Below are 57,671 nucleotides of genomic sequence, written 5' to 3' on the forward strand. Positions count from 1 at the left end.
CGTGCAGGCGACAGAGATGTATCGTCTGTTCTATCGATTCGCGAATGAGTTCGCTCCCACCGTAAATCTCTAGCGTGCATCCAATCGCGGCAGACCCGAAGAAAATGCTGTCGTCTGATCCACCCTAACCGACGGCATCCGCGTAACGAAAGGGGCTCACTCCCTGCGATTCTTCGCTTCGATCCACTGCGACATGTACTGCGTGCTTTTGTGCTGATGATGTCGGAGCATCGCGCCAGTGAAGTTGGCGGCACGATGGGCTGTCAGATCGCTTAGCAGCTGCAGGATGCGCTCAATCAGCGTCTTGCAATGCACCTCGAACCGAAAGCGCGCGTCCAGCACCTGCCAGCCCGCCGACTGCGCCTGATCCCAGGCGGCCCGATCGGTATACAGTCGAACGGCTTCAGCGGCCAACCCTTGAGCATCCCACGCCACGGCACCGGGAAACGGCAGCTCGCCATGCATCCCCTCGGCCCCGATGGGGGTGGTCACCGTCGGCGTGCCGCAGGCCATCGCGTCCATCACCTTGCCCTTGATGCCGGCGCCAAATCGCAGCGGAGCGAGGGACACCCGCGCCGCTGACATCACCTCAAGCGCATCCTCGGCCCAATTCTTGATGTGAAACCCTTGTGCCGCATTGTGCAATGCCGTGGCCTTGGGCGGCGTGTACGCGCCATACACATGCAGCTGCGCGCTTGGCAGGCGTTGGCGAATCAGCGGCCAGATCGCGTTCTTTAGCCACAAAACGGCATCCCAGTTGGGCGCATGGCGGAAGTTGCCGATGGTCAGGAAGTGTTCGCGCTCGTCATAACCCCGTCCACGGGAGGGCACGTCGCGGAGCATCAACGGGCAAAGGTGCAGCAATTCGGCGGGCGCCCGGAAATGCCCGGTCAGCAGATCGATTTCGACCTCGGACACCACCAGATTCAGGTCGCAGCGATAAAACGAGGCAACTTCCCGCTGGGCCAGATCGGACACCGCCATGCGCTTGAACATCTCGGCGTCGGGCTCAGCCAACAGGGCGTCGGAACAGTCCTCGCCCGCCTTGATCACGTCCTTGAGCATCTGGTGCCGGGCATGGCGCAAACTCTGCAAATCGCAGGTTTCCATCACGCGCAGCGCGTTGGGCGCGTGTTTCTCGACTCGCCAGCCGAACTGCTCCTCCATCAGGAACTGATCGAACAGCACCACCTCAGGTTGAAGTTCGGCGACGAAGCTGTCGAAGCGGCTGTCGTTCACGGCGATGGCCACTTCATTGATGCCCAGGCTCGCCAGATCAGCGCGGCGCTCACCCTCGGTGGCCGCGCTGGCAAACGTGATGCGCCAGCCCTGTTCGAGAAAGCAGTCGATCAGTTGCATGACATGGCCGCTGGCGGCCGAAGAGCGTGGCTCCGGCCACACGTAACCGATGATCAGGACATGAAGGGCGCGCGTGGCCGGGGAGGGAAGGTCACTTGCCAAGGATGCCGTTGACCTTGTCACGCAGTTGATCGATGGAGAACGGCTTGCCGATCAGGTGCATCCCGGGCGGCACGTCGATGTTTTCCGCATAGCCACTGGCGAACAGCACCGGCAGCGTCGGGCGCAGCACGGCCGCCTGTTTTGCCAGTTCGGTGCCGTCCATGTCCGGCAGGCCCTTGTCCGTCATCATCAAATCAATGACGTTGCCGCTGTCCTTCAGGAAGGCCAACGCTTCGCTGCCATCGGCCGCTTCGAGCACGGTGTACTCAAGCTCTTCGAGCACGTCGACGATCAACATCCGGACGATGTCATCATCTTCAACCACCAGAATCGTGCTGGTTGGGTCGGACATGAAAATTTCCTTCAAATGGCGAGAGACGGACCGGGCGACTTTCGCCCGGTCTGCTAAAAAATAAAGCCAGTGATTGTGACAAGTTCCAGGCGCCAAAAACACAATTCAGTTGAGTGTGATAGCGCGAGGGAATCACTCGAACGTATAGTACGCCGACTTTTGCCTTCTGACTAAAGTCAGAAAATTCAGCCGTGTATGTCAGAAACTGGAGTCTTTTTCTGAACATTGCGGCAAACTCCGTGGTTTAGCCGAATCCGCCCTGGGCCCTTGCGATGATCCAAACCTCTGCAGTCGATGAGCAACGTTTCCGCAAACTTTTAAGCCGCAACGTCAGTTTGCCCCTGGCTGTCGGGGTGCTCAGTGCCGCTTTCTTCGTCATTCTGATCACTTACCTGCTCTCGGCCATCCAGTGGGTCGAGCACACGGACCGGGTGATTAACAACATCAACCGGTCGTTGAAACTGTCGGTGGACATGGAAACCGGCATGCGCGGTTTCCTGCTGACGGGCGACGAGCGTTTCCTGGACCCCTACGAGGTGGCCAAGCCGAGCATTATCGCCGAGCTCAATGGCCTGGAGGAGCTGGTCGCCGATAACCCGGATCAGGTCGACCGCTTCAAGCGCCTGTCGGCCATGCAGGAGTCCTGGAACCAGTTCGCCCTCGAGATGATTTCCTTGCGTCGCAACGGCGGGGATTACTCTACCCCTATCCAGAATCGACGGGGCAAGCGCCTCACCGACGAGATTCGTGATCAATACGATCAGGCCGCGAACATCGAGCACCAGTTGCGTCTGACCCGGAATACTGAAGTCACCCGCACCACGATCATTTCGGTCTCGCTGTACATCGCCTTCATCCTGATCGTCAGCGGCATCCTGGCGTGGGTCGGTCGCCGCGACATGACGGCGCTCTCGACCAATTACGCCGATAACCTCAAGGCCCAGCAGGAAGATGCCGAGCGTCTGGCCCACGTGGCCTGGCTGCGCAACGGTCAGAGCGAACTGGCCGAGCAGGTGATTGGCCAACTGACCCTGAACCTGTTAGGGCGCAACGTGTTGCAATTCTTCGCTCAATACCTGGGCGCGGTGGTGGCGGCGGTTTACGTGCGTCAGGAGCACGGTGGACTGGTCCGCGTGGCGTCTCATGGCTTCTCTCGCCAGCAAGAATTGCAGGAACAATCGATTTACAGCGGCGAAGGCGTTGTCGGTAAGTCCGCCGAACAGGATGAAATCATCACCCTCAACAACGTGCCGATGGACTATTTCAAGGTCTCGTCGGGTCTGGGCGAAGGCTCGCCACGCAGCGTGATCGTTGTGCCGACCAGCAACGATGATCAGGTCAACGGCGTGATCGAACTGGGCTTCTTGCGTGAGCTGACCGAGCGCGACGTCGAGTTCCTCGAACTGGTGGCCGACAACGTTGGCACGTCCATCGAGGCCGCGCGTTATCGTCAGCGTCTCCAAGAAGTGCTGGCCGAGACCCAACAGCTCAACGAAGAACTGCAAGTGCAGCAAGAAGAGCTGCGCACCGCCAACGAAGAGCTGGAAGAGCAGTCGCGGATTCTGAAGGAGTCCCAGGCGCACCTTGAAACCCAGCAAGCCGAGCTGGAGCAGACCAACGAGCAACTGGCTGAGCAGAGCAAAGCCCTGGCCGATCAACGCGATGCGCTGGACCGCAACAACGAAGAGCTCAATATCGCGCAGGTCGAGCTGGAAGCCCGCGCCGATGAATTGCAGCGTTCGAGCAAGTACAAATCCGAATTCCTCGCCAACATGTCCCACGAACTGCGCACGCCGCTGAACAGTTCGTTGATTTTGGCGAAGCTGCTGGCCGAGAACCCCCAAGACAACCTGACCGACGAGCAAGTGACCTTCGCCGAGTCGATCTACTCGGCGGGCAATGATCTGCTGAACCTGATCAACGACATCCTCGACATCTCCAAGGTCGAAGCCGGCAAGCTCGACATGCGCCCGGAAAACAGCAGCGTCAGCCGCCTGGTGGACAGCCTGCGCATGACCTTTCAGCCGATTGCCGCCGACAAGCAGTTGCAGTTCACCGTCGAGGTTCAGCCGGGCGCGCCGGTGTCGCTGTACACCGACCGCCAGCGTCTGGAGCAGATCCTCAAAAACCTGCTGTCCAACGCCATCAAGTTCACTGAAACCGGTTCGGTCAGCCTGACCGTGTCCCGTCAGCCAGGTGAAGGCATTGCCTTCACGGTGCGCGATTCCGGCATCGGCATCGCCCCGGATCAGCAGGAAAGCATCTTCGAGGCCTTCCGTCAGGCGGACGGCACCACCAACCGGCGCTACGGCGGCACCGGCCTGGGGCTGTCGATTTCCCGGGATCTGGCGCGTCTATTGGGCGGTTCGATTTCGGTCACCAGTGAGCCGGGGCAAGGCAGTATTTTCACCCTGGTGCTGCCGGAGGAATACGTCGAGCACGGGCAATTCGTCGAAGAGCCGCCAGCCGCTGCCCACGCGGCACCGGCTTCCGCGCCAGCGCCCACGATCGCCGCCAAGTCCGCACCGCCTGCCGAGGCCGTGCCACGCTTCGCCGACGACCGCGACAAAGCGCCGTTCAGCAAACGCTGCATTCTGGTCATCGAGGACGAAGTGCGCTTCGCCCACATCCTCTACGACCTGGCCCACGAGCTGGGCTACCACTGCCTGGTGGCTCACGCTGCCGACGAAGGTTTCGACCTGGCGTCGAATTATCTGCCGGACGCCATCCTCCTGGACATGCGCCTGCCAGACCATTCGGGTCTGACCGTGCTGCAACGTTTGAAAGAGATGCCGACCACGCGCCACATTCCGGTCCACGTGATTTCCGTCGAAGACCGTCAGGAAGCGGCGTTGCAAATGGGCGCCATCGGTTACGCCGTCAAGCCGACCACCCGCGAAGAACTCAAGGACGTGTTCGCCCGTCTGGAAGCCAAGCTCACCCAGAAAGTGAAGCGCGTGCTGCTGGTGGAAGACGACGCCCTACAACGCGACAGCATTGCCCGTCTGATCGGCGACGACGACATCGAAATCACCGCCGTCGGCTTTGCCCAGGACGCGCTGGAGCTGCTGCGCGACAACGCCTACGACTGCATGATCATCGACCTGAAACTGCCGGACATGCTCGGCAACGACCTGCTCAAGCGCATGTCCACCGATGAAATCTGCGCGTTCCCGCCGGTCATCGTTTACACCGGGCGCAACCTGACCCGCGACGAAGAAGCCGAGCTGCTCAAGTATTCGCGCACCATCATCATCAAGGGCGCGCGTTCCCCCGAGCGCCTGCTGGACGAGGTCACGCTGTTCCTGCACAAGGTCGAATCGCAGCTATCGAACGAACGGCAGAAGATGCTCAAGACCGCCCGCAGCCGAGACCGGGTGTTCGAAGGCCGCAAGATCCTGGTGGTGGACGACGACGTGCGCAACATCTTCGCCCTCACCAGCGCGCTGGAACACAAGGGCGCCATCGTCGAGGTGGGCCGCAACGGCTTCGAAGCGATCGAAAAGCTCAACACGGTGGATGACATCGACCTGGTGCTGATGGACGTGATGATGCCCGAGATGGATGGCTTCGAGGCAACCACGCAGATTCGCAAGGACCCCCGCTGGCGCAAGCTGCCCATCATCGCCGTGACAGCCAAAGCCATGAAGGACGATCAGGAGCGCTGCCTGCAAGCGGGCTCCAACGACTACCTGGCCAAGCCGATCGACCTTGATCGTCTGTTCTCATTGATCCGCGTGTGGCTGCCGAAAATGGAACGTATCTGAATGGATTGGATCAATTGACCACGCCCGTAGAAAGACCAGGTTTGACCGATGGCCCATGAGCGAAACACCGAGATCGAGCTGCGTTTGCTCATCGAGGCGATTTACCTGAAGTACAGCTATGATTTTCGCGATTACTCGGGCGCGTCGGTCAAACGACGCGTTGCTCATGCGTTGCGTCATTTTGAGTTGAACACCATTTCCGCGCTGCAGGAGCGCGTGCTGCATGACCCGTCGGCGTTCATGCAGCTCCTGCAATTCCTGACGATCCCGGTCAGCGAGATGTTTCGCGACCCGTCGCACTTTCTGGCAATCCGTCAGGAAGTCGTGCCGCTGCTCAAGACCTATCCCTCGCTGAAAATCTGGATTGCAGGGTGCAGCACGGGGGAAGAGGTGTATTCGATGGCGATCCTGCTGCGTGAGGAAGGGCTGCTGGACCGCACGATCATCTACGCCACCGACATCAACCCCAGCTCGCTGGAAAAGGCCAAGCAGGGGATTTTTTCCATGGAGAACGTTCGCGGCTACAACGAGAATTACCTGAAAGCGGGCGGCAAGCGGGTGTTTTCCGAGTACTACACGGCCGCCTACGATTACGCGATTTTCGACAAGACCCTGCGGGAGAACGTGACCTTCGCCGACCACAGCCTGGCCACTGACAGCGTGTTTTCCGAGACGCACCTGATATCCTGTCGCAATGTGCTGATCTACTTCAACAAGAAGCTGCAGGACCGGGCGTTCGGGCTGTTTCACGAATCCCTGTGTCATCGCGGCTTTCTGGTGCTGGGCAGCAAGGAAACTCTGGAGTTTTCCGGTTTCAAGGATCAATTCGAACCCTTGGTCAAACAAGAGCGGATTTATCGAAAATCATGAGAACGACGTTTTCGGGCGCCCAGTTGGACTTGCCAGCGTTACCCAGGGTCGATGCGATTGTCATCGGCGCTTCCGCGGGTGGGGTCGAGGCGCTGTTGAAGATATTCAGGCCGCTGCGCAAAGGCTTCAAGCTGCCAATCGTAGCGGTGCTGCATTTGCCCGATGAGCGCCGCAGCCTGTTGGCCGAAGTGTTCGCGGCGCAATTGGCGATTCCGGTCAAGGAAGCCGATGACAAGGAAAGCATCGCGCCCGGCACGCTGTATTTCGCCGGGCCCGGTTACCACCTGTCTGTGGAAGCAGACAAAACGTTTTCGTTCAGCCAGGAAGAACGGGTGTATCACTCACGCCCCAGCATCGACATTCTCTTCGAATCCGCTGCGGACGCTTATGATGCGCGGCTTGCCGGGGTGTTGTTGACCGGTGCCAACAACGATGGTGCCAAGGGAATGGCACGAATCAAGGAATACGGTGGTCTTACCGTGGTCCAGGACCCTGCCGACGCGTTGGCGCGAACGATGCCCGACGCTGCGCTGGCCCTGCACACACCGGACTTTCTCCTGCCTTTGCCCGACATTGGCCTGTTGCTTGTCGAGCTGGAACGAATTGCATGCTGAGTGAAATAAAAGCCAAGTTGCTGATCGTCGACGATCTGCCGGAAAACCTCCTGGCGCTCGAAGCATTGATCAAGCGCGAAGACCGCCAGGTGTTCAAGGCGCTGTCCGCCGACGAAGCGTTGTCGCTGTTGTTGGAGCATGAATTCGCCATGGCGATCCTCGACGTGCAGATGCCGGGCATGAACGGGTTCGAGCTGGCCGAGATGATGCGCGGCACCGAAAAGACCAAAAGCATTCCCATCGTGTTCGTCAGCGCCGCTGGCCGCGAACTGAACTACGCGTTCAAGGGTTACGAGAGCGGCGCGGTGGACTTCCTGCACAAGCCGCTGGATATCCACGCGGTAAAGAGCAAGGTCAACGTCTTCGTCGACCTGTATCGCCAGCGCAAGGCGATGAAACAGCAGGTCGATGAGCTGGAGCGCAGCCGTCAGGAGCAGGAAGCGCTGCTGCGCGAATTGAAATCCACCCAGAACGAGCTGGAACACGCGATTCGCATGCGCGACGACTTCATGTCGATCGTGTCCCACGAAGTGCGCACACCGCTCAACGGGCTGATCCTGGAAACCCAGCTGCGCAAGTTGCACCTGGCCAAGGACAACGCGTCGGCGTTCAGCATGGACAAGCTCAAAGCCATGGTCGAGCGCGACGAGCGGCAGATTCAGAGCCTCATCCGCCTGATCGAGGACATGCTCGACGTGTCGCGCATTCGCACCGGCAAACTGTCGATCCGCACCAGCGCGTTCGACCTGTCCGAGCTGGTGGTCAATCTGGTGGAAAGCTACTCGGCGCAGATCGCAGCGGCGGAAAGTGTGGTCACGTTGCACGCTGCCACACCGGTGATCGGCATCTGGGACGAATTCCGCATCGAGCAGGTGATGGCCAATCTGCTGACCAATGCCCTGCGCTACGGCGCGCACAAGCCTATCGAGGTGCGGGTGTACAGCGAAGGCGGCGAGGCGCGGGTCGAGGTCAAGGATCAGGGCATCGGCATCAGCGTTGAAAACCAGAAGCGCATCTTTCAGCAGTTCGAGCGCGTCTCGGCCAGCCATGCGGTCAACGGGCTGGGGTTGGGCCTGTTCATATCCGACCAGATTGTCGCGGCCCACAACGGTACGATCACCGTGGAAAGCGAAGAGGGCTGCGGCTCGACCTTCCGCGTCAGCCTGCCGTTGTAAACGCCCGTTTGGCCCGCCAGCCGCGGGCCAGAGCGATGTGTTGAGGGATGTTGACGCTTGCGTTGAAACAGCGACGACCGTCCGGGTAAATATCTGATTTTTCTGCGCAACCTCCAGAGCGGGCCATGGTCGTAATGGCAGCTATTTATAAGATTGAAGGCGTTCCAATGAGCTCTGATGCTGAAAATGTCGTACTGATCGTCGAAGACGAGCCGCTGATCCTGATGCTGCTGTCCGACTATCTGTCAGGGGAGGGTTATCGGGTGTTGCAGGCGGAAAACGGCGAACAGGCCTTCGAAATCCTCGCCACCAAGCCGCACCTGGACCTGATGATCACCGACTATCGCCTGCCAGGCGGTGTGTCAGGGGTGATGATCGCCGAGCCTGCGGTCAAGCTGCGACCGGAACTGAAGGTCATTTTCATCAGCGGCTACCCGGCGGAAATCATCGAGACTGGCAGCCCCATCGTCGGCAAGGTGCCCATTCTGGCCAAGCCGTTCACCATGGAAACGCTGCATTCGAAGATTCAGAGTTTGTTGAATTGAAGCTCAGCGCAATCCTGCTTCTGCCCTAATGTGATCGCACCACTGTCCGGCTTATGCCCGAAGGGCGTGGGAGTGCCGGGGTGGCGCTCCACCTTGCCTGCGATCTGTTGCGAAGCGACAGCAAATCTTGTTTGTGAGGTTCGTCTGACACAGCGGGGTATCCGGTTTTACTGCCGGTGCCCTGCAGATCGTAGGCAAGCCAACTCCCACGGCCTTCGGCCAGAATCAACCGCTTGACCGCGGTTCAGCATGAAGCCGATCACCCCTCGATCATTTCCCGCACCTTCGCCGTCAACTGATCAAACGCAAACGGCTTGGTGATCATCTGCATTCCGTCTTCCAGAAACCCGGCCCGCGTGCCGGCGTTTTCCGCATAGCCGGTGATGAACAGCACCCTGAGCTCAGGCCGTAACTGCCGTCCAATGTCCGCCAATTGACGGCCGTTCATACCAGGCAGGCCGACGTCGCTGATCATCAAGTCGATGCGCTGGCCGGATTCGAGAATCGGCACGGCGCCCACCGCATCCGCGGCTTCCAGATACCCGTAACCTAATTCACTCAGCACCTGGCTGACCAATGCGCGCACGGCGGGGTCGTCTTCCACGATGAGAATGGTCTCGCCTTCGCGGGCTTCCACGGCCTTCTGATCCGCGCCAAGGTCTTCCGCGTCCTTGTCGCCATGAAAGCGCGGCAGAAACAGTTGCACGGTGGTGCCGTGGCCCACTTGGCTTTCGATCGACACATGGCCGCGAGACTGCTTGGTGAATCCGTAGATCATCGACAGGCCCAACCCGGTGCCCTGACCGATCGGCTTGGTGGTGAAGAACGGGTCGAATGCCCGGCTGATCACGTTTTCGGGCATGCCGCAGCCGGTGTCGGTCACGCTGAGCACCACGTAATCACCGGGCAGCAGGTTTTCGTAGGCGTTGGTGAAGGTGCGGTCGAGCTTGCGGTTGAAGGTCTCGATCATCAGCATGCCGCCGTTGGGCATGGCATCCCGGGCGTTGAGCACAAGATTGAGCAGCGCGCTTTCGAGCTGGTTCGGGTCGGCCTCGGCGGTCCAGAGGGCCGGTTCAAGGCACATGTCCAGGCGCACGCTCTCGTTAACGCTGCGGTGCAATAACTCGCCCATGGAATTGACCAGCCCGTTCATCTCCACCGGCTTCGAATCCAGCGACTGTCGACGAGAGAATGCCAGAAGACGATGGGTCAGGGCGGCGGCGCGGTTGGCCGAGGTCACGCCCAGGTCGATCAGTCCGTCGAGGTCGTCGATCCGGCCCTTGGCGATGCGGCGCCGCAACAATTCAAGGCTGCCGATGATGCCGGTGAGCATGTTGTTGAAGTCGTGGGCAATGCCGCCGGTGAGTTGGCCAACGGCCTCCATCTTCTGCGATTGGCGCAACACCTCCTCGTTGTGGCGCAACTGGGAGGTGCGTTCTTCGACTTGCTGTTCGAGGGTTTCATTGAGTTGGCGCAGCTGGGTCTCGGCGAGCTTGCGCTCGGTAATGTCCGACGTCACGCCTGCCAGCAGGCTGACCCGACCGTTGCGTGCGCGGAGGGCGCGGGCACGCACATCGACCCAGTGAAGCGAGCCGTCCGGCCAGACGTTACGGTATTCGATGATGAAGTCGTCGCCGGTGTCCAGGCTGCGCTGCAATGCCGACTGCATGCGCGGCTGGTCGGCGGCGTACACCGACTCCAGCCACTCGTGATACGAGAAGGGCGCGTGTTCGTCGCGGCCAAAGTGACTTTTGCTGATGTCCGAGCAGTCCAGCCCTAGAAACTCGGCCTCCAGTTGCCACGACCCCAGGCGTCCGGCCTTGAGCGCGTGTTGCAAGCGTTGCTCGCTTTCCAGCAGGTCTTCCATGCGGCTGCGGGCGTCGTACTGGCGACGGCGTCCGCGCACGGCGGTGGTGACCAGACTGACCAGCGTCGCCGGGTGAAACGGGCGCTCCAGAAACGTGACGTTGCCGAGCAGCTTGCCGAGGCGCGATGAGGGGTTTTGTTCCGGACCGCCGTGGTGGGTGAGCAGCACGATGGGCAGGTCCGACCACGGCGCCTGATTACTCAACAGGCTCAGCAAGGGGTTCAGATCGACCCCGCGCAGCGCCTCATCGGCGACGATGGCCAGGCCCGCGCCGGAAATCATCTCCTTGCACAGACCGGCCAGATCATGGGTGATGAGCGCCGGGAACCCTGCTTCTTGCAGGATTCTCAAGGCGATCTGACTGTCCCGACCCCGAGGGGCCAGGATAATGGCGCGTTCCGACAGCTGTCCCGGTGTACTCACACGTCCTCGTCCCGTAACAGCGGATTGCTCTCGCCATAGTAATGGGGCACGCCGCGCAGCACGCCTTGAAAGGCTTCCAGCGGTGCGCCGATGGTCATGCCAGAGCCACTGATGCGGTATTCGCGAATGGTTGACTCATGGGTGCCCGTGCGTTTCTTGATGATCGAAATGGCGCGACGGACTTTGCCAAGCGCTTCGAAATAACGCAACAGAATCACGGTGTCGGCGAGGTAGGTAATGTCTACCGGCGCACGCATGTCGCCCACCAGACCGTGTTGGGCCACCGTCATGAACGTCGAGGCGCCTTGGCGATTGAGGTAGAGCAGCAGCTCGTGCATGTGCAGCACCAGCGCATTTTCTTCCGGCATCGCGGCCTGATAGCCGTTGAGGCTGTCGATCACCACCGTGCGAATGCCTTTCTCGTCCACGCTGCGGCGCACCCGATGAGAGAACTCGCCTGGCGAGAGTTCGGCGGCGTCCACCTGCTCGATCAGCAGGTTCCCGGTTGCTTGCAATGCCTTCAGATCGATGCCCATCTTCCTCATGCGTTCGAACAGCAGGCCCATTTCTTCATCGAAAATGAACAGCCCGACTTTTTCACCACGGGCCACGGCGGCCGCTGCGAACACCAGCGCGATCAGCGATTTGCCGGTCCCGGCCGGGCCAAGAATCAGCGTGCTGGAACCGCTGTCGATGCCGCCGCCCAGCAAGGCGTCCAGTTCGGAAATGCCGCTGCCGAGTTGCGAACTCAGGTAACTGTTGCGGTGTTCAGCCGCGACCAGGCGCGGGAAGACGTGGATGCCGTCGGCCATGATGTTGAAGTCGTGATAGCCGCCACGGTACTTCTGCCCGCGATACTTGACCACCCGCAGGCGGCGACGCTCGGCGCCATAGGACGGGGTCAGCTCTTCCAGGCGGATGACGCCGTGGGCCACGCTGTGCACGGTCTTGTCCAGGGATTCGGTGGTCAGGTCGTCGAGCAGGATCACCGTCGCGTCGTAGCGGGCGAAGTAGTGCTTGATCGCCAGAATCTGCCGACGGTAACGCAACGAGCTTTGCGCCAGCAGACGGATTTCAGACAGGCTGTCGATGACCACCCGCGACGGCCGTACGCGCTCGACCACTTCGAAAATCTGCTTGGTGGCTTCGCCCAGCTCAAGGTCTGACGAGTACAGCAGGCTCTGCTGATGCTCGGCGTTGAGCAAGTCTTCCGGAGGTGTGAGCTCGAACACCTCAATGTGTTCATCAAGTTCCCAGGCATGGGAGCGGGCGCCTTCGCGCAACTCACGCTCGGTCTCGGACAGCGTGATGTAAAGACAGCGTTCACCCGCCATTGCGCCTGCCAACAGAAATTGCAGCGCCACGGTGGTCTTGCCGGTTCCGGGTTCTCCTTCGAGAAGAAAGACATGGCTGCGCGAAAGACCACCCGCAAGGATGTCGTCCAGGCCCACGATGCCGGTTGCCGCTTTTGATGTAGTCAAGAATCGCCCTCTTGCGACCTAAAAAAGAGTGGGGGTCGATCAGTGATCGATGACCCTGGGCAACGGCAAACACTGCGTGATTGCGGTGCTTGGCTGCCATGTCTCTGGACCATGGCTGTACTTGGCGGTTCACTTTTTCTGGATGGCAGCATGATGTTGCGCAACGCCGGGGAGCCTGCGCCGTCCACTTTCGAGTCCGGCAAATGGCGCAACCGTAGCCTGTTGCGTCCTGATCGTCTTGATATAGTCCGGCGTCTGGAGCTTTCACCCATCGCAGGCCATTCAAGGATCATCGCCGTGTCCGACTACAGCGCTTTCAAGGTCGAGTTGACCGACCATATCGCCCACGTGCAAATCAATCGCCCGGAAAAGATCAACGCCATGAATGCGGCATTCTGGAGCGAAATCATCGACATTTTCCAGTGGGTCGAGGACACCGATGACGTGCGTGTGGTGGTCCTCAGTGGCGCCGGCAAGCATTTCTCGTCGGGCATCGATTTGATGATGCTCGCCTCGGTGGCCAACGAGTTGGGCAAGGATGTGGGTCGCAACGCGCGCTTGCTGCGGCGCAAGATTCTGCAGATGCAGGAATCCTTCAGTGTGGTGGACCGTTGCAGCAAGCCGGTGCTGGCGGCCGTTCAGGGTTACTGCATCGGTGGCGCCATCGACCTGATCAGCGCCTGTGACATGCGCTATGCGGCGGACGACGCGCTGTTCTCCATTCGCGAGATCGACATGGGCATGGCCGCTGACGTCGGCACCCTGCAACGCCTGCCGCGCCTGATCGGTGACGGCATGATGCGGGAAATGGCCTACACCGGACGCAACGTCAAAGCGGACGAAGCGCTCCGCATCGGTCTGGTCAATCGCACGTACGTCGATCAGGCGCAATTATTGGACGGTGTGTTCACCATCGCCCGCGAAATCGCCGCCAAATCCCCGATTGCCGTCAGCGGCAGCAAGCGCATGATCGGCTATATGCGCGATCACAGTGTCGATGACGGGCTTGAATACGTTGCCACCTGGAACGCTGCCATGTTGCAATCGGCAGACTTGAAGCTGGCGATGGTCGCCCACATGGGCAAGCAGAAGCCGGTTTTCGACAATTGACCGTGATTTTCAACAGGCAGGCTCCTGCCGCCTCTGGGCCCTGATTCTCTACGCTGAATCGGGCTGAGGGTGGCGCAGGTCGCTGGCCAGAGGAGTGTTTTCATGACGCGCCCCAGGCGTTGGACCACCGCTGTGCTCGATACTCAGGCAGCCGGCGGGTGGGCCGTGATCCACAGTGATCAGGGTTTTCTGCTCGACGACAACGGTGCGATGTTTCCCCGGGAATGGCTCAAGCGTCAGGAACTGCCATTGATCAGCGAGCACGGTATCGGCCATTTCGATGGCGAGCCGGTCTACGTTTACGTGCTTGAACACCCGGTTGAGTTGGAAGGCACACGTTGGCAGACGCTGCGCCAATTCATGCTGGGGGACGATGCTGACCTGTTTCAGGTGCTGGGCTATGCGGCGCAAATCAGCACCTGGGCCAAAGAACATCGCTTTTGCGGAAACTGTGGCAGCCCGAACCTGCAGATTCCTGGCGAACGCGCGATGCATTGCTCGCGGTGCGACCTGCGGGCCTATCCGCGCATTTCGCCGAGCATGATCGTGCTGATCACCCGGGGCGACGAAGTTCTGCTCGCCCGTTCGCCGCGCTTCGTGACGGGGGTCTACAGCACCTTGGCGGGGTTTGCGGAGCCCGGTGAGTCGGCCGAAGATTGCGTGCGTCGCGAAGTCATGGAAGAGGTGCAGATCAAGGTCAAGAACATCGAGTACAAGGGCAGCCAATGCTGGCCGTTCCCGCACTCGATGATGCTGGGCTTCCACGCCGAATACGACAGCGGCGAGATCGTGCCCCAGGTTGATGAGATCGAAGACGCGCAATGGTTCAGCATCCACGACATGCCGCCGTTGCCGGCCAGTCGTTCCATTGCGCGGTATCTGATCGATCTCTATCTGGCCAAGCGTTTGGGCCTAGTGGAACCAGTGTTGCCAGGCCAGGCGGACAGTCAGTCCTAACACAACGGTGATGAAGACAGGGCGGATGAATTTGGCGCCGCCCTGAATCGCCGTTCTTGCCCCGAGAAACGCTCCTACCATCAGCGCCGATCCCATCACCAGCCCGATGGCCCAGTCCACCGAGCCGTTGATGGCGAAGATGCTCAGCGCCGCTGCGTTGCTGACGAAGTTCATGCTGCGCGCCACGCCGCTGGCTTTCACCAGGTCCACCGGATACATCAGCAACGTGCTGACCGTCCAGAACGCGCCGGTGCCGGGGCCAGCCACGCCGTCGTAGAAGCCCAGCCCCAAACCTTGGGGAAGCTGCCACTTGGTTTTGATCGGCGCGTTGCTGTCCAAGGGTGCCTTGGGCGTGCCGCCGAACAGCAGGTAAAGGCCGCAGCCGAAGACGATCACCGGCAGCATCTGATTCAGCAGCTCGGCGGGCAGGTAGTGAGCGATCACGGCACCCACCAGCGCACCCATGGCCGTGCCGATCAGCGCGCGGGTCCACTGTCTGGGGTGGAACAGTTTACGACGATAAAACGTGAACCCGGCAGTGGCGGAGCCGAAGGTCGAGCTGAGCTTGTTGGTGCCCAGCACCAGATGCGGCGGCAGGCCAGCGGTGAGCAGAGCAGGGGTGGTCAACAGACCCCCACCCCCGGCAATGGCATCGATGAACCCTGCCACAAAAGCGACCAGGGCAAGCACCACGAGGGTGGTGGCATCTACGGAAAGTTCGAACGGCATGGACAGGGCTTACTGGGCAGACGGGCAGAATGGCTGCCCGGAAGCGCGGCATTCTACCGGTAAGCCAAGCGAGGTGCAGGCCGATTCCTTTGTGTCCGCCCGAATATCGGCTCTGAAATGCCGAACCTGTCGGAACTGGCTTGCCTGCGATCTGACGCGAAGCTGCAGCAAATCGGGCATCTGCGGTGGGTCAGGTGTATGAAGTCGCCGGGGTTCGCTACTGCTTCGCAGTAGATCGTAGGCAAGCCAACTCCCACGGCCTTCGGCCAGAATCAACAGCTTGGACCTCACCAGGCACGTGCTTCTGCCGAAGGCGTGGGTGTGCCGGGGTGGCGTTCCACCTTGCTCGCGATCTGTTTCTGCCGCGTAGCGGCAGCAAAACCGGGCACCTGGGTGGTGTCAGGCATATCGCGTCCGTCGGATCAGCGACTGCTGCGCAACCGATCGTCTGATCGCAGCCCGGAGCAAGCTTGCTCCTACGCCTTCGGCAGGAGCGCGCTAGCGTGAGGTGTGTAGAAGCAGGGGTGGCGGACGCAGCATGGCTTTTGATTCTGGCCGGAGGCCGTGGGAGCTGGCTTGCCTGCGATCTGGCGCGAAGCGGCGGCAAGATCGGACGCCTTGGTCGTAACAGGCAAACCGTGCAATCAGGTTTTGCTGCTGCTTCGCAACAGATCGTCTGATCGCAGCCCGGAGCAAGCTTGCTCCTACGCCTCCGGCAGAAGCGCGCCAGCGTGAGGCATGCAACCTTGCCTCCGACAGAAGCAGGCCGGCAGTGCGATCCGAATTTTAAGTCCGGCCGCAAATGGAAGCGGCCATCCACATCGTCAAATATCCGAAACCTTCACCCAACGCATCTCCTTCGCCGCCACGCGAATCGCCGTGGCCAGGCGCTCCACTTCCAGCGCCTCGGCAAAATCCGGTCCTTCATTGCCTTTGCCCGTCAGCGCTTGAATCAGCGCGTGGACTTCCAGTGTCTTCAATTCGTTGTATCCCAGCTGATGCCCCGGTGCAGGGCAGAACGCTGCGTAGCCGGGTTGCGTGGGGCCCGCCAGAATTCGCTGAAATCCATCCCGCCCCGGCGCGCCTGCCCGGTACAGGCGCAGCTCATTGAGACGCTCCTGATCGAACGACAGCGTGCCCAACGTGCCGCTGATCTCGAAACTCAGATGGTTCTTGTAGCCGTGCTTGAGCCAGCTCGTGCCAAATGTACCCCGTGCGCCATTGGCGAAGCGCAGCAAGGCATAGGTCTGGTCGTCAATGACAATGGGGCGCTGTTCCTGACTCCCTTGTGTCGCTGGCCGTTGCGCGTGGACGGTCTGCGAATCTGCGGTCACGGCTTCGACATCGCCCAACAGGTACCGCGCCATCGCCAGCAAATGGCTGCCGAGGTCCGCCAGGGCACCGCCAGCGTGGGCCTGCTCACAGCGCCACGACCATGGCTGCTGCGGGTTGCCCATGAAGTCTTCGCTGAATTCGCCCTGAAAACTCACGATCTGACCCAATTCGCCGCTCTGAATCATTTCGCGGGCCAAGCCGATGATGGGGTTGTGCTGGTAGTTGTAGCCGACGCGGGTCACGACCCCGGCCTTCTGCGCCGCGCTCTGCATCTCGCGGGCCTGCTCCAGACTCACCGCCAGCGGCTTCTCGCAATACACCGCCTTACCGGCTTCGAGCGCCGCCATGGCCATGGGGAAATGCAGGTGATTGGGCGTGGTGATCGCCACGAGATCGACGGCGGGGTCGCTGATCAGCTGCTGCCAGTCGGCATGGCTGCGGTCGAACCCCCAGGACCGCGCGCACTGCTCGGCGCGGGTCGCATCGGCGTCGGCCAGTGCGGCGAGTTTGAGGTTGACGGGCAGGTCGAAGGTGGTGCGGGCATTGTGAAAGGCCAGAGCGTGTGCTCGCCCCATGAAACCTGTACCGATCAAGCCTACGCCCAGATCCGGAAGCGACGATTCGCGCATGACAGCGTCCTTGAAGGAATGTTGTTGTGCGGAAAATGTATTCGCTGAGGGGGATTGATGGAATCTTTATTCCATCAAATACACCTCAGATTCGCCTCAGTGAGGAGTGACTGGCCTGACGCAAGCTCAACTGTGGGAGCGAATTCATTCGCGAAGGCGGTTCATCCGACGCAGGTGCATCGTCTGGACGACCATTCGCGAATGAATTCGCTCCTACAGGGGATCACCGACAGGGCCGAAGGCGATGGTCAGGACAAAAAACCGCCATCGACATTCAACGCCACGCCCGTGGTGTAGCTCGACGCATCGCTGGCCAGGTACAACACGGTCCCGGCCATCTCGCTCGGGGCGGCCACGCGCTTGAGCGGGATCTGCGCCAATGCGGTTTTCAAAATGGCTTCGTTGCTCACCAGCGCCGAGGCGAACTTGGTGTCGGTCAGGCCCGGCAGCAACGCGTTGCAGCGAATCCCGAACTGCGCGCATTCCTTGGCGAAGACCTTGGTCATGTTGATCACGGCTGCCTTGGTCACCGAATAGATGCCCTGGAACACCCCCGGTGAAACGCCGTTGATCGAGGCCACGTTGATAATGCTGCCACTCCCGTGTTCGCGCATCAGCTTGCCCGCTTCCACCGACATGAAGAAGTAACCGCGAATGTTCACGTCCACGGTTTTCTGGAAGGCTCCGAGGTCGGTGTCCAGTACGTTGCAGAATTGCGGGTTGGTGGCCGCGTTGTTGACCAGAATGTCGAGGCGTCCAAACTCTTCACGAATACGTGCAAAGACCCCGCTGATCTGTTCCATCTCGCCAATGTGGCAGGCAATCGCCGTGGCCTTGCCGCCGTCGGCGATGATTGCGTCAGCCACGTGCTGGCAACCGTCAAGCTTGCGACTGGAGACGATGACGTGGGCGCCTTGCTGAGCCAGCAGTTTGGCGATGGCTTCGCCGATGCCACGGCTGGCGCCGGACACAAAGGCGATCTTGCCGTCGAGGTCGAACAGTTGAGTCTTGGACATGTTGTCTTCCTTATCCTGTCGCGAAAGGGTTAAGCGCCGTCAGAGGCTAGAGCGGTCAATCACCTGCAAGGCCATGTGTTCCAGCAGTTTGTTCATGTGAATGAACTGGGCGAAACGCTTGTCCTGAGTCTGGCCGTGGAAAAACCGGTAATAGATTTGCTGGACGATGCCTGCCAGACGGAAAAGCCCGTAGGTGTAGTAAAAGTCGAAGTTATCGATGCGAATCCCGGAGCGTTCGGCGTAATACGCGACGATTTGCTCGCGGGTCAGCATGCCGGGTGCGTGGCTCGGCTGGCGGCGCATCAACTGAACTGGGGCGGGGTCATCGGCCTGAATCCAGTAGGCCAGGCTGTTGCCCAGGTCCATCAGCGGGTCGCCCAGCGTGGTCAGCTCCCAGTCGAGCACGCCGATGATCTGCATCGGGTTGTTCGGGTCGAGGATTACGTTGTCGAAGCGGTAATCGTTGTGCACCAGGCTTGAGGTCGGGTGATCAGCGGGCTTTTTGTCGTCGAGCCAGCGCGCGACTTTTTCCCAGCTCGGCGCATCCGGGGTGCGGGCCTTTTCATAGCGCTCGGCCCAGCCACGAATCTGTCGCTCGACATAGCCCTGCGGTTTGCCCAGATCGCCAAGGCCGCACGCCGTGTAATCCACCTGATGCAAGTCCACCAGTTTGTCGATGAAGCTTTTGCACAGCGCTTCGGTCTGCGCGGCATTGAAATTCAGTTCGGCAGGCAGCTCGGCGCGCAAAATGATGCCCTTGACCCGCTCCATGACATAAAACTCGGCACCAATCACCGAGTCGTCGGTGCAGTGCACGTAAGCCTTGGGGCAATAGGGGAAGGCGTCTTTGAGCTGGTTGAGAATGCGGAATTCGCGACCCATGTCGTGGGCGCTTTTCGCTTTGTGGCCGAACGGCGGGCGACGCAAGACGAATTCCCGCTCGGGGTATTTCAGCAGGTAGGTCAGGTTGGACGCGCCACCGGGAAACTGGCTGATCTGCGCGGTGCCGCTCAGGCCCGGAATATGGGTCTTGAGGTACGGATCGATCAACGCGGCGTCGAGTTCTTCGCCGGATCGAACCTGGGTGGACTGGTCGGTGAGCGCCATGCTTATCCCTGTTGTTTATTTTGGAGGGTCATGATCATTGACTAATCTAATGCGCGCGCCGCCTGCCGGACAAGCCGTGCCGGGCCTTATTGGCGAGCGTGTTACGGGTCAATCAGCCGCTTTGATCCGGGTATCCGGAAACCATGGAGCAAAAAAAACCGAAGCCCGGAAGCTTCGGTTTTCAGGATTCACATCGCAGCTCGTGGTGAAACCTGAGTTTTATGACGGGAACAGCTCGCTCAATTTCATCGCCAGCATCATGTCGCCCTCGGCGCGCAGTTTGCCGCCCATGAAGGCCTGCATGCCGTCGGTCTCGCCGCTGACGATGCCTTCCAGGGTCTCGCCGTCCATGACCAGGGTCACTTGGGCGTCAGGGTTTTCGCCTTCCTGCAGCTCGCAGGTCTTGTCCTTAACGATCAGCGAAAAGTTCTTGGTTTCGTCGATACGGAAACCGAACACCAGGTCCAGGCCCGCAGCGGCTTCCGGGTTGAACTTGGCTTTCATGGCTTGTACGGCGTCGGCTACGGAGGTCATGGGGTCATCCTTTTATATGAGTGATTGCTGGCACCTTGCGGGTGCGATTGGCCGGGCTCAGCGGTAGGTGATGAGCTCCGGCGCCTTCATCAGTTGCAGGTGCGCAAGACTGTTGAAGGAAGCCAGGGACACCTCGCGACCCCGAAATTTCAGGTGGTTGAGCGAGGTGTTGACGATTTGCCAGTTGAGTTCGAATGCCTGAGTTGCAGGCATCTGGGTGATCAGGTGGAGCAGGGCGGTGATGGTGCCCCCGGAGGTGAACACGGCGATGCGGTCGTTGTGGCTGGCGCTGTCGAGAATCCGGTCGAGGCCTGCCTTCACCTGTTCAACGAACGCCAACCAGCTCTGCAGCGCCGGGGTGTCGTGCTCGCCGCCGAGCCAGCGACCGACGATCAGCGCAAACAGGCGCTGAAACTCAGCGCGGTTGTGCGCCGCATTGCGCATGATCTCCAGCGCTTGCGGCTCGTCGCTCATCATCGCGGGGAGCAGGGCGCGGATCACCGCTTCGGCGTCGAATTCGTTGAAGGCGGTGTCGGTTTCCAGCGGGGGCGTGGTCAGGCCTGCGGCATCCATTTGCGCCAGCGCCGTTTCGGCGGTGTGGCGTTGACGAAACAGGTTGCCCGATAGGCAGCGATCAAACGTCAGACCCAACTGGGCCAGGTGCGCGCCGAGGACTTCGGCCTGGCGATAACCGGTCGGCGACAGAACGTCATAATCGTCCGCACCAAAGGAAGCCTGGCCATGTCGTATCAGATAGATGCTGCCCACGTCCGCGTCGTCCCGGTACGTTGAAAGTGATGGGAGGTTATGAGGACGGTGCAGGGTCTGTCAATGAAAAAACATACGCTTGTTTGAATTGTTCGATTGTCTCGGTCTTTGACGGTTGTGCGACTGGCTCGGCGCAAGGCACGCCGGTATGCTGGGCTCATTCGCGATCCTGTCCCGGATCAGACGTACAGGTAAGGAGTTTCTGTGGAGTTCATGTTCGATTACGCCAGCTTTCTGGCAAAGACCGTCACGGTGGTGGTCGCGATTGTCGTGGTGCTGGTCGTCATCGCGTCCATGCGCGGGCGCGGTCGTCGTGGCGGCGGGGGTCAGTTGCACGTGACCAAGCTCAATGATTTCTACAAGGGCTTGCGCGACCGCCTTGAAGGCTCGTTGCTGGACAAGGCCCGCCTCAAGGCGCTGCGCAAGGCTCAGGCCAAGGAGCAGAAGAAGGACAAGAAACAGCCGGTGGTCAAGCCGCGCGTCTATGTTCTGGATTTCGACGGCGACATCAAGGCCTCGGCCACCGAGAGCATGCGCCACGAGATCACCGCACTGTTGACCCTCGCCACTGACAAGGACGAAGTGGTGCTGCGCCTCGAAAGCGGCGGCGGCATGGTGCACAGCTACGGCCTGGCGTCGTCGCAACTGGCGCGGATTCGTCAGGCGGGCATCCCGCTGACCATCTGCATCGACAAGGTCGCGGCCAGCGGCGGCTACATGATGGCCTGCATCGGCAACCGCATCATCAGCGCGCCGTTCGCCGTGCTGGGCTCGATTGGCGTGGTGGCGCAATTGCCGAACGTCAATCGCCTGCTTAAAAAGCACGACATTGACTTCGAGGTGCTGACTGCCGGCGAATACAAACGCACGCTGACCGTGTTTGGCGAAAACACCGAGAAGGGCCGCGAGAAGTTCCAGCAGGACCTGGACATCACCCACGAGCTGTTCAAGAACTTCGTCGCCAGCTACCGCCCGCAATTGCAGATCGATGAAGTGGCCACCGGCGAAGTCTGGCTGGGCATGGCCGCCAAGGACAAACAGTTGGTGGATGAGCTGAAGACCAGCGACGAGTACTTGGCCGACAAGGCCAAGACTGCCGAGGTGTTCCATTTGCACTATGCCGAGCGCAAGAGTTTGCAAGAGCGTGTTGGGCTGGCGGCGAGTGGCTCGGTGGATCGTCTGGTGACAGGTTGGTGGAGCCGGTTGATGCAGCAGCGGTTTTGGTAAGGAAATTTCGGGCGTTCGTTTAACCCTGTGGGAGCGAATTCATTCGCGAGAGGTCGTTATGATCGACATGTCTCTGTCAGATGTACCCTCGCATCGCGAATGAATTCGCTCCCACAGATTCTTCACATACCTTCAGATAGGCTGCGTCCGCCCCAAAAAAAGCCCCGGCTTCTCTCGAAGTCGGGGCTTTTTGTTGCTCGCCTTTCAGCGTCGAATCAACGACGACGGAACAGCGGCAAAGGCTCGTCAGTGGCAGCCTGATAGGTCACGGAGAAGTCTTTGAGGCTTTCCAGCGCCTCATACGGGTCTTTGTCCGCGCGAATGGCGAAGGCGTCGAAGCCGCAACGGCGCAGGTAGAACAGCTGATCGCGCAACACGTCGCCGATCGCCCGCAGTTCGCCCTTGAAGCCGTAGCGGTCGCGCAGCAGGCGCGCATTGGAGTAGCTGCGGCCGTCGGTGAATGCCGGAAAGTTCAGGGCAATGACCTGGAACTGGCTGGCGTCCTCACCGATTTCCTCGGCTTCCTCGTCGGCGTCCAGCCACACGCCAAGGCCACCATCGCGGGCCTTGAGCGCATGGCCGTGGTCACGCCACAGCGCCAGCGGCACGATCAGGTCGTCGCAGTTGGACAAGCCGTCAAGGGTGGTGTCCTTCGGCAGCAGGTGCCAGGTCTCGTCGATGACTTCGTTGTTCTTAATGATTCGCTGCATAGACGCGCTCCTTGAAAGGGTCGATGCCGATACGCTGGTACGTGTCGATGAAACGCTCGTCTTCGTTGCGTTTTTCGACGTAGACGTTGATCAGCTTCTCGATTACGTCCGGCATGGCGTCCTGTGCGAACGACGGGCCAAGAATCTTGCCCAGGCTTGCATCCCGGCTGGCGCTGCCGCCCAGGGAAACCTGATAGAACTCTTCGCCTTTCTTGTCCACGCCCAGAATGCCGATATGGCCGACGTGGTGGTGGCCGCAAGCGTTCATGCAGCCGGAGATGTTCAGGTCCAGCTCACCGATGTCGAACAGGTAGTCCAGGTCGTCGAAACGGCGCTGGATGGATTCGGCGATCGGGATCGACTTGGCGTTGGCCAGTGAGCAGAAATCACCGCCAGGGCAGCAAATAATGTCGGTCAGCAGGCCGATGTTCGGGGTCGCGAAGCCTTGCTCACGCAGCTCGCCCCACATCGCGAACAGTTGGCTCTGCTCGACGTCGGCCAGAATCACGTTCTGCTCGTGAGAGGTGCGCAATTGGCCAAAGCTGTAGCGGTCGGCCAGGTCGGCGATACCGTCCAGCTGCTTGTCGGTGACGTCGCCCGGTGCCACGCCGGTGGGTTTCAGCGACAGGGTCACGGCCGCGTAGCCCGGCTTTTTATGGGCCAGGACGTTACGGGTGCGCCAGCGGGCGAAACCAGGGTGTTCTTTGTCGAGCTGAGCCAGTTCCGCGCTGTGGTCAGCGAGGGCCTTGTACTCGGGGTCGACGAAGTGCTTGGCGATGCGGTGCACTTCAGCTTCGGTCAGGGTGGTCTGGCCGCCGCGCAGGTGAGCCATTTCGGCCTCGACCTTTTCAGCGAAGACTTCAGGCGTCAGGGCCTTGACCAGAATCTTGATGCGAGCCTTGTACTTGTTGTCACGACGGCCATAGCGGTTGTACACGCGCAGGATGGCGTCGAGGTAGCTCAACAGGTCTTGCCACGGCAGGAATTCGTTGATGAACGCACCCACCACCGGCGTACGACCGAGGCCACCACCGACCAGCACGCGGAAGCCCAGCTCGCCTGCGGCGTTCTTGATCGGCTCCAGGCCAATGTCGTGCACTTCGATGGCGGCGCGGTCGGACGTCGAACCGTTGATCGCGATCTTGAACTTGCGCGGCAGGTAGGCGAATTCCGGGTGGAAGGTCGTCCACTGACGCACGATCTCGCACCATGGGCGCGGGTCAACCAGTTCATCGGCAGCGACGCCAGCGAATTGGTCCGTGGTGACGTTGCGCAGGCAGTTGCCGCTGGTCTGTATCGCGTGCATCTGCACGGTGGCCAGTTCGGCGAGGATGTCGGGGATGTCTTCCAGCGCGGGCCAGTTGAACTGCACGTTCTGGCGGGTGCTGATGTGCGCGTAGCCTTTGTCGTAGTCGCGGGCGAGTTTCGCCAGCATCCGTGTCTGACGCGAGGTCAGTTGTCCGTAAGGCACCGCCACGCGCAGCATCGGGGCGAAGCGCTGGATGTAGAGGCCGTTTTGCAGGCGGAGCGGGCGGAACTCTTCTTCGCTGAGTTCGCCGGCCAGATAGCGGCGGGTCTGGTCGCGGAACTGCTTGACGCGGTCCTCGACGATCCGCTGATCGTACTCGTCGTATACGTACATGGTGGTCCTGTTCTCAGGCGGTTCACTGCTGTCCGGACGATCTGAGAGGCGATGCGATGCCGCCTGCATTCAGGATGTCCCGACAAATCTGCGCGCACGGTCGCGCAGCCTCAACGAGGCCGGGCGGAGGTTACCAGTTTGTGGATATGCGCAAAAGTGATGTTTGAATATAAGCAAAGAACCGAACGTGCTAAGCGCTTCGTCAGCTGCTCATGCCCCCACTTGTGATAAGGGCACGCCTCAACTTTACTCACGAGACAGCCGGGGTCAACCGTCTCCGGCGGGCTGGATCTGCAATCACCCATAAGACCGACAAGAGGCGATGCAATGAGCAACCACCACCCTAAAACTGCCAAGTCCGACAGTCATGTAGATGCCTGGGCGATTTTCTTTCTCATCGTACTCGTCGTGGGGGCCGCCGTTTTCTGGGTCAGTCACCAGTAGCTCGGACACCGGGCTGACGAGGGGTACAACTTACCCGGCCGCTGCCGATAAGGTATAAGCAGACCTGTGCAAGGTCGTCTGCATACTTTATGGCGTTGAGGCTCGGTGTCCATGATCAGGTTTTTCAGTGGCTGCCTCATTGGCGTCGTGGGCTGGCTGTGGCTGGGCGGTGCCTGGGCCGCGTCGGTTGTGTTTCTCAATCCGGGTTCGGCGCCTGATCCGTACTGGAACAGCTATTCCCGATTCATGGAGGCGGCTGCCAGCCGCCTTGGGATGGACCTGACCGTCTATTACACCGACCGCGATACGCGGACTTTGCTGACCCTCGCGCGCAACGCGTTGCAGGGCAGCCCGCGTCCGGATTATCTGGTGTTTTCCAATGAGCTGAATGTGGCGCCGGAGGTGCTCCGTCTGTCCGTGGGCAGCGGCGTGAAACTGCTGGCAGTGAATAACACGTTCACAGACGACCAACTGGCCATTCTCGGCGACCTGCACAGTCGCTACCCGGATTTCCTCGGCAGTGTGGTGGCCAACGACGAGGAGGGCGGGTATCTCGTCGCCAAACGTTTGATTGACTCGCATCCTCCGGTGCTGCCCGGCCAGACCATCGACATGCTGGCGTTTTCCGGCACCAACAGCACGCCGGTGTCGTTGCAGCGCGAGCGCGGCCTTTATCGCGCCTTGGCCGAACACCCGGAGATACGTCTTCGGCAGATCGTCCTTGGGGGCTGGCGCCGAGACCGGGCGTATGAGCAGGCGCAAGTGTTGCTCAAGCGTTACCCGAACGTGCACCTCATCTGGACCGCCAGCGATCAGATGGCGTTTGGCGTCATCGATGCCGTGCGCGAGGCCGGCAAGCAGCCGGGGAAGGACGTCTGGCTCGGCACCATCAACGACTCCACCGCCGCCTTGCAGGCTTTGCTGGAAGGCCGACTGACCGTCGTGGCGGGCGGGCATTTCACCTTGGGCGGCTGGGCGCTGGTGCTGCTGAATGATTATGACCATACCGATCCCAAGGCCCGTCAGGCCATCGGCTCGTGGATCGTGCGCGCGATGCAGGTCAGGGAGCGCAAAGACAGTGTGCACTTCATGCAGGCCAATGCCCGCGACGACTACGACATCGACGTGAGGGATTTTGTCGGTGGCCACAGCCCGGCAGGCGTGACGTACCCCTTCGTGCGGCTGGAAACGTCCAACTGAGCGGTGTAGTCAGTTCAGCGCGAAATACAACGCCAGTTGCACGATGCCCAGAAGTGCCAAGGCGAATATCGCCGTGAATGCCACGCCCAGGATCACGAAATGCGACGGCTTGCCATGGGTAAAGTCCCGCGCCCGGTTCTTGTGGCTTTGCACGCCAAAGGCTGCCGCCATGACGCTGTGCAGCATCTGCCAGAAAGTGGGTGGTTTGGGATCTTCGGGGTGTTGAGGGGAATCGTTGGATGAGGGTTCCATGACATCCTCCATGAGACTTATCTGGAGAATAGACCGGGTGTTCGCTGCACGCTTTCGATTCTGGCCGCAGGCCGTAGGAGCTGGCTTGCCTGCGATCTGGCGCGCAGCGGCAGCAAACCTGATAGCCCGGTCTTCCTGACACACCGTGGTGGCCGTATTGACGACTGCTGCGCAGCCGATCGCAGGCAAGCCAGCTCCTACGCCTTCGGCAGAAGCAGGCTTGCGCGGGAGCGACTTTACTCGTCATACCCCAAGTTCGGCGCCAGCCAGCGCTCGGTCACGCGCATTTCCTGGCCTTTGCGGGCGTTGTAGCTTTCGACTTGATCCTTGTCGACCTTGCCCACCGCAAAATACTGCGCCTGCGGGTGAGCGAAGTACCAGCCGCTGACCGCTGCTGCCGGGAACATCGCGTAATGCTCGGTCAGGAACACACCGCTGATGCCCGGTTTACCCTCACCCTGGGTCGGGTCGAGCAGGTCGAACAGCACGCCTTTCTCGGTATGGTCCGGGCACGCCGGGTAGCCGGGGGCAGGGCGGATGCCGACGTATTTCTCTTTGATCAGGTCTTCGTTGTCCAACTGCTCTTCAGAGGCGTAACCCCAATACTCTTTACGCACTTGCTGGTGCAGCCACTCCGCGCAGGCTTCGGCCAGACGGTCCGCCAGTGCCTTGACCATGATCGCGTTGTAGTCGTCGCCTTTGTCCTGATACGCCTTGGACACCTCTTCCGCGCCAATGCCCGCCGTGGTGATGAAGCCGCCCACGTAGTCGGTTACGCCGCTGTCCTTCGGCGCCACGAAGTCGGCCAGCGAGAAGTTCGGCTTGCCGTCGGTCTTGATGATCTGCTGACGCAGGTGGTGCAGCTTGGCCAGTGGCTTACCATTGTCGTCGAGCAGTTGAATGTCGTCGTGGTCCACCTGATTCGCAGGCCAGAAACCGAACACTGCGCGGCTGCGGATCAGCTTCTCGTCGATCAGCTTGCGCAGCAATTCCTGAGCGTCGTTGAACAACGAGGTCGCGGCTTCACCCACCACTTCGTCGGTAAGGATGCGCGGGTATTTGCCCGCCAGGTCCCAGGAGATGAAGAACGGCGTCCAGTCGATGTAATCCACCAGCACGTTCAGGTCGATGTCTTCCAGCACCTTGACCCCGGTGAAGGTCGGCGTGTGTGGCTGGTAGGCCGCCCAGTCGAACTGCGGCTTCTTGGCGATGGCCGCGCTGTAGCTCAGGCGCTCGGTGCGGGCGCTGCGGGCCGAGGTGCGTTCGCGGACTTCGACGTATTCGGCGCGAGTCTTTTCGATGAAGCCGGCTTTCAGCTCCTTCGACAGCAACTGCGTCGCCACGCCAACGGCGCGTGAAGCATCGGTGACGTAAATCACGGCGTCATTGCTGTACTTCGGTTCGATCTTCACCGCCGTGTGCGCCTTGGACGTGGTCGCGCCGCCGATCATCAGCGGCAGGCTGAAGTTCTGACGCTGCATTTCACGGGCGACGTGGACCATTTCGTCAAGCGACGGGGTGATCAGACCGGACAGGCCGATGATGTCGCACTTCTGTTCCTTGGCAACTTGGAGGATTTTTTCCGCAGGCACCATCACGCCAAGGTCGACGATGTCGTAGCCGTTACAGCCCAGCACCACGCCGACGATGTTCTTGCCAATGTCGTGCACGTCGCCTTTCACCGTGGCCATGAGGATTTTGCCCTTGGCCTCCGGCTTGTCGCCTTTCTCTTCTTCGATGAACGGGATCAGGTGCGCGACTGCCTGCTTCATCACGCGGGCGGATTTCACCACCTGCGGCAGGAACATTTTGCCCGAGCCGAACAGGTCGCCGACCACGTTCATGCCTGCCATCAGCGGGCCTTCGATCACTTCGATCGGGCGTGCAAACGACTGGCGCGACAGCTCGGTGTCTTCGACGATGTGGGTGGTGATGCCCTTGACCAGCGCGTGCTTGAGGCGTTCGTTGACCTCCCAGCCGCGCCACTCTTCGGTCTCGGCTTCCTTCACCGAACCGTCGCCCTTGAACTCGTCGGCGATGGCCAGCAGCTTCTCAGTGCCTTCTTCATCAGCGTTGAGCACCACGTTTTCCACCGCTTCACGCAGCTTGGCCGGGATCTCGTCGTAGATCTCCAATTGGCCCGCGTTAACGATGCCCATGGTCAGACCGTTGCGGATTGCGTGCAGCAGGAACACCGAGTGAATCGCCTCGCGCACCGGGTTGTTGCCCCGGAACGAGAACGACACGTTGGACACGCCACCCGAGGTCAACGCATACGGCAGCTCGTCGCGGATGTAGGCGCAGGCATTGATGAAATCGACCGCGTAGTTGTTGTGCTCTTCGATGCCGGTGGCGATGGCGAAGATGTTTGGGTCGAAGATGATGTCTTCCGGCGGGAAGCCCACTTCGTTGACCAGGATGTCGTAGGAGCGTTTGCAGATTTCTTTCTTGCGCGCCTCGGTGTCGGCCTGACCCGCTTCGTCGAACGCCATCACCACCACAGCGGCGCCATAGCGCTTGCACAGCTTGGCGTGGTGGATGAACTGCTCGACGCCTTCTTTCATGCTGATTGAGTTGACGATGCCCTTGCCCTGAATGCACTTCAGGCCAGCCTCGATCACTTCCCATTTCGAGGAGTCGATCATGATCGGCACGCGGGAGATGTCCGGCTCGCCTGCGATCAGGTTGAGGAAGGTCACCATGGCCTTCTTCGAGTCCAGCATGCCTTCGTCCATGTTGATGTCGATCACCTGGGCACCGGCTTCGACCTGTTGCAGGGCGACTTCCAGCGCTTCGGTGTAGTTGTCTTCACGGATCAGGCGGGCGAAACGGGCGGAACCAGTGATGTTGGTACGCTCGCCGACGTTGACGAACAGCGAGCTGCGATCAATGGTGAACGGCTCCAGGCCCGAGAGGCGACAGGCTTTGGGGATCTCCGGAATGACACGCGGCGGGTACTTGGACACCGCGCTGGCAATGGCCTTGATGTGCGCCGGGGTGGTGCCGCAGCAGCCGCCAACGATGTTGAGGAAACCGCTCTGGGCGAACTCTTCGACGACCTTGGCCATCTCGGCAGGCGACTCGTCGTACTCGCCGAATTCGTTTGGCAGGCCAGCGTTCGGGTGCGCGGAAACCTGGGTTTCGGCCTTGTTCGACAGCTCTTCCAGGTACGGGCGCAGTTCGCTGGCGCCCAACGCGCAGTTCAGGCCTACGGAAATCGGCTTGGCGTGGCGCACCGAGTTCCAGAACGCTTCAGTGGTCTGGCCCGACAGGGTGCGGCCCGAGGCGTCGGTGATGGTGCCGGAAATCATGATCGGCAGTTCGAAGCCGATCTCATCGAACACGCCTTGCACGGCAAAGATCGCGGCCTTGGCGTTCAGGGTGTCGAAGATGGTTTCGATGAGGATCAGGTCTGCGCCGCCTTCGATCAGGCCTTTGGTGGCCTCGGTGTAGTTCTCCACCAGTTCATCGAAGGTGACGTTGCGGTAGCCGGGGTTGTTGACGTCGGGCGACAGCGAGCAGGTGCGGCTGGTCGGGCCAAGCACGCCCGCGACGAAGCGCGGCTTGTCCGGGGTTTCCAGGGTCTTGGCGTCGGCGACCTTGCGCGCCAGGCGTGCGCCTTCGACGTTCAGCTCGTAGACCAGCGCTTCCATGCCGTAGTCGGCCTGGGACACTTGGGTGGCGTTGAAGGTGTTGGTTTCGAGAATGTCCGCGCCAGCATCGAGGTATTCCTTCTCGATGGCGCCGATGACGTCCGGCCGGGTCAAAACCAGCAGGTCGTTGTTGCCCTTGACGTCGCTCGGCCAGTCAGCGAAGCGCTTGCCCCGGTAGTCTTCTTCCTCCAGGCGATAGCTCTGGATCATGGTGCCCATGCCGCCATCGAGAATCAGAATGCGTTCCTTGAGAGCTTGTTGAAGTGCTTGAAGACGCGCGATGCGATCTGACATTGGCTTACCCGGACGAAGAAATACAAAAAAAGGGGACGCTGAAAGGTGCGAAATAATAGCAAACCTGTACGGTTTTAAACCGTCGCAGGATTTAGATGAATTCTGTTCATGTTGATGGCGGCTCGCCACGGGTAGAATCGTCGCAGGTTTTTTCTATCAGGACGTCCGTTCCATGTTGCATCGCGTGTTCGCCACGGTGTTGGCCCTTCTGTTATGCGGTGCAGCGTTCGCGCAATCACCTCTTCCGCCGTCCTCTGTTCCCCATCCCGCCATTTCCTACAGCCGGGACATCCAACCGATCTTCACCGAGAAATGTGTAGCCTGCCATGCCTGCAACGACGCGGCCTGTCAGTTGAACCTGGGCAGCGGGGAAGGCGTGTTGCGCGGGGCGTCCAAGGTGCCGGTGTATCAGGGCGAACGCAGCCAGGCGATTGCGCCGACACGGATCTTCTACGACGCCGAAGGCCCTGAAGCCTGGCGCAAGAAAGGCTTTTATTCGGTGCTGGACGGCCAGAGCAATCAGGCGGCGCTGATGGCCAAGATGCTGGAGTTCGGCCACAGCGCGCCGCTGGTGCCTAACGCCAAGCTGCCGGACGACATCGTGCTGGGGCTCAACCGCGAGAACATGTGCCCGTTGCCGCAGGAGTTCGACGGCTACGCCAAGTCGCACCCTGGGCAGGGCATGCCATTGGCGGTCACCGGTCTGAGCGACGCGCAGTACACCACGCTGCAAACCTGGCTGGCCCAGGGCGCGCCGGTCGAGCAAACACCGGTGCAGCCGAGCGCGGGGGAAGCGGCGGAAATCACCGAGTGGGAAAACCTGTTCAACCGGCCCGGTTCGACCGAGGCGCTGGTGGCCCGCTGGCTGTACGAGCACCTGTTCCTGGCACACGTCTATTTCACTGACGGTGAGCAGGGGCATTTCTTCCAGTGGGTGCGTTCACGGACGCCAAGCGGCCAGCCGGTGGACCTCATCGCTACCCGCCGTCCCGATGACGATCCGGGCACCACCTTCTATTACCGCCTGATGCCCATTCAGGGCGTCATCGTGCACAAGACCCACATCATCTACCCGATGGGGCCGCAGAAACTGGCGCGGGTGAAGCAGCTGTTTTACAGCGGCGACTGGCATGCCACGCAGCTGCCGGGATATGGCCCTCAGCGTCGGGCCAACCCCTTCGACACGTTCAAGGAAATCCCCGCCGTGGCGCGTTACCAGTTCATGCTGGATAACGCCGAATACTTCGTGCGCACCTTCATTCGCGGGCCAGTCTGCCGAGGCCAGATCGCCACCGACGTGATCCGCGACCATTTCTGGGCGCTGTTCCAGGAGCCCGCCCATGACCGCTACATCACCGACGCGGTGTATCGCGGCAAGGCCACGCCGTTGCTGGCGATGCCGGGGCAGAACGACGACGTCGGCAGCGTCCTGAGCCTGTGGCACAACTACCGCGACAAGCGTAACGCCTATGAAGACCTGCGCAGCGATGCCTACGCGCACATGCCGCCACCGGGCTGGGCGACGCTGTGGGCGGGCAACGACAATGCCTTGCTCACGATTTTCCGTCACTTCGACAGCGCCACCGTCAACAAGGGCCTGATCGGGGACCTGCCGACCACGGTCTGGCTGTTCGACTACCCGCTGCTGGAACGCACCTATTACCAGTTGGTGGTGAACTTCGACGTCTATGGCAACGTGTCCCATCAGGTGCAGACCCGTCTGTATTTCGACCTGATCCGCAACGGCGCAGAGGTTAACTTCCTACGTCTGATGCCGGCCGACAAGCGCGACGACATCCTCGGCAGTTGGTATCAGGACAGCGGCAAAGTGAAGATGTGGCTGGATTATCAGGCCATCGACGACGACACGCCGACCGGCCTGAAGCTGGACGAAAAAGATCCCAAGCGTGATTTCGAACGCAAGTTGATCGAGCGCGCCGGAACACTGAACGCAGCCCCTGACCCGATCAACCGCTGCACCGGCGCGTACTGCTCGCGTCCGGGTGTAGGGTCGGTATTCAGCGATGTGGAGCAGTCGTTGAGTCGTCTGGTGTCGCGCCCGGCGGCGGGCTTGCGCGTTATTGACCAGCTGCCGGAAGCGACGATGCTGCGGATTCAGGACGGCAACGGAAAACGCGTCGTCTACAGCCTGCTGCGCAACCGCGCCCACAGCAACGTCGCCTTCCTGCTCGGCGAGGCGTACCGCTACCAGCCGGGGCTGGACACGCTGACGATCTACCCGGGTGTGTTGAGCAGCTACCCGAATTTCATCTTCAACGTCCCGGCTAACGAAGTGAACGCCTTCGTCGACGCAATGGAGCAGGCCCGCGAGCACAGGGCAGCTTTCGAGAAGATCGTCGAGCGTTGGGGCGTGCGCCGCAGCCATCCGCTGTTCTGGACCTACTTCCATGACCTGGACCGCTACATTCAGGAGACCGAGCCGCGAGAAGCGGGGGTGTTGGATATGAACCGGTATGAGAATCTGTGATACGCGGAATGTAGGCAGAACCTGACACCCCGCGATCACCTGTGGGAGCGAATTCATTCGCGAGGCGATGTTTCAGGCGATAGAGATGTATCGCCTGTCTCAGTCATTCGTCCGTGCGCCCGGAATGAATTCGTTCCTACATTTTTGTGCCTGACGCAATTCCCGCCTCGTCCCCATGAGTGCGGGATGAAACCCGAAAACCCTTATAAAACATGGCCTGCAGCCATTATGCAGCCCGTCAGTCCTGCCGAACCTTTTTGCAAAACACGCAGTCGGACCCCGTAAGCCGTTCCTTCATCGTGGGCGTTTTTGATGTCCAGGGGCGTGGGTCAAACCCGAGCAAGCAAGAGGTTACAGATGTTGATTTCGGTTCAAGCCCTGCGGGCACTCGCCGCGTGGGTCGTTGTGTGTCACCACTTCATGCAGATTTTTTTCGACTTTCATCCCAGCGGCCCGATCGGCCGGTTTTTCACTGAAAAAGGCGCCGTCGGCGTCGACATCTTCTTCGTCATCAGCGGTCTGGTGATTTACCTCTCGACGGTGGACAAAGACATTCCCGTCCGCCGCTTCATGCTTAACCGTATCATCCGCATCGTCCCTGCTTATTGGCTCTACACGCTGGTCATGGGCCTGCTAGTGGTGGTCGCGCATCCGCTGCTGCCGCATCAAGTGGTCGACTGGCAGAGCTTCATTCTGTCGCTGATGTTCATCCCCTCGGAAAACCCCGGCGGCTACGGGCTGTATCCGACGCTGAACGTGGGTTGGACGCTGAATTACGAGATGCTGTTTTACGTGCTGTTCTCGATGGTGTTCCTGTTCCAGCAGCGCCTGCGCCCGCTGATCATCGCCGCCGCACTGTTTGCCTTCACCGATGTGCTGGGCCGATCTGGTCTGATCAGCCGGTTCTACGCCAACGACATCGTGTACGAATTCCTGCTCGGGATCGGCATTGGCGTCATCTACCGCCGGGGCTGGATCACCGAGCGTCTGTGGTTGCCGTTGATGGCGATTGGCGGGGCGCTGTTGACGATCAAGCAGTTGCCACCGGACGTGCGCATCATCAATTGGGGCCTGCCGAGCGCGGTGATCGTCGTGGCGTGCATTTCCCTGGAGCCGTACCTGCGTGGCAGCCGATTGCTGAAAACCATGGGCGATTGCTCGTATTCGGTGTACCTGCTGCACGTGCTGGTGCTGTACGGCGGCTGGCTGGCGACCGAGCGTTTCGGGCTGAACCCGTACGTGGCGTTCGCGGTGTGCGTGCCGGTCATCGCGCTGGGTGCGTGGCTCAGCTATGAGTGGATCGAGAAGGGTCTGTATCGCCGCATGAAGGGCTGGCTGGACAGTCGCCGGGCGCTCAAGGAGGCGGCTGCGCTGTCGTGAAGGGCGGGGTGAAAGGCGGGATGAAAGTGGCTCGCACTTGCATTACCTGACCGATTTACTAGGACTTTGTCAGTTGCCGTGGAATGGCGTAAACTCCGTCCCACGTCTGCGAGGAATTTTCATGACCGCTATTACTATTACCGATGCCGCCCACGATTATCTGGCCGATCTGCTGCAAAAGCAGAACACCCCCGGCATCGGCATCCGCGTGTTTATTACCCAGCCTGGCACCCAATACGCTGAAACCTGCATCGCCTACTGCAAACCGGGCGAAGAGAAGCCTGAAGACAAGGCCATTGGCCTGAAGAGCTTCACGGCGTGGATCGACTCTTTCAGCGAAGCGTTTCTGGACGACGCCGTGGTCGATTATGCGACCGACCGCATGGGTGGCCAGCTGACGATCAAGGCGCCGAATGCAAAGGTGCCGATGGTCAATGCTGACAGTCCGATCAACGAGCGCATCAATTATTACTTGCAGACGGAGATCAATCCGGGACTGGCGAGTCACGGCGGGCAGGTTACGCTGATTGATGTGGTTGAGGAAGATGAGGCGAACATTGCTGTGTTGCAGTTCGGTGGCGGTTGCCAGGGCTGTGGGCAGGCGGATGTGACGTTGAAGGAAGGGATTGAGCGTACGTTGCTGGAGCGGATTCCCGAGTTGTCGGGTGTGCGTGATGTGACGGACCATACTCAGAAAGAGAATGCTTACTACTGAGTGGTCTTCGCGGTAGTCGAAAGCTCCGATTCGGTCGGGGCTTTTTTTATGCGTGGCGTTTGGGGGATTGAGGTGGGGTACGGTAAGGGCGGGTGTGTTGTGTTCTTGGGTATGGGGGCATATCCGGTTTTTCCGTCGCGGCTGGCTAAGGTTCCGCCCTTACGGCGGGTCACTTTTGGCAAGAGCGCCCCAAAAGTAACCAAAAACGCTTTGCTCCTGGTTTGGCCCTGACTTCGTCAGGGTTCCCTCACTCCGGCGACGCTCCGTGGGCCCGCCGCGAAGGGCCATCCATGGCCCAGCGCGGCTCTCGCGGCATCCATGCCGCTCGACCCACTCCGCGCCGCCTGCGTTCGGCCTGCACCCAAGTCGCGTTCTGCGGCGTCTGGACTGGCGCGCAAAAGAGCTTTTCTGGCTGGAGCTAACGCTCATCGCGGGATAAGGGTGTATGCACGGCTTCGCTCCTTGCACGATCTTCAAACTGTGGGAGCGAATTCATTCGCGAAGAAGGTTCAGACGATGGAGATGGGGTGGCTGTACCGGCCCATTCGCGAATGAATTCGCTCCCACAGGACTGGCTTCTTCCATCCGGCCGCGGCACACGTTGATCCTTGTAGGAGACGCCGGAGGTTACGACGGCAGCGAAGGCGGACGATCAGACGACCCCCGTTTCGCAGGCCTCAGATGAAATCTCATGGCCTGTACACGTGCGCATGCCCTGCGCGGTACAGCGATGATTCGCCAAAGGTGTCGTTGCCGAGCACGCGTCCCACGAGGATCAGTGCCGTTCGGCGAAAGCCTTTAGCGGCGACTTTGGCTTCGATGTCGGCGAGGGTGCCGGTGACCCAGTCCTGATCCGGCCAGCTGGCGCGGTGGACGACGGCGATGGGGCAGTCTTTGCCGTAGTGGGGGGTGAGTTCAGCGACGATTTTGTCGAGGTTGTTCACGCCCAGGTGGATGGCCATGGTGGCAGTGTGTCGCGCCAGTTCGCCCAGTTCTTCGCCTTCAGGCATGGCGGTTTTGTCGCCGTAGCGGGTGAGGATGACGCTTTGCGAGATGTCCGGCAGGGTCAGTTCGGTGCCGAGCAACGCGGCGCAGGCGGCGGTCGCGGTGACGCCGGGGATGATTTCGAACGGAATGTTCAGCTCGCGCAGGCAGCGAATCTGCTCACCGATGGCGCCATAGAGGCTGGGGTCGCCGGAGTGGACGCGGGCGACGTCCTGGCCTTGTGCATGAGCAGATTTCATCAAGGCGATGATCTGTTCGAGGTGTAATTCGGCGCTGTTGGTCACTTGGACGGCTTGATGGCCGTCCAGGACGGCTTCTGGCACCAGCGATCCAGCGTAGACGATCACCGGGCACGTGCGGATCAGGCGCTGCCCCTTGACCGTGATCAGGTCGGGGTCTCCGGGGCCTGCGCCGATGAAGTAAACGGTCATGGAATCTCCAACGTATAGCGGGGTTGATCCTCTGTGGGAGCAAATTCATTCGCGAAGGGTCGGTACAGCCAATACATCTTTAGCGCCCGAACCGCTTCGCGAATGAATTCGCTCCTACAGAGACTGCATTGCCAAATGCGTCATGGACTGGCGGCCAACGCAAACGTGGCCCGTGAGCTGTTTCGCCGTTCGATCACCAATCTTGCCGACGACCCGCCCAACCGCGCCGCCATCGCCAGTGCCGCACTTTCAGCCACGCCGTAGCAGCCGGTGCTGTCGAACGCGATCTGCGAATGATGACTCAGCTGCGGCTCGAACGCTGTCAGTTCTTCGGCGCTGAAGAACGCCAGCGGCAGGTCCAGCCGTTCAGCCAGTTCCAGCAACCCCGCCTCTGACGCTTTGCTGTCGATAGAGGCGAGGGCGGTGATGTCGGACAGCGACAAGCGATGTTCCAGCAGGCTGACTTCGATCAACCCTTGCAGCACCGACGCCGGGCAATCGCGCTGGCAGCCGAGGCCGATCACACGAATGCCCGGGTTCATCAGGCGTGACTCAGCTCGGTTGCGGTCAGTTGCGCGTTGTGACGACGGAACAGCCAGGCGCTGATCAGGCCCATCGCGACCCAGAATGCCGCGTTGGTCAGCAGCGAAGCGATCTTGAACTGCGCCTCCAGCGCTTCAGGGGCCAAGGCCGAATGAACCTCCGGCTGCGGCGCGCCGATCACGTGGGGCACGACCAGGATCGCCGCGCCCAGCACTTTCAACAGCCAATGGCGGGCGAAGACGATTAGCGCCAGGCCGACGGCCGTCGAGGCCGCTGTGCTCACCCACCAGGTCTGGCGCAGGGTCAGGTCGGCGGCGGCGGTGCCCGGTAATTCAGGCGGCAGGCCCAAGGTCGGCGCGAGAACAAACACCGCGAACCCGGCCAGCCCCCACAGCGCGCCTTCACGAACGCTGTTTGGCGTGCGCAGTGTGTACAGCGCCGCGAGCATCAGGGCGAAACCGACCGCGACCACCAGGTTGCCGCCGGTCGTCGACAGCACACGCTGCCAGCCGTCTTCCGGCTCCCAGGCTTCTTCGTCGTGAACGTGGGCCGCAATGGCGCCGTCGCCATGCGCGTGCTCATGCACTTCTGCAGCGGCAGGGGCGTGTTCGTAGGTTTCCGCTTCGAGGATCAGCGGCGCGACCCAGAAGCTTTGCAGCAAGGTCAGCAACAGGGCGGCGAGCAGTCCGGTGAAACCGGCCGTTTGAGCGATTCGCTTGAACATGGCGGCAGGTCTCAGTGGCAAGGGAAGGCGGAACTGTGACGGGTGTCGTGGGCAGCGTTGTGCACGGCGGCGATGTGCGAGAAACCGGCGAAGTAGACCAGGCAAGCGCCGAGAATCATCGCGCTGATGGCGGCGGTGAGGCGTTGGCTTTGGGTGCTGGCAGTGCTTGCGGATTGGGATGTGGTGCTGATCGACATGGCGCTTCCCTCTAAGGTGTCGGCGAAGGGAAGGCGCAAAGCAAACCACTGACCAACGTCAGTAGCCAACTCAACAGCGCCCGCCCACCGCGGGTTTGTTATATGAATGTGTCGGGCCGGTCTCCGGGCTTGCGAGGGGCAGTGGACCTGCCGTCAAGAATCGCCTTCCCGTGCCGCAATGGCACAGTGGATCTGATTCTTCGCTCGCTTACCGTTGCGGGGGCAGCGCCGGACTTGCACAGACAAGAGGTCTGCACGCACCGGTTTCCCGTTTCACCCTGTGAAGGGCACCCGTAACAAGGCGTGTAGGAGACCACGGCACAGGGCGTCAGTCAATTGCGCAGGATGAGGGTGGCGTCCCTCCTGTGGGCGCGAATTTGTTCGCGAGACGTCAGTACATCCGACCTATCTCTGTCGGCTACACGATTTTTCGCGAATGAATTCGCTCCCGCAGGATTTTCGTAAGCCGGAAGGCCTATCGAACATCGATACCTCGCCGCCCGTTTCACGACCCCAACATCCCGGAAACGACACCGCTCGCCATCGTGACTTGCGCATTCGTCCATATCAAATATAAATAGAAACATATCGAATATCGATACAGGTGAATCTTGAAAGCCACGATCGATCCATTCAGCTGTCTTTGGCAGGCGCAGCATTCGGCACATAGCTTCGCGGTGGCCCTGCCGCCTCGGGCTCATGTGGTGGTGATCGGCGCGGGCTACACCGGCCTCTCCACCGCGCTTCAATTGGCCGAAGCGGGCCGCGACGTGGTGGCGCTCGACGCCATGAGCATCGGTGACGGCGCTTCGGGTCGTAACGGCGGGCAGGTGATTCCTGGCCTCAAGCTCAACCCCGACGAACTCGAACACCGCTTCGGCGAGAAAAAGGGCCGGGTGCTGGCGGATCTGGTGGGCAGCGCAGCCGGTTATGTGTTCGACCTCATCCAGCGGTTGAGCATCGACTGCGATGCCCGCCAGGCCGGCTGGATTCAAGCGGCCCATCACGAAGCGGCGCTGGATGGGCTGCGTGACCGGGCAGGGCAGTGGCGATCCCGGGGCGCAGATGTGCAGATACTCGACAAGGCCCAGACCCGCCAACTGCTGGGCACCTCGATTTATCAGGGTGCGCTGCTCGACCGTCGTGCCGGGCAGTTGCAGCCTTACCAATACGTTCATGGCCTGGCCGCAGCCGTGCGTCAGCGCGGGGTGAGGATTTTCGAGCGTTGTGCGGCGTTGCAACTGCGCCGCAGCGAAGGCGGGTGGACCGTGGTAACGGCGAACGGCGAGGTGCGCGCCGATCAGGTGGTGATCGCCACTAATGCCTATTCTTCCCCCTTGTTGCCTGCGCTGCCGCACACCTACGTCACGCTCTGGAGTTTGCAGGCTGCGACCGCGCCGCTTTCTGACGATCTGTTGGCGCACGTTCTGCCAGGCGGACTGCCGGTGTCCGACACCTTTCGGGTGCTTCGTTATTTTCGGCGCACTCAGGATGGACGCTTCGTCCTCGGCACGCGCGGGGCGTTTCGCGATGCCCTGAACCACGGTGATATCGCCCGGGTGCGCGCCGAAATGCTCGACATTTACCCGATGCTGGAAAACGTGCCGATCACCCATTGCTGGTGCGGTCGCGTGGCAGTGCCGGCGGCCAGCATCCCGATGCTCAGCCAGCCCGAGCCGGGGCTGACCGTCGCCTTGGGGTATTACGGCCGTGGTGTGGCGATGGCGACGCGGATGGGGGCGCTGGTCGCCGATCTGGTTCAGGGCTTGCCCGCCGAAGAAAGCGCCTATCCAGTAACGCCGTTCAAAGCGATGCCCGCCGCGCCTTTGCACCGCAACGTGGCCCGAGTTGCAGCCAACGTCATGCGGTTTCAGGACTTGTTCGAACGCCGAGTCAGGGGAGCCAGACGATGAGCCGCTTACACGCTGAGGCCCGTGCGTCGATGACCGCGCCCGACACCTCGCCGCCGCGCCGCTCCCGCGCCAGGGTGTTCGACGCGTTGCTCAACCTGCCGGGCGGGCTGATCACCTGCACGCTGATTCTGTTCGCGCTGGGTTTGCTGCTGTACATGAGCGTGCGCGTGAACGACGGGCAGATCATCGGCTCGGCGTTCAGCCTCGATAATCTCTGGTCGGCATTGACCGATCCGTTGACCCGTCTGGTCCTGCTGCGCTCCATCGTGCTGTCGGCCATCGTCACGATCGCCACGGTGGTGCTGGCGTTCCCGGTGGCGTATTTCCTGGCATTTCGCGCCGGTCGCTGGCGCCATCTGCTGCTGTTTCTGGTGACGCTGCCGTTCTGGACCAGCTACCTGCTGCGGGTCTTCGCCTGGAAAATCGTGCTGGCCTATAACGGCGTGCTGAACTCGGCGCTGATGCAACTGGGCCTGATCGACGCGCCGCTGAACGGCCTGCTCAATACGCCAGCCACGGTGGTCGTCACCCTGGCCCACGCCTACGCGGCCTTTGCGGTGCTGCCGCTGTACATCTGTTTGCAAGGGCTGCCCAAAAACCTGTTCGAAGCGGCGGCCGACCTCGGCGCCAAACCGTATCAAGGGTTTTTTCGGGTGGTGCTGCCGCTGTCGGTGCCGGGAATTCTCTCGGCAGCGCTGGTGGTGTTCGTGCCCACGGTGGGCGATTACGTGACCCCGGCGCTGGTGGGCGGCCCGAACAGTTCGATGATCGGCACGCTGATTCAAGCCCAGTTCGGCAAGGCCAACGACTGGCCAGCCGGTGCGGCGCTGGCGGTGATCAGCATGATTGCCATCGCCATCGTCGTGGTGGCCGCTCGCTGGATCATCACCCGCTGGAGTACCCGCACATGACCCGCTACCTGTCGCGCAACTGGCTGGTGGCGTACGTCGCGGCCTATCTGGTGTTCCTGTACCTGCCGACGCTGCTGATCCCGGTGTTTTCGTTCAACGACTCCATCGCGCCCGCGTTCCCGCTCAAGGGTTTCACGGTGCAGTGGTATCAGAGCCTGCTGGACGATCCGCGCCTGCGCAACGCCGCACTCAACAGCCTGATCGTGGCGAGTTCAGCGGCGGCCATCGCCACGGCAGCGGGATGCCTGATCGCATACGCCGATTTGCGTCGCAGCTCACCCCTGGCCCGAAGCATTTCATTGCTGGCGCGGTTGCCGATTTTGCTGCCCGGCGTGGTACTGGGGATCGCTTTGTTGGTGGGCGTCAACCTGATCGGGCCGGGACCGTCGCTGGGCGCCATCGTGGTCGGGCACGTGTGTTTCTGCCTGCCGACCACCGTGGTGGTGATGCGCAGTCGTTTTGCGGCGTTTCCCCGCAGCCTCGAAGACGCGGCGATGGACCTCGGCGCCGATGAGTGGATCACCTTCCGCCGCGTGGCCTTGCCGCTGGCGATGCCGGGGCTGGTGTCGGCGTTCATGCTGGCGTTCATCACATCGTTCGACGAGTTCATCGTTGCGTTCTTTCTGGTCGGCACCGAACCCACGTTGCCGATTTACATCTGGAGTCAACTGCGTTTTCCCAAGCAACTGCCGAGCGTGATGGCGCTCGGTACGGTGATCCTCGTGGTCTCCGTGATCCTTGCCGCGATTGCCGAACATCTGCGTCGTCGCGGCACCCGTTCCTCTGCCAATTCCATAACGAAATAGCTCGGAGGTCTCATGAAAATCCGCATGACTGAATCACGCTCCTGGGTAATGGGGCTCGGCGCTTTCGCCCTCGGTGTCACGCTGTTGCAGCAAGGGGCGCAGGCGGCCGACAGCGGCAAGTTGACGTATTTCACCTGGTCCGGCTACGAGTTGCCTCAGTTCCACGGCGACTTCGAAAAAGCCCACGCCGGGCAGGTCGACATCTCGGTGTTCGGCGATGACGACGACGCGCTGTCGAAGGCCCGTGCGGGGTTTCATCCGGACCTGGCGCACCCGTGCTACGACAAGCTGGATCGTTGGAAACAGGCCGGGTTGATTCAGCCCCTCGATCCAAAGCGGCTGAAGAATTGGGACCAGATCTTTCCGGTCTTGCAAAAGCTGCCGGGCATCGTCGATGCGGACGGCAAGGTGTGGATGGTGCCGTGGGACTGGGGCAATACGTCGATCCTGTACCGCACGGACCTGGTCAAGAACCCGGAGCCGACCTGGAAAATGTTCTTCGACCCGAACTCGCCGTACGCCGGGAAGATGGCGACCATCGACGCCGTGCATGACACGCCGCTGGTGGCTGCGGTGGTCGCCGGGGTCGATCCGTTCAAGAAGATGGACGAGGGCCAGTTGGAGAAGGTCGGCGCGATGTTGCGTCAGCAACGGCCATTGATGTCCTCGTACACCACCGACATGACCTCGGTCGAGCAGAGTCTGGCCAGCGGTGAACTGGTGGCCGCCATGGCCTGGAACGCCTCGGCCACGGCGCTGAAGAAACAGAACGTGCCGGTGGCGTTCATGAAGCCCAAGGAAGGCATGCTGACTTGGGTCTGCGGCATGGTGATGCTCAAGGACGCCAAGCATGTCGACTTGGCCTATGACTTCATCAACGCGCGCATGAACCCGGATTCCGGCGCGAGTTTGATCAATGAATACGGCTATGGCAGCGCCAGCCAGGCGGCCTTCAAGAAAGTCCCGGCGGCCAAGCTCGAAGAACTGTCGTTGCCCAACGATCCCGAAACCATGCTGCGCGACACCGTGCTGACCAAGCCGATTCCGAGCAATGATGAATTGGCGAAGTTGTTCGAGCGGGTGAAGGCGGGCGGGTGAGTCGCTTTGGGTTTTGGCCAGTTGCGGGGTGTCGAGCGCTTTTGATGCTGGCCGCAGGCCGCAGGAGTGCCGGGGTGGCGCTCCACCTTGCCTGCGATCTGCCGAGCAGCGGCAGCAAAACCGGTGAACGCGGTCCGTCAGACGCCCCGCGTCAATCAGTTTCAACCGTATCCAACAGAGGATTTCGCCCGTGACAGACACCAGCGTGGTCAGCCTCCGAGGCGTCAGCAAGCGGTACACCGAGAGCATTCTCAGTGTCGATAACATCGATCTGGACATTGCCAGCGGTGAGTTCATCAGCCTGTTGGGGCCGTCGGGGTGTGGCAAGACCACGACGCTGCGCCTGATTGCCGGGTTCGAGGGGCCGACGTCCGGGCAGATTTTCATCGACGGGCGCGACCTCACCGACGCGCCCCCGTTCGGTCGTCCGGTCAACACGGTCTTTCAGGATTACGCCCTGTTCCCGCACCTCAACGTCAGCGACAACGTCGGGTTCGGCCTCAGCCTGGCCGGGGTCGGAGGAGCCGAGGCGCGCACGCGGATTCGCGAGATGCTGGATCTGGTCGGCCTGGCCGACAAAGCCAAGGCGCGGGTCCAGGACCTGTCCGGCGGCCAGCAACAGCGCATCGCCATGGCTCGGGCGCTGGTCTGCCGGCCTAGGGTGTTGCTGCTCGACGAACCGCTGTCCGCCCTCGACGCCCACCTGCGGCAGCACATGCAAGTCGAACTCAAACGCCTGCAATCGCAACTCGGCACGACCTTCGTGATGGTCACCCACGACCAGACCGAAGCCCTGTCGATTTCCGACCGCATCGCCGTCATGCGCAACGGCCGGATCGAGCAAGTCGCAGGCCCCGCCGAACTCTACGACCAGCCCGCGACCACCTTCGTCGCCGGGTTCATCGGCGCGAGCAACTTGCTGCCCGGCGAGGTGACCGGTGCTGACAGCAACCTGTTCCGAGTCAAGGTCGGCGCGCTGCAGATGATGGCCCGCAGCGACCAACCGTTGCGCACCGGGGATCAGGTGACGATCTCCCTGCGCCCCGAAGACCTGCGGCTGGAAACCGGCCCGATCAGTGCCGACCCTGCCAAGACCCAGGCCACCGTGGTGCAGACCCTGTTCCACGGCCGCTCGCTCCGAATTCAGGTGCGGGTGCCGGGTGTCGATGCCCTGACCCTTGATCTGCCCCGCGACGGCAACGCCCAGCACAACCAAACCTTGCGCCCTGGCGACGGCGTTTATCTCAGCGTCGCGCCGGGCGTCGCCCGCGCGTTCCCCACACCCCCAATCTGACCCTCAAGCCAGACAGGAGACCTTTATGACGACCCTCTACCAAACCCTGTCCCAACGCAGCGCCGCCGATTGGCAGCAGCGGCTTGGGCAGTTCAACTACCGCATCAGCAACTTCATCGACGGCGAATACCGCGACGCCCTCAGCGGCGAGACCTTCGAAGTCGTCAACCCGGCCACCGGCAAGGTCCACGGCCACGCGCCGCGCAGCAACGCCCAGGATGTCGATGTGGCGGTGAAGTCCGCTCGTCGCGCCTTCAAATCCGGCAGTTGGTCGCGCCTGACGCCCCGTGATCGCATGGCGGTGCTTTACCGGTTCGTGGCGTTGATCGAAGAGCAGGCCGAAGCCTTCGCCATGCTCGACGTGCTGGACATGGGCAAGCCGATCACCGACATGCTCGAAGTGGACGTGCCGTACTCGGCGCTGTCCTTTCAGTTCTTCGCCGAGACCATCGACAAGCTCGAAGGCTCGGTCACCAGCACCACGCCTGAAGCCTTGCACTACATCCTGCGCCAGCCGCTGGGCGTGGTCGGCCTGATTGTGCCGTGGAACTACCCGCTGTTGATGGCCGCGTGGAAGCTGGCCCCGGCACTGTCGATGGGCAACTCGGTGGTGCTCAAACCGGCTGAACAGTCGCCGTCGAGCGCGGTATTGCTGGCGGACCTGTTCATTCAGGCGGGTGGGCCGCCGGGGGTGTTCAACGTCGTTCAGGGCTTTGGTCGCGAAGCGGGCGAGGCGCTGGCGCTGCACATGAACGTGGACAAGATCGGCTTTACCGGTTCGGTGGAGGTGGGCAAGAAAATGTTCATCTACGCCGGGCAATCCAACATGAAGCGCGTGACCACCGAGTGCGGCGGCAAAAGCCCGCAGATCATTCTGGCGGACGTCGGTGATCTGGACCGCGCCGTGAGTTACGCGGTGAACGGCATCTATGCGAATCAGGGTGAAGTCTGCAACGCCGGTTCGCGGCTGTTGGTGCAGGACAGTCTCTATGACGATTTCATCGAGCGTTTCACCGCCGTGGCACAGGGACGCTATTTGCCGGGCAATCCGTTCGACCCGGCCACGCGCATGGGGTCGATGGTGTCGTTCCAACAACAGAAAAGAGTGTTGGGCTATATCGACAAGGCCAATGCCGAGGGTGGGCGGCTGGTGTTTGGCGGCGGTGTGCCTCAAGGCCTGGAGCACGGCGCGTTCGTCAGCCCGACGCTGTACGCCGATATCGCCCCGGAGATGACGCTCGCTCGCGAAGAGGTCTTCGGACCGGTGGCCGCGGCGATTCGCATCAAGGACCTGGGGCACGCGCTGGACATTGCCAATGACTCGATCTACGGCCTCGCCGCCTCGGTGTGGACGCAGAACATCGACAAAGCGCTGACCTTCGCCCGGGACGTAGAAGCGGGCATCGTGTGGGTCAACTGCTTCGACCACGGCGACATGACCCAGCCGTGGGGCGGCTTCAAACAGTCGGGCAATGGCCGGGACCGCTGCCTGGAAGCGCTGACCCAGTATTCCCAGACGAAATCGGTGTGGGTGCACCTGGGCGGTTGACGCCCCGGACACGTCGGGTACAGTCGCGGTCTTTTGGATGCCCGCGCTGTATCAGCGTGAGTACGGCCCTTTTTTGAACGACACGCCATGATTCGCGAGCGCTCATGAACCAAGATTCCCTGCCTGAAGAAAAACGGCCCGCTGACAAGGTCGCCCCCGAGGATTCACCGCTCTTCGCCAGCACCCTGGCCCGCGGGCTTGAGGTGATCATGGCGTTCCGCGCGGGCAATCCGAGCATGAACCTGCCGGAAATCGCCGCCGCCACCGGCATCACTAAAAGCGCGGCGCAGCGGTTTGCTTTCACCCTGGAAGCCCTTGGCTATTTGCGCAAGGACCCGCAAAGCAAACGCTATCAACTCACACCCCGGGCGCTGTCCCTGGGGTTTGGCTATTTGCAGACCGACAGCCTGATCGACCGGGCGTCGCCGTACCTCCACCAGCTCAACCGCGAATGCCACGAAAGCTGCAACCTGTCCGAGCCGGATGGCCATGAGATGGTCTTTGTGGCGCGTTTCCCCAGTCACAATCAGGTGATGATTCCGATGCCGCTCGGCCTGAGCCTGCCGATGTACTGCACGGCGTCGGGCCGGGCGTATCTGTCGCGCCTCGAACCCCAGGCCTGCGCCGACCTGCTCAGGGCAATGCCACGCCCGGCGCAGACCCACGCCACCATCACCGACCTGGAAACCCTACAGGACAAGATCGCCGAAGCCCGGTCCGAAGGATTCAGCAGCATTGAGGGCGAGTATTTTCTCGGCGACATCAGCCTTGCAGCACCCATCGTCGATGCCGGGGGGATGCCGTTGGGCGCGATCAACATTTCGGTCCCGGCCAGCCGCTGGGGCCACGAAGACGCCCGCAAGGCCTTTGGTCCTGCGTTGATCCACACCGCTCATGCGATTTCCAGCGCAGGGTGGAGTCAGCGGGCGGGTGGGTTTCGGTAGCGACGGGCGCCGACGCCTGACTCCTACAATAGAGCGTGGGTATCCACAACAAATCGTGAGATCCACCCATCCCGACACGACGCAGGCTCTGTGGGAGACGCCGGAGGTTACGACGGCAGCGATGGCGGTCTGGCGGATGATTCATCATTGACTGATCCACTGCTTCGTCCGGCGGGCTGGGAGTGAATGGGTTTGCGCCGTTTCCTCGTTGACCTTCCCCTAACCACTGCGTAGCCTTGCGCACTTGAGGTTCGCTGCTCTGCTTGAGTCGGACGCGGCGCTAAGAAGGGAATGTGGTGCAAGCCACAGCTGCCCCCGCAACTGTAAACGGTCATGTTCATTGCACAGCCACTGCGCGAGCGGGAAGGCGCGATGAATGCGTCTGATCTGGCAAAACTGCCAGCCATTCGCCGCCGTGAGCCAGGAGACCTGCCTCAAACACGGGCCTGTTTTTCAGACAGCCCGACGCATTCTCAACACAACCGGGCGGGGTGATCCGGTGGCGAATCGAACGGCGGGCCTGTCTTCTGCGACGGCAATGCGGTTCTCGTCCTGTTTGCCCGCCGCTGCGCCTGAGGGCAACCATGAAAACACTGGCCAAACTACCCGTCACCATCGTCACCGGCTTTCTCGGCTCGGGCAAAACCACGCTGCTGCGCCACATGCTCGACAACGCCGAAGGCCGTCGCATTGCGGTGATCGTCAACGAATTCGGCGAGCTGGGCATCGACGGTGAAATCCTCAAGCAATGCACCATCGGTTGCACCGAAGAAGAAGCCAACGGCCGCGTCTACGAACTGGCCAACGGCTGCCTGTGCTGCACCGTTCAGGAAGAATTCTTCCCGGTGATGCAGGAACTGGTTGCCCGTCGCGGCGATCTGGACCACATCCTCATCGAAACCTCCGGCCTGGCGCTGCCAAAGCCGCTGGTCCAGGCTTTCCAGTGGCCGGAAATCCGCAACGCCTGCACCGTTGACGCCGTGATCACCGTGGTCGACAGCCCGGCCGTGATCGCCGGCACCTTCGCCGCCTTCCCGGATCAGGTCGATGCCCAGCGCAAACTCGACCCGAACCTGGACCACGAATCGCCGCTGCACGAACTGTTCGCCGACCAACTGGCCAGCGCTGACCTTGTCATCCTTAATAAGGCCGACATGCTCGACGCTGCAGCCTTGGCCGCCGTGCGCGCCGAAGTCGCCGAAGAACTGCCGCCTGCGGTGAAAGTCATCGAAGCCAGTAACGGCCAGCTGCCGATCAGCGTGCTGTTGGGTCTGGGTGCCGAGTCCGAGCTGCACATCGATGGCCGCAAGACCCACCACGATCATCATGACGGCGATGACCACGACGACCACGATCACGACGCTTTCGATTCGATTTCCATCTCGCTGCCCCAGGCCGACGAAGCGCTGTTGCTCGACGCGCTGACCCAGGCCGTCGTGCAGCACGGCATCCTGCGTGTCAAAGGCTTCGCGGCAATCCCCGGCAAGCCGATGCGCCTGCTGGTGCAAGGCGTCGGCACCCGTTTCGACAAACACTTCGACCGCGCGTGGAAAGCCGATGAAGCGCGCGTCAGCCACTTCGTGCTGATCGGTCAGGAACTGGACGCTGCCGTGCTGGAAGCCCAGTTGCGCGCTGCGCTTGAGATCAAAGGCTAACCATGCACCTGCTGCGCACCCAGCCCGGCGGCTTCGTCCCCGACGACAGCATCGCTGACCTCGGCCAGACCGCCGCCGATCTGGTGATCCTGTGCAGCGGTGACTCCCATCTGGCGTTGCTCGCGGAGACCGCGCAGCAACTGCCGGACGATTACCCCAGCCTGCGCCTGGCCAACCCCATGCAGGTGCAGAACCACGCCTCGGTCGACCTTTACGTCGAAGAGGTGTTGCAGCACGCCAAGGTCATTCTGATCTCATTGCACGGCGGCATCGGCTACTGGCGCTACGGTGTCGAGCGGCTGGTGGAGCTGGCCTCTCGAAAGCGCGGCGGGGTGAAGCTGATTCTGGTGCCCGGCGATGACCGTCCCGACCCGGAACTCAGCGACCTCAGCACCGAACCTGCCGAGGACCGCGACCGGCTTTGGCACTACCTGCGCCAAGGCGGAAAACACAACGCCTTGCAGCTGTTCAATTGCCTGGCCAATCGTTGGCTGGACCGCGATTACCCCTGGGACGAGCCGCAGACACTGCCCCGCGTGGCGATCTATCACCCGCGCAAGGCCAGCGCCGACCTCGCTGACTGGCAAGCCGACTGGCAGATCGATCAACCGGTGGCGGCGGTGCTGTTCTATCGCTCGCACTTGCAGGCGGCCAACACCGGGTTCATCGATGTGTTCTGTGAGCGGCTGTTGGCCCAGGGCCTTAACCCGCTGCCCATTGCGGTGGCCAGCCTGAAGGAACCGGCGTGCCTCAGCGCTGTGCAGGACTGGCTCGACGAGACCGATTGCGAGGTCATCCTCAACACCACCGGTTTCGCCCAATCCAGTCCGGAGGCGCCGCACTTGCGACCGTTTCGTCGCAACATCCCGGTGATTCAGGCGATCTGCGCCCAAGACAACGAACCCGCGTGGCGAGCCAGCGAACAGGGCCTCGGCGCTCGGGATCTGGCCATGCACATCGCGCTGCCAGAACTGGACGGGCGCATCATCAGTCGGCCCATCAGCTTCAAGGACCTGGCCTGGCACAGCGAGCGCAGTCAGTCCGATGTGGTCTGCTACCGCGCCCAGCCTGAGCGCATGGATTTCGTCGCCGAACTGGCGCGACGCTGGGTGTTGCTGGCGCGCACCGCCAACGCCGACAAGCGCGTGGCGCTGATTCTGGCCAACTACCCGACCCGCGACGGGCGCATCGGCAATGGCGTCGGACTCGACACTCCGGCAGCAGCGCTGAACATCCTCAAGGCCCTGCAAGACGAGGGCTATCCCGTCGAAGGCTTGCCGCAATCGGGCACCGCGCTGATTCATGCCTTGCTGGGCGGCGTCACCAACGACCCGGACAGTCTCGATCAGCGCCCTTGCCACCAGAGCATGGCAATGGACGACTACCTGGCGGCCTTTGATGCGCTACCTGAGGCCAATCGCGACGCCGTGATCGAGCGCTGGGGTTCACCGCAGAGCGACCCGATGTGTCGCAACGGCCGAATGATGATCGCCGGGCTGCGTTTCGGCCTGACCTTCGTCGGCATTCAGCCGGCCCGGGGCTACAACGTCGATCACAGCGCGGTTTATCACGATCCGGACCTCGTTCCGCCCCATGGCTACCTGGCCTTCTATTTCTGGCTGCGCAAGGCGTATGGCGCACACGCGGTCATTCACGTCGGCAAACACGGCAATCTGGAATGGCTGCCGGGCAAGGGCGTCGGCCTGTCCGAACAGTGCTGGCCGGACGCGATCCTCGGGCCGATGCCGAACATTTATCCGTTCATCGTCAACGACCCGGGTGAGGGCGCCCAGGCCAAGCGTCGCACGCAGGCCGTCATCATCGATCACCTGATGCCGCCCCTGACCCGCGCCGAAACCTACGGCCCATTGCGCGATCTGGAATTGCTCGCGGACGAGTATTACGAAGCGCAGCTGCTCGATCCGCGCCGCGCCCGTGAGTTGCAAAAGGACATTCTCAGGCTGGTGCGCGAAACCCACATCGACCGGGAACTGGCGCTGAGCGAAGACCTCAACAGCGATGCCGATGCGGCGATCTGGTTGCCCCGGCTGGACACCTACCTGTGCGATCTGAAGGAGTCGCAGATCCGTGACGGGCTGCACGTGTTTGGCGAATCCCCGAGCGGGCGACTGCGTATTGATACCTTGCTGGCGATCCTGCGAGTGCCCCGTGGCGATGGCCGGGGGGCGAACGCCAGTCTGCTGCGGGCCTTGAGCAACGCGCTGGCGCTGGGTTTTGACCCGTTGGACTGCGAGTTGGGTGCGCCGTGGGCGGGGCCGACACCTCAGGTTTTACATGAAGTCAGTGACGATCCGTGGCGCACAGTGGGTGATACACGGGAACGGCTGGAGCTGTATGCAGCGCGTTTAATTGAGCGGATCGCGAGTGGTATCCAAGAGATTAATTCGTTTGAAAACAATGAATTAACCGAAGTTGTTAATGCAATTAGACAGGTCGTGATGCCGCGTCTCGACGGCTGTGGGCCTGCTGAACTTCAAGGCTTGCTGGATGCGCTGAATGGCCGTTTCGTCCCGGCAGGCCCCAGTGGCGCCCCGAGCCGCGGGCGGCTGGACGTGTTGCCGACAGGGCGCAACTTCTTCTCGGTGGACGTGCGCAACCTGCCGACCATGACCGCGTGGCGCATCGGCTTCCAATCTGCAAATCTCTTGCTGGAAAGGCACTTACAAGACAATGGTGACTATTTACGTCAAATGGGCTTGTCGGTCTGGGGCACGGCGACCATGCGCACCGGAGGCGACGACATTGCCCAGGCCCTGGCGCTGATGGGCGTGCGTCCGGTATGGGCGACGGGGAGTCAGCGGGTTGACGATTTCGAGATTTTGCCCCTCAGTTTGCTGGACCGGCCACGGGTGGATGTCACGCTGAGGGTGTCGGGATTCTTCCGCGATGCTTTCGCCAACCTCATTCGCTTGTTTGACGCCGCCGTGCAAGCCGTCGCCGCGCTGGATGAGCCGGACGACATGAACCCGCTAGCCGCCCGTGTTCGTCAGGAACGAGCGCAGTTGGAGCACGAAGGCCTGAGCGCCGAACAGGCCGCCAAACAGGCTGGCTGGCGGATCTTCGGCGCGAAGCCGGGGGCCTATGGCGCAGGGGTGCAGAACGCCATTGATGGCCGTCTGTGGCAGACGCGAGAAGACCTGGCCGAGGTGTACCTGAACTGGGGCGGCTACGCGTACGGCGCCGCCGATGAAGGCACGCCCGCCCGCGAGGACTTCGCTAAACGGCTGAGCCAGGTGCAAGCCGTGGTGCAGAATCAGGACAACCGCGAGCACGACCTGCTCGATTCCAACGACTATTACCAGTTTCAGGGCGGCATGCTCGCGGCGGTGGAAAGCCTCAGCGGCGAGAAAGTCGCGAGCTACCATGGCGACCACAGCCAGCCGGACCTGCCGAAAATCCGCACGTTAAAAGAAGAGCTGAACCGGGTGGTGCGTTCGCGGGCGGCGAACCCGAAATGGATCGAAGGGGTCAAGCGGCACGGCTACAAGGGCGCGTTCGAGATGGCGGCTACCGTGGATTTTTTGTTCGCCTTCGATGCGACCACCGAGCTGATCGACGATCACCAATACGCGCTGCTGGCCGACGCCTACCTGCTCGACGCCTCGACGCGGGACTTCATCCAGCAGCACAACCCCGATGCCTTGCGGGACATGACCGAGCGCATGCTCGAAGCGCAGCAGCGTGGGTTGTGGCAGGAGCCGGGCGAGTACCGCGCGGCGCTGGAAAATCTGTTGCTGGATATAGAAGAAAGCTGAGAGCTGTTTCTGTTTTTCTGATTCTGGCCGAAGGCGCTGAGTGGCGTCCGAAATACCTGCGGTGCTGCGACAATTTGGAAGCCTTTGATTATGGCCGAAGGCCTTGATGGGCGTTGAAGGGCTTGTAGGGTTGCAGCAGATTGATGACTTTTGATTCTGGCCGAAGGCCGTAGGAGCTGGCTTGCCTGCGATCTGCTGCGAAGCAGTAGTAAACCCTGATTGCTCGATGTGCCTGACACATCGGGTGCACCGGATTTGCTGCCGCTTCGCGCCAGATCGCAGGCAAGCCAGCTCCTACGCCTATCGGCAGAAGCAGGATGGCGGCGTTATGGCCCTCCGGCAGAAGCAGCACCGCGGTATTTGTCCGCTCTTTGGGAAAAACGAACCGTGTGAACACTAATTTTGATGCATGAACTGAGCCCTACCATGACCGACACCCCTCATTTCCCCCTGGCCGCCGTCGTGGGCGCCGACGCGCTGAAACTGGCGCTGTGCCTGACCGCCATTGACCCGAAAATCGGCGGGGTGTTGATCGAGGGGCCGCGGGGTATGGCCAAGTCCACCCTGGCCCGTGGGCTCGCTGACCTGTTGGCCAGCGGTCAGTTCGTCACGCTGCCGTTGGGCGCGACCGAGGAGCGGCTGGTGGGCACCCTGGACCTGGACGCGGCGCTGGGGGAAGGGCGGGCGCGTTTTTCGCCGGGGGTCTTGGCCAAGGCTGATGGCGGCGTGCTCTATGTCGATGAAGTCAACCTGTTGCCGGATCACCTGGTCGACCTGCTGCTGGACGTGGCGGCCAGCGGGGTCAACCAGGTGGAGCGCGACGGTATTTCCCATCGTCACCCGGCGCGCTTCGTGCTCATCGGCACGATGAACCCGGAGGAAGGCGAATTGCGCCCGCAGTTGCTCGACCGCTTCGGCCTGAACGTCGCGTTGAGCGGCCAGACCTTGCCCGAGCAGCGTGGCCAGATCATTCGCCGTCGGCTGGACTTCGACGCGGACCCTGAAAGCTTTTGTCAGCAATGGGCGACCCCACAGCAACAGCTGAAAGACCGTTGCGAAACCGCCCGAGGGCTGCTGTCGGGCATCGAACTGGACGATGCCAGCCTCGCTGCCATCACCGAGCGCTGTTTTGCGGCGGGGGTCGATGGCCTGCGGGCGGACCTCGTCTGGCTGCGCGCTGCCCGTGCCCATGCGGCATGGCGGGGCGCTTCGGCCATTACGGACGAAGACATCGATGCCGTGGCCGAATTCGCCTTGCGCCATCGACGTCGTGAGGCTCCGCCACCCCAGTCGCCAGCGGCCTCGCAACCGGACGCGCCCGCGCACGCTCCCCACACGCAAAATGAGCAGGGGGATGGCCAATGGGGTGAACTGCCGGCCCAGACAGTCGCCACCGGTGCTCGCCGAGAAGTGCCCAACTGGCCAAAAAAGCCCTAGGCATTCGTCCTCGCCCTAAGACGGGGGCGGATGCCAGCCCCCGACCGGGTCGACTCAGCGGCGGCAAAAGCGGTGCTGCCCGCTCCGGGACCGAGGGCGCCATTGCCTGGCTGCCGACGCTGTTGAAAGGCCGCCCCCAGCGCCGCGCCGATCTGGTTCGTCAGCCGCGAACCCGGCGTGAGCACGCACTGTGGCTGGTGATTGTCGACGCCTCGGCCTCGACCCGACGCCATCAAGCGTTGAGCGTCGCCAAAGGCGTTCTCGCGCAACTGTTCGATGACGCGTATCGCCAGCGGGCGAGGTTGGCGTTGTTGACCGCCAGCGGTGTGCAGGCGCGCTGGCAGCATCACGGCCTGAAAGCAGGCTCGGCGTTGCAGCCGTGGCTGGAAACGTTGGGGGCGGGGGGTGGGACGCCGTTGTTCGAGGCCATCGAAGAGGCAGGGCAGTGGCTGGGGAAACGCCAGCAACGTCATCCGGGCGAATCGCAACGGGTGCTGATCCTGACAGATGGCCGCGTGAAGGACATTCCGCCTCTCACGGGCTTCCACTGCCCGAGCCTGTTGATCGACATCGAGCGTGGGCCCATCCGGCTCGGAAGGGCCGTCGAACTCGCCCGTCAATTGAACGCCGAATACCGGCATATCGATGCATTGACGGACGCTTGAAGCTGCTTCCTATAAAAAGCAGCTAAAGGACGGCCCGTATAGCGCCGCGTTCGATGATCAGGCGGGCATGGTCCAGGGTTCGAGGCAGTAGCCTTCGTCGCTGATTTCTGCACGGGCCTGTTCGAGAAATTGCGCCAGTTGCTTCGGATCGGAGTAGGCGCTGCTTGGAATCTGTTTGCGGCCAATACGGGTGCTGGTGCGATCGACCACGGTCAGGCTCAACTCGCCGTTACCGTCCTGTGGTGCCCAGGCGACGCAACGGAAAGGTTCGAAGGCGTGACCGGCGATCAAGAGAGCATCGTTAAAGCGCAAAGGGGCGTTCATGGAAAGTCCTCAAAGTGCCCGTATCAGTTCAATCACCGTTGGCGGGCGTCCCAAGCGGTGCGTACTTGTACTGATGACCTTCGCGGGGGGTTGAGTCACACGATGTGCCGCTTTTTTTCAAATTATTTCATAAGAGCCGATTTATTTTTCGGCGCATGTCCGTGTTTCGTGGCATTTACGAGTGTTAAAGGCCTGATTCAGTCGGCTGATAGCCCTTTTAGTGCCATTTCGCCAAGGCTAATCGCGTTTAGTTCTTAGGCTTATAGATAAACAATCCAAGCGAGTGTCAAATATTTGCTAATGTAACAACCGAGGTCGCCAAGACACTGTTTCTAAAACTCTTTTTATTCTGAAATGTTATTTAAATCCTGGCGCCAAGGAATCTCCCATGCATGAAATGGCATCGATCCGCCGCCTGTTAATTGTCGAACCCTGCGAGGAATGTTTGCGTCTGATTCCCGGTTTACGTACAGCCGGCTGGGAAGTGGACAGTTGCACCCTCGCGTCCGCCGCGTCCCGCCAATGCGACGTCGGCCTCATTCGCTTGATGCCTCAGCATTTCGAGCAGCCTCAGCTCATCAAGGACCTGATTACCCGCAGCCATACGGAATGGATCGCTGTGCTGACCGCCGATGACTTGCGTCGGGAGTTGATCGGGGATTTCGTCTGCGAATGGTTTTTTGATTTCCACACCTTGCCGTTCGACGTCGCCCGCGTGCAGGTGACCCTGGGTCGCGCTTATGGCATGGCCCGTCTCAGGGCTCAAGGCGCCCGATACGGGAATGGGGCCGAGCACGAAATGCTCGGGGAAAGTCGGCCGATTCGCGAGCTGCGTCGCCTGCTGACCAAGTTGGCGCCGACCGAATCGCCGGTGTTGATCCGCGGCGAAACCGGCACCGGCAAGGAATTGGTGGCGCGCACGCTGCACATGCAATCCCAGCGGCGGCTACAGCCGTTCATCTCGATCAACTGTGGCGCCATCGCCGAGCATCAATTGCAGGCGGAGCTGTTTGGCTACGAATCCGAAGGCCCCAACGGCAACGTGCAACGCAAGCCCGGTCGGATCGAGGCCGCGAATGGGGGAACCCTGTTTCTCGACGAGATCGGTGACCTGCCGCTGGACGTCCAGGCCAATCTGCTGCGTTTTTTGCAGGAGCGTCATGTCGAAGCGGGAGGCGAGCGGATTCCGGTGGACGTGCGGATTCTGGCCGCGACCCATGTGGACCTTGAGGCCGCGATTCGCAAGAAGCGGTTTCGTGAAGACCTGTATTACCGGCTGAATGTGCTGCAAGTCGGCACGGCGCCACTGCGGGAGCGGCATGGCGATCTGGCGCTGCTGGCCAACCATTTTGCGCATTTCTACAGCCAGGAAACCGGTCGACGTCCGCGTAATTTCAGCCAGGACGCGTTGGTCGCCATGGGCAAGCATGATTGGCCCGGCAACGTTCGCGAGCTGGAAAACCGCGTGCGACGCGGGCTGGTGCTGGCGGAAGGGCGGCAGATCGAAGCGTTCGACCTCGGGTTGCTGGGGGAAGAGGAAATCAGCTCCAGCATGGGCACGCTGGACGAATACAAATGCCGGGCGGAGCGTCAGGCGCTGTGTGATGTGCTGACCCGCCACAGCGACAACCTCAGCGTCGCGGCGAAAGTCCTGGGGATTTCACGACCGACGTTTTATCGGTTGTTGCATAAGCATCAGATTCGATGAGTGGCCTGACTGGGGAGTGCGGGCCGGACCGTGCTTAACCGTATGAGCGTCCGGCCTATAGGTGAAGGCGATCACGAAGTCCTGTGGGAGCGAATTCATTCGCGAAAGCGGTGGTACGGACGACGCATCTGTGTTGAATGTACCGCCGTCTCGCGAATGAATTCGCTCCCACAGGTGGGAGGGCGTTCGACTTGGTAACTCAGGTTGCTGCCACCACCGGAATCAGCCGTTCAACAACCGCTCCACCGTCGCAATCGCCCTGTCCCTGCGGTAGCTCCAACTGCCGCCGATCGCTTCATAGCGTTGGCCGTGCCGGTCCAGCCATTCCCGGCTGGCGTCGAAGAAGGCTTGACGCTCGGCCAGCGAGGGCTGGCAACGCTGGCCGTCGCCGATCCACTCCACGCCTTCGGGGGAGAGCAGCACGTGCAGGTCGTAGTGCCGGTCAAGCAGGGCCTGGTCCAGCCATGGCGGGCAGTCGCCGAACAACGTGCGACTCCACAGGATGTTGCTCAGCAAATGCGTGTCGAGAATCAGCAGTTCAGGCGCACGTGCCCGGGCCGCGTCTTCCTGGGCCAGTTGACCCCGTGCGATCGCCGGGATGTCGGCGTAACAGGTGTCACGTTGTTCCTCATCGATGAACTGGCGCACGTATTCGCCCACCAGTTCGCCGCCGAAGCGCTGTTGAAGATGGTCGGCCAGCCAGCTCTTGCCGCTGGATTCGGGGCCTGCCAATACCAGAACTTTCATGATGATCAGCGCACCAGCGCCGGGTCGGCTCGCCAGTCGCGCCACCCTTGCACAGCCAGCAAGGTGAACAACGCGTACAACGCTGCTGTCAGGTACAGCGCCTTGTAAAGGAACAGCCCGACGAAAATGACATCCAGCACGATCCACAGCGGCCAGCATTGCACGCGCTTCTGGGCCATCCACACCTGCGCCACCAGGCTGAAGCCGGTAAGGGCGGCGTCGAGCCACGGCTGCGCCGCGTCTGTGAAGTGCGCCATCGCGGCCCCCAATGCAAGGCTGACTACTGCGCCGATGGCCAGGCTCAGGGCCAACGCGCTGCCGCTCAGTGCCGTCACCTGGCGGCCTTCGGCGACGGCGCCGCGACGGGTCCATTGCCACCAGCCATACAATTGCAACACGGCATAGACACCCTGCAACAGCATGTCGGAATACAGCTTCACGTCGAAGAAGATCCAGACGTACAGCAGCACCATCACCAGCCCGATCGGCCAGCACCAGGGGTTTTGTTTGACTGTCAACCAGACGGCAATGACACCGAGTGCTGCGGCGAACAGTTCAAGCCCGGACATGGAGACTCCTGCGAAGGGGAAGGGGAAGAGAGAAAAAAGGCCTGCGATTGTAAGCGGTTTGAGGACCGTTGTGGCGCGCAGATTTCAAGGCGGGCAAAGACCCGCCAGCAACCGGTCAGATGCACTTTACTGCCCCTCTACATGAAAGATTGCGCACCCGTATCCGGGCTAGAGCGTTCGTCGTGAAGGTCTGTTAGGATCGCGCCGCTCGCGTGTTCGAGCCGCGATCTTGACTGTTCATGCTGTTTTTACATCGGACCGTTTATCGTGTCCTGAACAGTGCTGGAAACATATCAAGAGAGCCCTGCCACGAGCAGGCTCCACTCTGGGGGAATGATGGATCTTTGGACCGCCGCACAGGCGTTAATACTGGGTGTCGTGGAAGGGTTGACGGAGTTCTTGCCGATCTCCAGCACCGGGCACCAGATCATCGTCGCTGACCTGATCGGCTTCGGCGGCGAACGGGCAATGGCCTTCAACATCATCATCCAGCTAGGTGCGATCCTGGCGGTGATGTGGGAGTTTCGGCACAAGATTTTCCAGGTCGTCACCGGCCTGCCGACCCAGCCCCAGGCCCGACGTTTCACGGTGAACCTGATCATCGGCGTCCTGCCCGCGGTGGTGTTGGGC

46 protein-coding genes and 2 riboswitches (1 of these 48 cut by a window edge) are annotated in these 57,671 nt (G+C 61.4%); of the genes, 25 read left to right on the forward strand and 21 right to left on the reverse strand.

Features of this window, described 5'->3' with window-relative positions; all coding sequences use genetic code 11:
* Positions 1-156: 156 nt before the first annotated feature.
* The gene (locus ACIQAL_RS15105) at positions 157-1,359 is read right to left on the reverse strand and encodes a glycosyltransferase family 4 protein (RefSeq protein WP_401147138.1); all 1,203 of its coding nucleotides are present in this window, start codon (positions 1,357-1,359) and stop codon (positions 157-159) included.
* 91 nt (positions 1,360-1,450) lie between these two features.
* Entirely contained in the window at positions 1,451-1,813 is a 363-nt protein-coding gene (locus ACIQAL_RS15110) for a response regulator (RefSeq protein WP_341964293.1), read from the reverse strand.
* Between the two features lie 272 nt (positions 1,814-2,085).
* Between ACIQAL_RS15110 and ACIQAL_RS15115 the strand changes: the two genes are divergently transcribed.
* The 5 genes from ACIQAL_RS15115 (at position 2,086) to ACIQAL_RS15135 (ending at position 8,784) form a co-directional block, all read left to right on the forward strand.
* Positions 2,086-5,580 (forward strand): response regulator, encoded by a 3,495-nt coding sequence (locus tag ACIQAL_RS15115; RefSeq protein WP_401146684.1) that lies wholly within the window; start codon positions 2,086-2,088, stop codon positions 5,578-5,580.
* Positions 5,581-5,628: 48 nt separating this feature from the next.
* Positions 5,629-6,450, forward strand: a complete 822-nt coding sequence (locus tag ACIQAL_RS15120; RefSeq protein WP_341964295.1) for a protein-glutamate O-methyltransferase CheR — start codon at positions 5,629-5,631, stop codon at positions 6,448-6,450.
* Positions 6,447-7,064 (forward strand): chemotaxis protein CheB, encoded by a 618-nt coding sequence (locus ACIQAL_RS15125; RefSeq protein ID WP_401146686.1) that lies wholly within the window; start codon positions 6,447-6,449, stop codon positions 7,062-7,064. The genes ACIQAL_RS15120 and ACIQAL_RS15125 overlap by 4 nt, the downstream gene beginning before the upstream one ends.
* A complete protein-coding gene (locus ACIQAL_RS15130; protein WP_401146688.1) occupies positions 7,058-8,239 on the forward strand; it encodes an ATP-binding protein in 1,182 nt (393 codons plus the stop codon). Before ACIQAL_RS15125 ends, ACIQAL_RS15130 begins: the two co-directional genes overlap by 7 nt.
* Before the next feature lie 167 nt (positions 8,240-8,406).
* Positions 8,407-8,784 (forward strand): response regulator, encoded by a 378-nt coding sequence (locus ACIQAL_RS15135; RefSeq protein ID WP_166595521.1) that lies wholly within the window; start codon positions 8,407-8,409, stop codon positions 8,782-8,784.
* 259 nt (positions 8,785-9,043) lie between these two features.
* Here the strand turns inward: ACIQAL_RS15135 and ACIQAL_RS15140 are convergent, their stop codons facing one another.
* Entirely contained in the window at positions 9,044-11,074 is a 2,031-nt protein-coding gene (locus ACIQAL_RS15140) for a response regulator (RefSeq protein ID WP_401146692.1), read from the reverse strand.
* On the reverse strand, positions 11,071-12,555 hold the full coding sequence (locus ACIQAL_RS15145; RefSeq protein WP_401146694.1) for an ATPase domain-containing protein: 1,485 nt from the start codon (positions 12,553-12,555) through the stop codon (positions 11,071-11,073). The genes ACIQAL_RS15140 and ACIQAL_RS15145 overlap by 4 nt, the downstream gene beginning before the upstream one ends.
* Positions 12,556-12,852: 297 nt before the next feature.
* Here ACIQAL_RS15145 and ACIQAL_RS15150 point away from each other — a divergent pair, with 297 nt between their 5' ends.
* Positions 12,853-13,665, forward strand: coding sequence for a crotonase/enoyl-CoA hydratase family protein (locus tag ACIQAL_RS15150; protein ID WP_341964537.1), 813 nt, complete (start codon positions 12,853-12,855; stop codon positions 13,663-13,665).
* Positions 13,666-13,767: 102 nt separating this feature from the next.
* Positions 13,768-14,622 (forward strand): NAD(+) diphosphatase, encoded by an 855-nt coding sequence (gene nudC / locus ACIQAL_RS15155; protein ID WP_401146697.1) that lies wholly within the window; start codon positions 13,768-13,770, stop codon positions 14,620-14,622.
* Here nudC and ACIQAL_RS15160 read toward each other — a convergent pair.
* The 6 genes from ACIQAL_RS15160 to ACIQAL_RS15185 all read right to left on the reverse strand — a co-directional run bounded on the left by ACIQAL_RS15160 (position 14,578) and on the right by ACIQAL_RS15185 (position 20,740).
* Entirely contained in the window at positions 14,578-15,351 is a 774-nt protein-coding gene (locus ACIQAL_RS15160) for a TSUP family transporter (protein ID WP_401146699.1), read from the reverse strand. The two genes, nudC and ACIQAL_RS15160, sit on opposite strands and share 45 nt — an antisense overlap.
* 824 nt (positions 15,352-16,175) lie before the next feature.
* On the reverse strand, positions 16,176-17,315 hold the full coding sequence (locus ACIQAL_RS15165) for a Gfo/Idh/MocA family protein (RefSeq protein WP_401146702.1): 1,140 nt from the start codon (positions 17,313-17,315) through the stop codon (positions 16,176-16,178).
* A gap of 248 nt (positions 17,316-17,563) precedes the next feature.
* Positions 17,564-18,331 carry an SDR family oxidoreductase gene (locus ACIQAL_RS15170; protein ID WP_401146704.1) on the reverse strand — a complete coding sequence of 256 codons (768 nt, stop codon included), beginning with the start codon at positions 18,329-18,331 and terminating at the stop codon, positions 17,564-17,566.
* Positions 18,332-18,370: 39 nt separating this feature from the next.
* Complete coding sequence (locus ACIQAL_RS15175; RefSeq protein WP_401146707.1) at positions 18,371-19,438, reverse strand: phosphotransferase family protein; 1,068 nt, start codon at positions 19,436-19,438, stop codon at positions 18,371-18,373.
* Between the two features lie 219 nt (positions 19,439-19,657).
* Positions 19,658-19,972, reverse strand: a complete 315-nt coding sequence (locus ACIQAL_RS15180; protein WP_166595529.1) for an SCP2 sterol-binding domain-containing protein — start codon at positions 19,970-19,972, stop codon at positions 19,658-19,660.
* Between the two features lie 57 nt (positions 19,973-20,029).
* The gene (locus tag ACIQAL_RS15185; protein ID WP_401146711.1) at positions 20,030-20,740 is read right to left on the reverse strand and encodes a histidine phosphatase family protein; all 711 of its coding nucleotides are present in this window, start codon (positions 20,738-20,740) and stop codon (positions 20,030-20,032) included.
* A gap of 204 nt (positions 20,741-20,944) precedes the next feature.
* Here ACIQAL_RS15185 and sohB point away from each other — a divergent pair, with 204 nt between their 5' ends.
* A complete protein-coding gene (gene sohB, locus ACIQAL_RS15190) occupies positions 20,945-21,967 on the forward strand; it encodes a protease SohB (protein ID WP_401146714.1) in 1,023 nt (340 codons plus the stop codon).
* 215 nt (positions 21,968-22,182) lie between these two features.
* Here sohB and ACIQAL_RS15195 read toward each other — a convergent pair whose 3' ends face one another.
* On the reverse strand, positions 22,183-22,677 hold the full coding sequence (locus tag ACIQAL_RS15195) for a DUF934 domain-containing protein (RefSeq protein ID WP_166595532.1): 495 nt from the start codon (positions 22,675-22,677) through the stop codon (positions 22,183-22,185).
* Positions 22,661-24,319, reverse strand: a complete 1,659-nt coding sequence (locus ACIQAL_RS15200; protein WP_401146717.1) for a nitrite/sulfite reductase — start codon at positions 24,317-24,319, stop codon at positions 22,661-22,663. The genes ACIQAL_RS15195 and ACIQAL_RS15200 overlap by 17 nt, the downstream gene beginning before the upstream one ends.
* A gap of 555 nt (positions 24,320-24,874) precedes the next feature.
* Between ACIQAL_RS15200 and ACIQAL_RS15205 the strand changes: the two genes are divergently transcribed.
* Positions 24,875-25,963: an ABC transporter substrate-binding protein gene (locus ACIQAL_RS15205; RefSeq protein WP_401146720.1), complete on the forward strand. Its 1,089-nt coding sequence runs from the start codon at positions 24,875-24,877 to the stop codon at positions 25,961-25,963.
* A gap of 9 nt (positions 25,964-25,972) precedes the next feature.
* Here ACIQAL_RS15205 and ACIQAL_RS15210 read toward each other — a convergent pair whose 3' ends face one another.
* Both ACIQAL_RS15210 and metH read right to left on the reverse strand, forming a co-directional pair.
* Positions 25,973-26,215: a DUF2970 domain-containing protein gene (locus ACIQAL_RS15210; RefSeq protein WP_401146723.1), complete on the reverse strand. Its 243-nt coding sequence runs from the start codon at positions 26,213-26,215 to the stop codon at positions 25,973-25,975.
* 236 nt (positions 26,216-26,451) lie between these two features.
* Positions 26,452-30,162, reverse strand: a complete 3,711-nt coding sequence (metH, locus tag ACIQAL_RS15215; protein ID WP_401146724.1) for a methionine synthase — start codon at positions 30,160-30,162, stop codon at positions 26,452-26,454.
* Positions 30,163-30,334: 172 nt separating this feature from the next.
* Here metH and ACIQAL_RS15220 point away from each other — a divergent pair, with 172 nt between their 5' ends.
* From ACIQAL_RS15220 to nfuA, 3 genes are all read left to right on the forward strand, one after another.
* Positions 30,335-32,650, forward strand: coding sequence for a fatty acid cis/trans isomerase (locus ACIQAL_RS15220; protein WP_401146726.1), 2,316 nt, complete (start codon positions 30,335-30,337; stop codon positions 32,648-32,650).
* A 357-nt stretch (positions 32,651-33,007) separates the two neighbouring features.
* Positions 33,008-34,030, forward strand: coding sequence for an acyltransferase family protein (locus ACIQAL_RS15225; protein WP_401146728.1), 1,023 nt, complete (start codon positions 33,008-33,010; stop codon positions 34,028-34,030).
* 121 nt (positions 34,031-34,151) lie between these two features.
* Positions 34,152-34,745, forward strand: a complete 594-nt coding sequence (gene nfuA, locus ACIQAL_RS15230) for a Fe-S biogenesis protein NfuA (protein ID WP_120126365.1) — start codon at positions 34,152-34,154, stop codon at positions 34,743-34,745.
* 689 nt (positions 34,746-35,434) lie between these two features.
* Here the strand turns inward: nfuA and cobM are convergent.
* From cobM to ACIQAL_RS15250, 4 genes are all read right to left on the reverse strand, one after another.
* Positions 35,435-36,181, reverse strand: coding sequence for a precorrin-4 C(11)-methyltransferase (gene cobM / locus ACIQAL_RS15235; RefSeq protein WP_401146729.1), 747 nt, complete (start codon positions 36,179-36,181; stop codon positions 35,435-35,437).
* 140 nt (positions 36,182-36,321) lie between these two features.
* Complete coding sequence (locus tag ACIQAL_RS15240; RefSeq protein ID WP_401146731.1) at positions 36,322-36,723, reverse strand: cobalamin biosynthesis protein; 402 nt, start codon at positions 36,721-36,723, stop codon at positions 36,322-36,324.
* On the reverse strand, positions 36,723-37,448 hold the full coding sequence (locus tag ACIQAL_RS15245; protein ID WP_401146733.1) for a CbtA family protein: 726 nt from the start codon (positions 37,446-37,448) through the stop codon (positions 36,723-36,725). Before ACIQAL_RS15245 ends, ACIQAL_RS15240 begins: the two co-directional genes overlap by 1 nt.
* 11 nt (positions 37,449-37,459) lie before the next feature.
* Complete coding sequence (locus ACIQAL_RS15250) at positions 37,460-37,645, reverse strand: CbtB domain-containing protein (protein ID WP_166598057.1); 186 nt, start codon at positions 37,643-37,645, stop codon at positions 37,460-37,462.
* Positions 37,646-37,741: 96 nt separating this feature from the next.
* A riboswitch (cobalamin riboswitch) is annotated at positions 37,742-37,955 on the reverse strand.
* A gap of 301 nt (positions 37,956-38,256) precedes the next feature.
* Between ACIQAL_RS15250 and ACIQAL_RS15255 the strand changes: the two genes are divergently transcribed.
* From ACIQAL_RS15255 to ACIQAL_RS15305, 11 genes are all read left to right on the forward strand, one after another.
* Positions 38,257-39,558 (forward strand): NAD(P)/FAD-dependent oxidoreductase, encoded by a 1,302-nt coding sequence (locus ACIQAL_RS15255; RefSeq protein WP_401146735.1) that lies wholly within the window; start codon positions 38,257-38,259, stop codon positions 39,556-39,558.
* Positions 39,555-40,469: an ABC transporter permease gene (locus ACIQAL_RS15260; protein WP_401146738.1), complete on the forward strand. Its 915-nt coding sequence runs from the start codon at positions 39,555-39,557 to the stop codon at positions 40,467-40,469. Before ACIQAL_RS15255 ends, ACIQAL_RS15260 begins: the two co-directional genes overlap by 4 nt.
* Positions 40,466-41,275 carry an ABC transporter permease gene (locus tag ACIQAL_RS15265; RefSeq protein WP_401146740.1) on the forward strand — a complete coding sequence of 270 codons (810 nt, stop codon included), beginning with the start codon at positions 40,466-40,468 and terminating at the stop codon, positions 41,273-41,275. The genes ACIQAL_RS15260 and ACIQAL_RS15265 overlap by 4 nt, the downstream gene beginning before the upstream one ends.
* Positions 41,276-41,299: 24 nt before the next feature.
* A complete protein-coding gene (locus tag ACIQAL_RS15270; protein WP_401146742.1) occupies positions 41,300-42,373 on the forward strand; it encodes a PotD/PotF family extracellular solute-binding protein in 1,074 nt (357 codons plus the stop codon).
* Positions 42,374-42,563: 190 nt separating this feature from the next.
* Positions 42,564-43,667: an ABC transporter ATP-binding protein gene (locus ACIQAL_RS15275; RefSeq protein WP_401146743.1), complete on the forward strand. Its 1,104-nt coding sequence runs from the start codon at positions 42,564-42,566 to the stop codon at positions 43,665-43,667.
* A gap of 25 nt (positions 43,668-43,692) precedes the next feature.
* A complete protein-coding gene (locus tag ACIQAL_RS15280) occupies positions 43,693-45,216 on the forward strand; it encodes an aldehyde dehydrogenase (protein WP_401146746.1) in 1,524 nt (507 codons plus the stop codon).
* Positions 45,217-45,320: 104 nt separating this feature from the next.
* Positions 45,321-46,160 carry an IclR family transcriptional regulator gene (locus ACIQAL_RS15285; RefSeq protein ID WP_401146749.1) on the forward strand — a complete coding sequence of 280 codons (840 nt, stop codon included), beginning with the start codon at positions 45,321-45,323 and terminating at the stop codon, positions 46,158-46,160.
* Positions 46,161-46,390: 230 nt separating this feature from the next.
* A riboswitch (cobalamin riboswitch) is annotated at positions 46,391-46,612 on the forward strand.
* A gap of 132 nt (positions 46,613-46,744) precedes the next feature.
* On the forward strand, positions 46,745-47,815 hold the full coding sequence (cobW, locus tag ACIQAL_RS15290; protein ID WP_401146752.1) for a cobalamin biosynthesis protein CobW: 1,071 nt from the start codon (positions 46,745-46,747) through the stop codon (positions 47,813-47,815).
* A gap of 2 nt (positions 47,816-47,817) precedes the next feature.
* Positions 47,818-51,591, forward strand: coding sequence for a cobaltochelatase subunit CobN (gene cobN / locus ACIQAL_RS15295; RefSeq protein ID WP_401146755.1), 3,774 nt, complete (start codon positions 47,818-47,820; stop codon positions 51,589-51,591).
* 426 nt (positions 51,592-52,017) lie between these two features.
* Positions 52,018-53,028, forward strand: coding sequence for an ATP-binding protein (locus ACIQAL_RS15300; protein WP_401146758.1), 1,011 nt, complete (start codon positions 52,018-52,020; stop codon positions 53,026-53,028).
* 2 nt (positions 53,029-53,030) lie between these two features.
* The gene (locus tag ACIQAL_RS15305; RefSeq protein ID WP_401147141.1) at positions 53,031-53,693 is read left to right on the forward strand and encodes a VWA domain-containing protein; all 663 of its coding nucleotides are present in this window, start codon (positions 53,031-53,033) and stop codon (positions 53,691-53,693) included.
* Positions 53,694-53,750: 57 nt separating this feature from the next.
* On the opposite strand, the gene ACIQAL_RS15310 is transcribed toward ACIQAL_RS15305, so the two are convergent.
* Positions 53,751-54,017 (reverse strand): hypothetical protein, encoded by a 267-nt coding sequence (locus tag ACIQAL_RS15310; protein WP_166598061.1) that lies wholly within the window; start codon positions 54,015-54,017, stop codon positions 53,751-53,753.
* Positions 54,018-54,405: 388 nt separating this feature from the next.
* Here ACIQAL_RS15310 and ACIQAL_RS15315 point away from each other — a divergent pair, with 388 nt between their 5' ends.
* Complete coding sequence (locus ACIQAL_RS15315) at positions 54,406-55,725, forward strand: sigma 54-interacting transcriptional regulator (protein WP_401146760.1); 1,320 nt, start codon at positions 54,406-54,408, stop codon at positions 55,723-55,725.
* A gap of 222 nt (positions 55,726-55,947) precedes the next feature.
* On the opposite strand, the gene ACIQAL_RS15320 is transcribed toward ACIQAL_RS15315, so the two are convergent.
* Entirely contained in the window at positions 55,948-56,472 is a 525-nt protein-coding gene (locus ACIQAL_RS15320) for an AAA family ATPase (RefSeq protein ID WP_401146763.1), read from the reverse strand.
* A gap of 5 nt (positions 56,473-56,477) precedes the next feature.
* A complete protein-coding gene (gene pnuC / locus ACIQAL_RS15325) occupies positions 56,478-57,041 on the reverse strand; it encodes a nicotinamide riboside transporter PnuC (RefSeq protein WP_401146765.1) in 564 nt (187 codons plus the stop codon).
* Between the two features lie 336 nt (positions 57,042-57,377).
* On the opposite strand from pnuC, the gene ACIQAL_RS15330 reads away from it, so the two are divergent.
* On the forward strand, positions 57,378-57,671 hold the beginning of the coding sequence (locus tag ACIQAL_RS15330) for an undecaprenyl-diphosphate phosphatase (protein ID WP_166598065.1). The gene runs 537 nt beyond the window's last position; only the first 294 of its 831 coding nucleotides appear in the window; the start codon lies at positions 57,378-57,380; the stop codon falls past the right edge of the window.

The organism is Pseudomonas sp. NPDC088368, from assembly GCF_044753445.1.
GTDB lineage: Bacteria > Pseudomonadota > Gammaproteobacteria > Pseudomonadales > Pseudomonadaceae > Aquipseudomonas > Aquipseudomonas bambusae.

Excerpts from the sequence above, each read along its gene's own strand:
- ACIQAL_RS15320 (WP_401146763.1), bottom strand. The coding sequence starts at position 56,472 with ATGAAAGTTCTGGTATTGGCAGGCCCCGAATCCAGCGGCAAGAGCTGG.
- ACIQAL_RS15225 (WP_401146728.1), top strand. The coding sequence starts at position 33,008 with ATGTTGATTTCGGTTCAAGCCCTGCGGGCACTCGCCGCGTGGGTCGTT.
- ACIQAL_RS15205 (WP_401146720.1), top strand. The coding sequence starts at position 24,875 with ATGATCAGGTTTTTCAGTGGCTGCCTCATTGGCGTCGTGGGCTGGCTG.
- ACIQAL_RS15135 (WP_166595521.1), top strand. The coding sequence starts at position 8,407 with ATGAGCTCTGATGCTGAAAATGTCGTACTGATCGTCGAAGACGAGCCG.
- ACIQAL_RS15260 (WP_401146738.1), top strand. The coding sequence starts at position 39,555 with ATGAGCCGCTTACACGCTGAGGCCCGTGCGTCGATGACCGCGCCCGAC.
- ACIQAL_RS15105 (WP_401147138.1), bottom strand. The coding sequence starts at position 1,359 with ATGCAACTGATCGACTGCTTTCTCGAACAGGGCTGGCGCATCACGTTT.
- ACIQAL_RS15165 (WP_401146702.1), bottom strand. The coding sequence starts at position 17,315 with ATGCGCGAATCGTCGCTTCCGGATCTGGGCGTAGGCTTGATCGGTACA.
- ACIQAL_RS15245 (WP_401146733.1), bottom strand. The coding sequence starts at position 37,448 with ATGTTCAAGCGAATCGCTCAAACGGCCGGTTTCACCGGACTGCTCGCC.
- ACIQAL_RS15315 (WP_401146760.1), top strand. The coding sequence starts at position 54,406 with ATGCATGAAATGGCATCGATCCGCCGCCTGTTAATTGTCGAACCCTGC.
- ACIQAL_RS15170 (WP_401146704.1), bottom strand. The coding sequence starts at position 18,331 with ATGTCCAAGACTCAACTGTTCGACCTCGACGGCAAGATCGCCTTTGTG.
- ACIQAL_RS15220 (WP_401146726.1), top strand. The coding sequence starts at position 30,335 with ATGTTGCATCGCGTGTTCGCCACGGTGTTGGCCCTTCTGTTATGCGGT.
- nfuA (WP_120126365.1), top strand. The coding sequence starts at position 34,152 with ATGACCGCTATTACTATTACCGATGCCGCCCACGATTATCTGGCCGAT.
- ACIQAL_RS15175 (WP_401146707.1), bottom strand. The coding sequence starts at position 19,438 with ATGGCGCTCACCGACCAGTCCACCCAGGTTCGATCCGGCGAAGAACTC.
- ACIQAL_RS15120 (WP_341964295.1), top strand. The coding sequence starts at position 5,629 with ATGGCCCATGAGCGAAACACCGAGATCGAGCTGCGTTTGCTCATCGAG.
- ACIQAL_RS15115 (WP_401146684.1), top strand. The coding sequence starts at position 2,086 with ATGATCCAAACCTCTGCAGTCGATGAGCAACGTTTCCGCAAACTTTTA.
- ACIQAL_RS15240 (WP_401146731.1), bottom strand. The coding sequence starts at position 36,723 with ATGAACCCGGGCATTCGTGTGATCGGCCTCGGCTGCCAGCGCGATTGC.
- ACIQAL_RS15195 (WP_166595532.1), bottom strand. The coding sequence starts at position 22,677 with ATGCAGCGAATCATTAAGAACAACGAAGTCATCGACGAGACCTGGCAC.
- ACIQAL_RS15285 (WP_401146749.1), top strand. The coding sequence starts at position 45,321 with ATGAACCAAGATTCCCTGCCTGAAGAAAAACGGCCCGCTGACAAGGTC.
- metH (WP_401146724.1), bottom strand. The coding sequence starts at position 30,162 with ATGTCAGATCGCATCGCGCGTCTTCAAGCACTTCAACAAGCTCTCAAG.
- ACIQAL_RS15265 (WP_401146740.1), top strand. The coding sequence starts at position 40,466 with ATGACCCGCTACCTGTCGCGCAACTGGCTGGTGGCGTACGTCGCGGCC.
- nudC (WP_401146697.1), top strand. The coding sequence starts at position 13,768 with ATGACGCGCCCCAGGCGTTGGACCACCGCTGTGCTCGATACTCAGGCA.
- ACIQAL_RS15270 (WP_401146742.1), top strand. The coding sequence starts at position 41,300 with ATGACTGAATCACGCTCCTGGGTAATGGGGCTCGGCGCTTTCGCCCTC.
- ACIQAL_RS15110 (WP_341964293.1), bottom strand. The coding sequence starts at position 1,813 with ATGTCCGACCCAACCAGCACGATTCTGGTGGTTGAAGATGATGACATC.
- ACIQAL_RS15280 (WP_401146746.1), top strand. The coding sequence starts at position 43,693 with ATGACGACCCTCTACCAAACCCTGTCCCAACGCAGCGCCGCCGATTGG.
- ACIQAL_RS15200 (WP_401146717.1), bottom strand. The coding sequence starts at position 24,319 with ATGTACGTATACGACGAGTACGATCAGCGGATCGTCGAGGACCGCGTC.
- pnuC (WP_401146765.1), bottom strand. The coding sequence starts at position 57,041 with ATGTCCGGGCTTGAACTGTTCGCCGCAGCACTCGGTGTCATTGCCGTC.
- cobW (WP_401146752.1), top strand. The coding sequence starts at position 46,745 with ATGAAAACACTGGCCAAACTACCCGTCACCATCGTCACCGGCTTTCTC.
- ACIQAL_RS15130 (WP_401146688.1), top strand. The coding sequence starts at position 7,058 with ATGCTGAGTGAAATAAAAGCCAAGTTGCTGATCGTCGACGATCTGCCG.
- ACIQAL_RS15250 (WP_166598057.1), bottom strand. The coding sequence starts at position 37,645 with ATGTCGATCAGCACCACATCCCAATCCGCAAGCACTGCCAGCACCCAA.
- ACIQAL_RS15310 (WP_166598061.1), bottom strand. The coding sequence starts at position 54,017 with ATGAACGCCCCTTTGCGCTTTAACGATGCTCTCTTGATCGCCGGTCAC.
- ACIQAL_RS15160 (WP_401146699.1), bottom strand. The coding sequence starts at position 15,351 with ATGCCGTTCGAACTTTCCGTAGATGCCACCACCCTCGTGGTGCTTGCC.
- ACIQAL_RS15125 (WP_401146686.1), top strand. The coding sequence starts at position 6,447 with ATGAGAACGACGTTTTCGGGCGCCCAGTTGGACTTGCCAGCGTTACCC.
- ACIQAL_RS15210 (WP_401146723.1), bottom strand. The coding sequence starts at position 26,215 with ATGGAACCCTCATCCAACGATTCCCCTCAACACCCCGAAGATCCCAAA.
- cobN (WP_401146755.1), top strand. The coding sequence starts at position 47,818 with ATGCACCTGCTGCGCACCCAGCCCGGCGGCTTCGTCCCCGACGACAGC.
- ACIQAL_RS15180 (WP_166595529.1), bottom strand. The coding sequence starts at position 19,972 with ATGACCTCCGTAGCCGACGCCGTACAAGCCATGAAAGCCAAGTTCAAC.
- cobM (WP_401146729.1), bottom strand. The coding sequence starts at position 36,181 with ATGACCGTTTACTTCATCGGCGCAGGCCCCGGAGACCCCGACCTGATC.
- ACIQAL_RS15300 (WP_401146758.1), top strand. The coding sequence starts at position 52,018 with ATGACCGACACCCCTCATTTCCCCCTGGCCGCCGTCGTGGGCGCCGAC.